The sequence below is a fragment of the Ruegeria sp. CH2 genome, from assembly GCF_056537065.1.
Genome location: NZ_JBQFQV010000001.1, coordinates 171,050 through 227,429 on the forward strand (window position 1 = coordinate 171,050; position 56,380 = coordinate 227,429).

The following is a 56,380-nucleotide window of genomic DNA, read 5'->3' on the forward strand; positions in this document are numbered from 1 at the left end:
TATTTTGTTTCGGGCGGGTCCGAAGCGACCGAAGCGGCAATCAAACTGGCGCGCCAATATTTCCTTGAAATCGGACAACCTGAACGCCGTCACGTTATCGCGCGAAAGCAAAGCTATCACGGCAACACTTTGGGGGCTTTGTCCGCCGGGGGCAACGCATGGAGACGGGCACAATTCGCCCCGATGCTGATCGAGATGACCCATATCTCTGCATGCTACGAATATGCCGAAAAACCGGAAGACGAGAGCAGTTTTGACTACGGCCAGCGTGTGGCGAATGAATTGGAAACTGAAATCCTGCGGCTGGGTCCCGATACGGTCATGGCATTTATGGCCGAACCAGTGGTCGGGGCCACCCTTGGCGCAGTTCCTGCGGTTGAAGGATATTTCAAGCGTATTCGCGAGATTTGCGACCACTATGGTGTGTTGCTGATCTTGGATGAGGTGATGTGCGGTATGGGCCGAACCGGTCACATGTTTGCCTGCGATCATGACGGTATCGAACCGGATATTCTTTGTATTGCCAAGGGGTTGGGGGCTGGATATCAACCAATCGGAGCCATGCTGTGCACCGGTAAAATCTATGACGCGATCCGCGATGGATCAGGGTTTTTCCAGCATGGGCACACCTATGTCGGTCATCCGGTCGCCACAGCCGCCGCATTGGCGGTGGTCCGTGAGTTGACCGAACGGGATTTACCTGCGCGTGCCGGGGTCATGGGCAACAAGCTGCAATCTGCCCTTGAGGCAGCATTCGGACAGCACCCGAACGTGGGAGATATCCGTGGTCGTGGGTTGTTCCGAGGTGTTGAACTGGTCGTTGACCGTGACACCAAGGAACCTTTTGATCCATCACGCGGCATCGCAGGTAAGGTGAAAAAGGCAGCACTGGCTGAAGGGTTGATTTGCTATCCCATGGCAGGCACGCGGGATGGCCGGAACGGCGATCACGTCCTGCTGGCGCCGCCTTTTATCATCGAAGAGGAACAGATAGGCGAACTCGTCAGCAAACTGGAACGCGCCATTTCCGCCGTGCTTTGACATTACCGTGAGCGCACTGTTCGCCCGCAGGTTATTTGTTAGTGTCGCGGGAGAAGTATCTGAAAAGGCGAAATCAATGGCGCTGGATATTTGGCGCAGTTTCCGCGCGCTTCCCCTTTGGGTGCAGATCTGGGTGGCCGTAATATTGGTGCCGGTTAATTTGGTTCCGCTTGCTTTCCTGGATCAGCCGCAGGGGATGCTCATCGCTGTTCTGGCGATTACCGGTATGGCGCTGAACATACCCATCATGGCGGTTGCGCGCGGGATGAGCGGTGCGATGGCTTTGCCGCACATTCTGTGCTGGGTTCCACTGGTTGTCATCGTAACGCTTTTGTTGTTTTCCGATGCGACCCTGAGCATTGCCTTTATCAAGTTTCTTTGGGTGCTTCTGATCGTTGACATAATTTCCTTGCTTTTCGACTTCAGAGATGCGGTCAACTGGTTACGAAGCAGACGCGCGACCTGAACAAAAAAGCCCCTTCGGCAGCGAAGGGGCTTTGATCGTTTCTGTCTTTTAAGCAGATTACTTATGCGGAAGCGGGCCGATCATCATGACCATCTGACGGCCTTCCATCTTCGGCATGTTTTCGATCTTGCCGACCTCTTTGATGTCTTCGGCCACACGTTCCAGCAATTCGCGACCCAGGTTCTGGTGTGCCATTTCACGGCCACGAAAGCGCAGGGTGACTTTGACCTTGTCGCCCTTTTCCAGAAACTTAAAGACGTTCTTCATTTTGACGTCATAGTCATGCGTATCGGTGTTCGGTCGGAACTTGACCTCTTTCACTTCGATGACTTTTTGTTTTTTGCGCGCTTCGTTTTCGCGTTTTTGCGTTTCGTACTTGTACTTGCCGAAATCCATGATCTTGCAGACCGGTGGGTTCGCATTGGGCGAGATTTCGACCAGATCAAGACCTGCATCTGCGGCCATCTGCATGGCTTTGGCGGGATGAACCACCCCGACGTTTTCACCTTCGGCGCCAATCAGGCGAATTTCGGGGGCACGGATCTTATCATTGACGCGCGGGCCGGTGTCTCTCTGTGGCGGCGCGTTGTGAGGTCTGCGAGCTATGGGTTCATTCCTTTGATGATTGCAGAATTTCGAGCCCGGAATTTAAACCGGGCAGAGCCGCACTTCAAGCGGCATAAATACAGGGTAATGCGAAAAAACTTGTTTTCTGCCGGTGTTTTTCGCGTTCAGGGTGGCAAAGCCCTGAACGCAGGGTTGCTTTAGCCGACAAAGGCTTTTTCGATCACGAACTCCTTGGGTTCTGAGTTTGCACCTTCACGCAATCCAAACCCTTCGAGGATTTCCTTGATATCCAGGTTGAAAGCCAACGAACCGCAAACCATTGCACGGTCGGTTTCGGGCTTGATGCCACCGTCAATACCCAAGTCGGAAAACACGGTGCCGTCCTGAAGCAAAGTGGTGATGCGACCCATCTTTGGGCTCTCTTCCCGTGTGGTGGTCGGGTAATAGCGGATCTTGTCGGCAAATCCTTCACCGATCAGTTCGGCCAACAGTTCGTCCTGACGGATGCTGTCGATCAGCTGACGGCCATATTCCAGCTCTGCCACTTCGCGGCAGGTGTGGGTGATGATGACCTCGTCATAGTCCTCATAGGTCTGCGGTTCACGCAGCAGCGAGGCAAAAGGCGCAAAGCCGGTGCCGGTCGCAAAAAACCACAGGCGCTTGCCGGGCAGCAGGGCGTCATGCACCAATGTGCCAACCGGTTTGGGACGCAGGATGATCTGGTCACCCGGTTTGATATGTTGCAATTTCGAGGTCAGCGGGCCGTTCTGAACCTTGATCGAATAAAACTCCAGCTCTTCATCCCACGAGGGCGAGGCGATGGAATAGGCGCGCAGCAACGGCTTGCCGTTGTCACCCAGCAGACCAATCATCACAAACTCGCCCGAACGGAAACGCAGCGAGGCCGGGCGAGACACCTTGAATGAAAACAGGCTGTCGGTCCAGTGTTTGACATCGGTTACAGTTTGCGCGTCCGGCAGGACGGGGACTTTTACGGCGGTTGCTTCGCTCACGGGCTTCATCTCTGTCATCGTTTACCTGCCGGTCTGCTAAACCGACATCTCCGTTTAATCTTTGATCCAAGTCAGGAAAAGGGGACAGATTGCCCCCTTTGCGTCACAGGCTGGCAATCGCGGGATCAGCCGCGCAGGCGGGCCTGATAGTTATTCTCTTTCCAGTTCGCGCGGGCCAGCCACTGATCCTCGGGTTGGCGGTCTGCCAGTTCTCCGTCGATCTCGACCTCGTCAAAGCCGCTGCGGCGCGCCATGGCGTATTGATCGGCAAGCACATGCCCTTTGGCGCGCAGCCGGCCTTTGTAGCCCTTCAGGCGCAATGTGCGAGCGATGGTAAATCCGCGACCATCTGCGAAAGACGGGAAGTCTACCCGAACCAGCCTCGTGCCGCCCAACCGGTCAAACAGTTCGTCCGGGTCTGTCTCCGAGCTCACGTCTAGCGCGACCACGTCATTGGCGGCATCATCCAGAGTGACAAAGCCGTCGGTCCAGTCATCAGGCGAAAAGCCCTCATCCGTTACGATTACGTTCATGTTTTCTCTCCGACGCGCATCATCTTGCCATCGACAAAATGGATGCCGCATTCTTCCTTGTTCTGATCGCGCCACCGTCCGGCGCGGGGGTCTTCGCCCTCTTTGACAGGCGAGGTGCAGGGCGCACAGCCGATCGAAGGGTATCCTTTGGCCACCAGCGGATGCCGGGGCAGGTTGTTTTCATCCATATAGGCCCGCACATCCTCGGGCGCCCAATGGGCAAGCGGGTTGACCTTGATCCGACCTGTTCCGTCCTCGACCTCGAAGAATTCCAGCGCAGCGCGCGTGCCTGCCTGAAACCGCTTGCGTCCGGTTATCCAGCCATCGAACCCCACCAGCGCCCTTTGCAGCGGGAAAGTCTTGCGCAGGTTGCAGCACGCGTCCGTGTCGCGCAGGCGCAATGCGCCGTATGGGTCTTCGCGTTCAACCTCTGCATCCTCGGCCCGGATGATGCGAATGTTGGTAAGCCCCAGACGCTCGCTCACCTCCTGCTGGTATTCCAGCGTTTCGGTGAACAGCATCTGCGTGTCCACGAAAAGAACGGGCGTTGCCTTGTTCACCACCGCCGCCATATGCAACAGCACGACGGATTCCGCGCCAAAGCTCGAGACCAAGGCAAGCTCGTCGATCTCGTCAATCGCTCCATGCATGACATCATGAGCGCTGTGGTGCCGGAACTGGGCATTCAAGCCTTCGACACGTTCAGTCAGTTCGCGTCTGTCCCGGCCCAGTTCCGTCTGGATCAGGTCAAGCGGCATTTGCGCGGGCCTCGGGGTAGAGGGCGTCTTTGAACGGCGCCATGCCCACCCGGCGATATGTTTCCAGGAATGTCTCCTCTGCGCTTGCACGCTGGTTCAGATAGGTGTCGACAATGCGCTCCACGGCAGGAACGATTTCGTCATAGGCAAAGCCCGGACCGGTGCGATCACCAATTGCCGCAGTTTCGGTCGCATCGCCACCCAAAGTGATCTGGTAGTTTTCGACACCTGCGCGGTCCAAACCCAGAATGCCGATGTGGCCAACATGGTGATGACCGCAGGCGTTGATGCAGCCTGAGATTTTGATCTTCAGGTGGCCGATGTCATGCTCAAGCTTCAGGTCCTCGAACCGTGTTGCAATTTCCTGAGCAACCGGGATCGAACGCGCCGTCGCCAGCGCGCAATAATCCATACCCGGGCAGGCGATGATGTCGCTGATCAGACCGATGTTGGCGGTGGCCAGTTCGTATTCCTTCAGCTTGGCGTGGATCGCGGGCAGGTCCGATTTGTGGACATGCGGTAGGATCACGTTCTGCTCGTGGCTGATGCGCAGCTCGTCATAGGCGAATTCTTCGGCCAGATCGGCCATAACGCGCATTTGCTCGGCAGTTGCATCGCCCGGTGTTGCTCCATGCTTCTTGATCGAGATCGTGACGATCGCATGGTCCGCGTTCTTGTGCGGCGCGATGTTGGTGTCGACCCACGACCGGAAGACCGGATCGTTGGTATAGGTGCTTTCAAACGACGCGACCGAGCCTTCACGGTAGGCAGGTGGTGCAAAGTGGCCCTTGATCTCTTCCAGCAGGTTCATATCCGCGCCTTTGAACTGCGGGCGGACCTTCAGGAAGCGTTCGTTGACCTTGGCGCGGATAGCGTCGATGCCATGCTCGTGCACGGTGATCTTGATACGTGCCTTGTACTTGTTGTCGCGGCGACCAATCTGGTTCCATACGGAAACGGTGGCCTCCAGATAGGCCAGCAGGTCGTCAAAGGCGACGAACTCGGACAATTCCTTGCCGATCATGGGCGTACGGCCAAGGCCACCACCAACAATGACGCGAGCGCCCAGAACGCCGTCACGTTCGACCAGTTGCAGGCCGATGTCATGCGCTTTGATCACTGCGCGGTCGTTTTCACTGCCAGTGATGGCGATCTTGAACTTTCTCGGCATGAACTGGAATTCCGGGTGGTCGGTCGACCATTGGCGCAGCAATTCGGCGTAAGGGCGGGGATCAGCGACCTCATCTGCAGCGGCACCGGCAAAGTGGTCGGCGGTCACGTTGCGAATGGTGTTGCCCGAAGTCTGGATGGCGTGCATGCCAACCTCGGCCAGCGCGTCCAGCATATCCGGCACGTCGCTCAGCTTTGGCCAGTTGTACTGGATGTTCTGACGGGTGGTGAAATGGCCATAGCCTTTGTCCCACTTCTCGGCCAGCAGCGCCAGTTGACGCATCTGTGCACTGTTCAGCGTGCCATAGGGAATGGCGACGCGCAGCATGTAGGCGTGCAGCTGCAGATACAGCCCATTCATCAGGCGCAGCGGCTTGAATTCGTCTTCGGTCAACGAGCCGTCGATGCGGCGTTCCACCTGGGCGCGGAACTGCGCGTTACGTTCTGCCAAAAATGCTGTGTCGAACTCGGAGTAGCGATACATGTCTAGCTGTCCTTGTTTGCAGCCCCGAACCTTGGGGCCTTGAAGGGGAGAGAGATGGCCAGAGGTCAGGCCCGGGGCTGCGGGGAAGTTTCCTGTTTGCCGTGGGCATAGTTGGACGGACCAGTCCGGCGGAAATCTTCCCGAAAATGGGTGGGCTCGGGGCCGTTCTTGCCCGCAACGGCATCGGCCAGATAAGTGCCCACGACTTTATTTGCCTGACGCGCCGCATCCAGCAGACGCACCTGTGCATGTGCTTCGTCAGTGATCAGTTCCGCTTGCGACAGATCACGCGTCCAACTGTCATCTTCGGTCTGGTAAATGACGTCACCTATCAGCAAATCATTTGCGGTGACGACTTTGGGGGTAAAAGCGCGGGCCATCAGGCAAGCTCCTTGTTGAATTCGGTTACGGCCTGCGTTGCTTCGCGCGGGGCAAGGCCATAGAATGTCAGGGCTGGTCCGTCCATTTCGGCGGCGGCCAGATCGGCGGGCAGTTGATCCAGTGTGGTGGCCAGAATCCGCTGGTTCGGACGCGAGGCGTTTTCGACCAGTGTGACTGGAGTGGCGCGATCGGCACCGTGCATGATCAGGCGACCCTGGATAAAGCGGGCAGATTTCTTGCCCATATAGATCGCAGCAACCGAACCGGCCCGTGCCAGGGCATTCCAGTCATGATCGGCAAAACCTTTCATGTCATGCCCGGTCAGGAACCGCACCGAGGAATTCCGGCCGCGTTGAGTCAGGCTTTGGCCGATACCAGCCACCGCGGCAGAGGCCGCCGTGATACCGGGAATGATCTGCCACGTGATTCCAGCCGCCTCGACGGCCTCAATCTCTTCATCCAGACGACCAAAGACAGTGGGATCGCCGGACTTCAGGCGGACCACGCGGTTACCTTTCAGGGCATATTCGACCAAAAGAGCGTCGATATCACTTTGCTTCCAGGATGGGCCGAACCCGACTTTGCCGACATCAACCAAAGCGGCGCTTTGACCGGCTATGTCCAGAACGGGTTTACTGATAAGGCGGTCGTGCAGCACAACATCAGCCTGCTCAAACGCAGTCAGCGCCTTGAGTGTCAGCAACTCGGGGTCGCCCGGACCTGCGCCGACAAAGTCGACATGTCCTTTGGTGCCTGTTGTGCGAACGTCCTGCATCGGATCATCTCGGGTGTGGTTTGACTTGACCCTCAATATAGGAAATATTCCCACCAAAGCGCCATATGGGCGCTCAAAAAAGGACAGACGTTCCATAGAAACAAAATTTTGGAACGAAAGCTTCGATGTGGAAGGAATATTGGAATGTCGGTGCGGATAGATGATACGGATCGGAAAATTCTGGCCGAGCTGCAACGTGATGCAGGGCAGTCACTGGACGAAATTGCGGCTCGGGTCGGCAGTTCAAAGACGCCTGTTTGGAATCGTATTCGTAAGCTCAAGAGTGCGGGAATCATTGGTCAGCAAACGGTTTTGCTGGATGCCGAAGCGCTTGGGTTTGAGGCGACTTTCTTTGTTTTGATCCGCACGTCGGAACACGAGGCTGAATGGCAGCGCAAGTTCCTTAAGGCTTTGCGCGAACATCCCGAAGTGCAGGAGGCGCATCGGCTGGCAGGCGACATTGATTATATTCTCAAGGTTCGGGTCAAGAACGCGCGCGCCTATGATCAATTCTACCAGTCGCTGATTTCGGAGGTACGGGTGCACAACGTGACCGCGCTTTTGTCGATGGAAGAAATCAAGTCCACAACGATGCTTCCCCTCAACGCATTGGTTGAAGGGGCATAGAAGGCAGGTGCTGCCAGCGCCGGATCGATCCGCGCCTTATACAGGTCAGACCTGAACCATTAACTGTTCCAGACCATGGAAGTGATAGCTGTCTGAATAGGTCGGCGGATCGGCAAGCCGCAGGTTAGGGCAGCTGTCGAACAGAATGGGCAGAGCTATGCGCATTTCCAACCTTGCCAAAGGTGCGCCGACGCAAAAATGGATGCCTCCACCAAAACTTGTGTTGACCTCAATCGCGCGAGTCGGAACAAACCTGTCGGGTTCATCCCAGACGGCAGGGTCGCGGTTTGCAGCGCCAAGCAAAAGTGCGACCTGATCACCGCGCCTGAACGAATGACCAAACATATCAACGTCTTCATACGCATACCGTGTGAACATGTGTAGGGGCGGGTCATAGCGCAGGATTTCTTCAATCGTTGCGTCGATCTGGTCGGGTGCCAGAACGTCGGGGCTGGTATGTGTTTGCAACAGGGTTCTCACACCGTTCGCAAGCGAATGCACCGTTGCTTCGTGACCTGCATTCAACAGCAAGATGCATGTTGCGACCAGTTCGTCGATGGACAGCTTTTCGCCTTCCTCCTCGGCGCTGATAAGCCGGGTGATCAAATCGTCACGCGGATCGTTGCGTCGCTGGTTAATGTATCCCAACAGGAAATCCGTGAACTCCTGAGACGACTTGGCGGCCTTATCCTCGGTCGCCTGTGTCCGGTTGGCCTGATACATCGCGACCATGTCATGCGACCACTGCAACAGGTTGGGCGCCATGTCTTCGGGAACGCCCAACAGTCGGCAGATGGTTACCACCGGGACCTGAGTGCAATAAGCACTCAGCAGATCGAAAGGTGTATTCGGAAACGCCTCGACAAGACTGTGGCATAGCGATTCAATGGAAGGCTGCAATGCAGAAATTTCCCGCGACGTGAAAGCGCGCATAACAAGCGCCCTCAGGCGGGTATGTCGCGGGGGTTCAGCTTCAAGCAGCGAATGGGCTTCGATAGCCAGCCAGGGGGCCAAATGGGCAGGGCCCTGTGTCGCGCATTCAGGCGGAACTTCCCGCCCAAACCGGCGGTCGCGAAGAAGTGCCCGCACGGCACGGCGGGACACCGCAGCAACCATGTCGTAGTCGCGCCAATAGAACAGATCACCAGCAGTGCGGGCCTGATCATAGAAAGGGTAGGGGTTCTGAACGAAACCCGGGTCTGTCGGGGATTGCGAGAATGACTTCATGCGACGCACACTTGCCACGAGCCGCGTTGAATGCAAGACCCTGTCTATGCAGAGAGTTTGGATCATTGTCGGTTTTTTGTCCGCTGTCGGGCTGCTGTCAGGTTTTGTTTGGTCTTATGGCTATCGTCAGGCGCTGTCTCAGCTAAGTGACAAGGCCGAAGCAGACCTTGAACTGGCGGCGGATCGGCTCAGCACCCAGATGCAGGTCTACCAGGAACTGGCGGTTCTGATGGCGACACATCCCGCCTTGCACGCGTTGGATACACCGACACAAATACATGACGCGCAAGCGATGTTGCTGGACGTTGCCGACAAGACAGCGGCCGTCAACATGATGTACTTGGATCGCAGCGGTCGGGTTATGGTCGCCGCACAGCCAGTGGCACAGCGAGACATGTCCGCACATCCAGCGTTCAGGCGCGCCATGCAGGGTGCGGTGGGCACCGCGCATGAAGTGGTTCCAGACAGTGGCGACCGGATATATTCCTATGCCGCTCCGACTTTTGCCGCCTCCGGGCAAGTCGAAGGTGCAGTGATGGTGGTTGCCGATGTCCAGGACATTGAACAAACTTGGCGGGGCAGTACCGAAGCCGTTTTCTTTGTTGATTCTGACGGTGTCGTCTTCATCTCGAACCGGTCGGACTTGCTGTTCTGGAGCCGCGAGGTTGGCCAGTCCGGGCTGACACCGCCAGAGGGTGCGTCGGTGGATTTTGCCGCGACGCGGGTCGGCCAGCATGAGTTGTGGCGGCTGAGTTGGGGGCGGTATTTGCCACGCGATGCGTTGCACCTAACGCTTGAGTTGCCTGTGATCGATATGACCGCCGAGGTTTTGGTGGACGTGGCCCCGGCCCGGCGACTTGCCGGGTTGCAGGCGGCGGCGGTCGCCGCGATCTGTCTGGCGTTTGGTGCGATGCTGTATCTTGCGATGGAACGGCGACGGACGCTGGCGAATGCCAACACGGTTCTGGAAAGCCGGGTGGCGCAGCGTACCCGTGCTTTGACCCAAGCAAACACCGCATTGCGCCGCGAAGTTGCAGAACGTCAGGAGGCCGAAGCAGCACTGAAAAAAGCGCAGGCAGAGCTGGTGCAGGCAGGTAAGCTCAGCGCGTTGGGGCAGATGTCGGCGGGGATCAGCCACGAACTCAACCAACCGTTGATGGCGATCCAGCAATTCGCCGACAATGGTACGGCCTTTCTTGAACGCGGCAAAGGTGACAGGGCCAGTGAAAACCTTGGGCGTATTTCGGAAATGGCCGCCCGCATGGCCCGGATCATCAAGAACCTGCGCGCGTTCGCTCGCAATGAAAGCGAACCGATGGGTCGGGTCGATCTGGTGCAGGTTCTGAAAACTGCCGTCGAATTGACCGAAACCCGTTTGCGTGACGATGATGTGACGCTGGAATGGGAACCGGGACAGGCTGCGGTTTATGTTTGGGGGGGGGAAGTCCGCTTGGTGCAGGTCTTTGTTAATCTGATCAATAACGCGGCGGATGCGATGCTGGGGCGACCCAAGCGGCACATTTCGATTGTGATGCACGAAGAAGACCGGTTGCGCGTTTCTGTGCAGGATACCGGCCCGGGGATTGAAGACCCCGACCGGGTGTTCGAGCCGTTTTATTCGACCAAAAGCGTAGGATCATCTGAAGGTCTGGGGCTTGGTCTTTCTATATCATATGGTCTTGTTCAAAGCTTTGGGGGTGAAATCCGCGGGGCAAACACGGCTGATGGCGCAGTGTTTACCGTCGAGCTGGAGCCCTACGGAAAAGAAGAGGCTGCATGATGCGCAGGGTTCTGTTGGTCGATGATGACGCAGCTGTTCGCGAGGCATTGGCGCAAACCATTGAACTTGCAGATTACGCACCGACAACAGCCGGTTCTTTTGTGGCGGCCAAGGATCATATTCGGCGGGATTTCCCCGGTGTGATTATTTCGGACATTCGAATGCCCGGGCGGGATGGCTTCCACTTGTTGGCGTATGCTCGGGACATCGACCCCGAGCTTCCGGTGATCCTTTTGACCGGAGAAGGTGATATCCCAATGGCCGTAGAAGCCATGGGAAAAGGAGCGTTCGATTTTCTCGAAAAACCCTGCGCTGCGTCTGACCTGATGGATGTTCTTGAACGCGCATTCGCAGCCCGCACCCAAGTGTTGGAACAGCGCGCCCTGAAATCCGAACTTGAAAGGGGGGACCCGGCCGCACGTTTGCTGTTTGGCCTGTCTCCGCAAGCTGAGGCGCTGCGGGATCGCGTGCGGACCGTCGCACCGACAGGGGCCGAAGTTCTTGTTACCGGCCCGCCGGGCAGCGGCATATCCAAAGTAGCCGAAGTGGTCCACCTGATGTCGCCCGCTGGTCAGGGGCCTTTTGTCAAACGTCCGGCTTCAAGTCTAAGCCCCGATGACCTTGCCCAAAGCTGTGGCGATGCCGTGGGTGGTTCCCTGTTTCTGGACGAAGTGTCTGCCATGCCCCAAGCCACGCAGTTTGCGGCGTTGGAGATCATCGAGCGCGGTCCGGGGGGGCGTATTATCGCAGGAACAACCGCCGACCTATCCGCGTTAAGTTCGGAAGGGCGGTTCAACGCTGATCTGTTTTATCGTTTGGATGTGATGCGGGTGCGTGTTCCTTCATTGGCGGAACGCCCCGACGACATTCCGGTGATTTTTCGCCACTATGTGGCGCAAGCGGCCGAACAGGCTGGCATCGCAATTCCCGAGATTTCGTCCGAACATCTGGCGGCCTTGATGGCCAGCGACTGGCCGGGCAACGCCCGTTCGCTGATGTCAGCAGCAATGCGGTTTGTTCTTGGAATGCCCGAGGAGGTTACGCAGGCTACGGATCTGGGGTTGAGCGAACAGATGGCGCGGGTTGAACGATCTTTGTTGATTGCAGCTTTGGGACGCCACAATGGAAAAGCATCAGATGCAGCCAAGGCGCTGAAGCTGCCGCGCAAGACCTTTTACGACAAGCTGGCGCGCTACCAGATTCGTCCCGAGGATTACCGCAGATAAGCAGGAACCGGATTGGCGCATCTGATTCGAAGAAGTGATTCGGAAATTGTGCGGAAATCCGCACAAGCCGCTCTGAGGATGTGCGAGTTTTCGCACGGCTCGGGACTGTGAAGCGCAGAACCTGAACCAGTAACGACGTAACACTTTGGTATTAAACAGGTAATCAGACACGTTCCGCAATCGCAGTCAAAAGTTGTGTGCTTTACCCTGAGTCGCTTCACTGCACGCCATACGGCGCTTACCCGGCGTCGACTGCAAGTTTCAAGGAACTCTGGGAGGATATCAGATGAAGCTTCTGACAACGGCAGCAACTGCGCTTGCTCTGACAGTAACCGCAACGGCTGGTATGGCTGCATGCGACGAAGGTGAAATCGTCGTCAAGTTCGCGCATGTGACGAACACCGACAAACACCCCAAAGGAATCGCGGCATCGCTGCTGGAGCAGCGGGTCAACGACGAAATGAACGGCACGATGTGTGTTGAGGTCTACCCGAACTCGACGCTCTACAACGATGACAAAGTTCTCGAAGCGATGTTGCAGGGTGACGTGCAACTGGCCGCGCCCTCGCTGTCGAAGTTCGAGAAGTTCACCAAACAGTTCCGCCTGTTTGACTTGCCGTTCATGTTCAAGAATGTCGACGCTGTAGACGCGTTCCAGGCCTCGGCCGAAGGACAGGCGATGAAAGACAGCATGCAGCGCCGTGGCCTGCAAGGGCTGGCGTTCTGGCACAACGGCATGAAGCAGATGTCGGCCAATAAGGCTTTGGTTGATCCGTCGGATGCAAACGGTCTGAAGTTCCGCGTGCAGTCGTCAGATGTGCTGGTGGCACAGATGGAAGCCATCGGTGGTAGCCCGCAGAAAATGGCATTCTCGGAAGTGTATGGCGCGTTGCAACAGGGCGTTGTGGACGGGCAAGAGAACACCTGGTCGAACATCTACGGCAAGAAGTTCTTTGAGGTGCAGGACGGTATCACCGAAACCAACCACGGCATCATCGACTATCTGGTCGTGACATCGGTGGATTGGCTGGACAGTCTTGATCCGGCGGTGCGGGACCAGTTCCTGACTATTCTGGCCGAAGTTACCGAGACCCGGAACAAAGAAGCCTTTGCTGTGAACGAAGCGGCCAAAGCGTCGATCATCGATGCAGGCGGCGTCATCCGTGAACTGACCCCTGAACAGCGTCAGGCCTGGGTCGACGCAATGAAACCGGTTTGGGACAAATTCGCCGGTGACGTGGGTCAAGACAAGATCGACGCGGCGCAGGCCATCAACGCCGGATTCTGATCCCGTTCAAGACCGCGCGTCAGGGGACTGGGGAGTATTCGACGCGCAGGCCGGGCGGGCTGAAATGGCCCGCCCCATTCTCAACTCTCTCTTCAATAAAATGCGGGGACTGAAAGATGTCTGGTGCGAACTCCGGCCAGGGCGGGCTGATCGACCATATCGAAGAAACCCTGATCGCGTTGCTTTTGGGCCTTATGACGGTCGTTACATTTGCCAACGTGATCGCGCGGTTTGTCTTTAATTCAAATATCCTATGGGCGCTTGAGTTGACAGTGTTCACGTTTGGCTGGCTGGTGTTGCTGGGCGCGTCTTACGCGGTCAAGAAACATGCTCATCTGGGTGTGGATGCAATCCTGAACATGCTGGCGCCAGCACCGAGGCGCATTATGGCGCTGGTCTCGGTCGGGTTCTGTCTGATGTTCTCGCTGCTGATGCTCAAAGGGGCATATGACTATTGGGCCGTCTTTGCAGATCTGCCGCCAACATCGGGCCGCTGGTTCCCGACCGGGTTTGATTTCGGCGCACGCAGCCAGAGTTTCTACGAGGTAGACGACATCCCCATGGTCGCTCCGCTGCGCTTTCTGGAAGACCTGATCAACTATGGCGAGGGGTATGAAAAACTGCCCAAGGTCGTACCTTATCTGGTTCTGCCGGTGTCCATGCTGCTGCTGGTGATCCGGTTTACGCAGGTCGCCGTTCAAATTTGGCGTGGTGAGACCGATCGCCTTGTCGCCAGCCACGAAGTCGAGGACGAGATTGAAGAAGTCCGCGCACAACAAGGGGTGCATGACTGATGGACGTTATCCTTCTTTTCTCGATGGTCATCGGCCTGCTGCTGATCGGGGTTCCGATTGCGGTTGCACTTGGCCTCAGCTCGACCCTGTTCCTGCTGATCTATTCCGACAGTTCGCTGGCTTCAGTTGCAGGCACGCTGTTTGAGGCGTTCGAGGGGCATTTCACCCTGTTGGCGATCCCGTTCTTCATTCTGGCCTCGTCCTTTATGACGACAGGTGGTGTAGCGCGTCGGATCATCCGTTTCTCGATTGCTTGCGTGGGGCATCTGCCCGGCGGTCTGGCGATTGCGGGCGTGTTTGCCTGTATGCTGTTTGCCGCGCTGTCAGGATCGTCCCCGGCCACGGTTGTGGCGATCGGGTCGATTGTCATCGCAGGTATGCGCCAGGTTGGGTATTCCAAAGAGTTTGCCGCTGGTGTGATCTGTAACGCGGGTACGCTGGGCATCCTGATCCCTCCGTCCATCGTGATGGTTGTGTATGCTGCCGCCGTCGAAGTTTCAGTTGGGCGCATGTTTCTGGCTGGCGTTATTCCCGGTCTGATGGCTGGCTTCATGCTGATGGTCACCATCTATGTCATGGCAAAGGTCAAGAACCTGCCCAAGGGTGAATGGAAGGGGTGGGGTGAGGTCTTTACCTCGGCCCGCGAGGCCGGTTGGGGCCTGTTCCTGATCGTTATCATTCTGGGTGGTATTTATGGGGGTATCTTTACCCCGACCGAGGCTGCCGCGGTTGCTGCCGTCTATGCCTTTTTCATCGCCAGTTTCGTCTACAAGGACATGGGTCCGCTGAGTACGGAAGGGGACGCACAGAACCTGCCGCTGCTGAAAAAGCCTTACGCGTTGGTCACGGCGTTCTTTCACCCCGATACCAAGCATACACTGTTCGAGGCGGGCAAGCTGACGGTGACGCTGTTGTTCGTGATCGCCAACGCGCTGATCCTTAAGCATGTTCTGACGGACGAACAGGTGCCGCAGCATATCGCCGAGGCGATGCTGACCGCAGGGCTAGGGCCGGTGGCGTTCCTGATCGTTGTGAACGTGATCCTGCTGATCGGTGGTCAGTTTATGGAGCCGTCGGGCCTGTTGGTGATCGTCGCACCGCTGGTGTTCCCGATTGCCATCGAGTTGGGCATTGATCCGATCCATCTGGGCATCATTATGGTGGTGAACATGGAAATCGGAATGATTACGCCTCCGGTTGGTCTAAACCTGTTCGTAACCTCGGGCGTTGCAGGTATGCCGATGATGAGCGTTGTTAGGGCAGCGCTGCCGTTCCTCGCTGTTCTCTTCGTCTTCCTGATTATGGTGACGTATATTCCGTGGATCTCGACATTCCTGCCCAACACCTTCATGGGCCCGGAAATCATAACCAATTAGGTGGTTTGACGATGCACGTAGCCGGGCGGTTTCGACTGCCCGGCTTTTTCGTATCTTGAACCCCGGCATCAAGTGCTTAACTAGGGTTCAGAGGACGACCTCCCCATAATGGGACATCTTTCGGGACGACCCGAACGAATACGAGGTTGTCTTATGCCCTGGGTATTCCTTCTATTTGCTGGCCTGTTGGAAATCGTCTGGGCCGTAGCGATGAAGCAATCGGCTGGTTTCACCCGATTGTGGCCTACGGCCTTGATGGTGCTTTCGATGATCGGGTCTTTCGGTCTTCTGGCGCTGGCGATGCGGGACCTGCCGTTGGGCACAGCTTATACCATCTGGACGGGTATTGGTGCAGTGGGGGCGTTCTGTGTCGGTATCCTGTTTCTGGGTGAAGCCCTATACCCTGCGCGGATTCTCGCGGCCCTTCTGATCGTGTCAGGTCTTATCGTGATGAAGTTGTCGTGAGGCCGTCATTGACCAAGTCTTTGCGCTTGGGCAGGGTTTGGGAAACACGGGAAATGGAGACCGGAATGTTGACCGAGACCGACAAGCGCTTGCTACGCGTGGCTTATGACGAGGCCAAAGCCGGGTTTGATGAAGGTGGATGCCCGATCGGGTCAGTTCTGGCGCGGGGTGGCGATATTGTTTCACAAGGGCGTAATCAACGTGTGCAGGGCGGGGATCCGATCGCACATGGCGAAATGGATGCCTTGCGTAAAGCGGGACGTCAGAAAACCTATCGGGATACGGTTCTTTACACGTCGTTGTCACCTTGCATGATGTGCTCGGGCACTATCGTTCAGTTTGGTATCCCGCGTGTGGTGATCGGCGATACCCAGAACTTTGGTGGCAACGAAGACTTCCTGCGCGAACGCGGTGTCGAGGTGGTGATAGTCAACGATCCTGACTGCATCGCACTGATGCAGCGGTTCATCGAAGAAAAGCCAGAGCTTTGGGCCGAAGATATTGCCGAGTAAAGGCGAATCCTAGACGCTCTCCAGCGCCTGAATAATGCCCGTGAAATCCCCGGCCTTCAGGCTGGCGCCACCCACAAGCGCACCATCGACATTTGAAACCGCAAAGATCTCCGCCGCGTTGGAGGGTTTGACCGACCCACCATACAGAAGACGGACAGAGCGGCCCACACCTTCGCCAAAGCGGCGCTCTAGCCGGGCGCGGATGAAGTCGTGAACTTCCCCAATCTCATCAAGCGTCGGAACCTTGCCGGTGCCGATGGCCCAGATCGGCTCATATGCAATGATCAGGTTCTCGCCGGTTGCCTGATCCGGGATCGACCCCGACATCTGACCGCCGATTATGTCGAGCGTATTGGCCGCCTCGCGTTGCTCCAGACTTTCGCCTACGCAAATGATCGCTTTTAACCCCGCGTCCATCGCTGCACGGGCCTTGGCGCGTATATCCTCGTCATGCTCTTCATGGTCTACGCGACGTTCGGAATGACCCAGGATGACTGACGTCGCGCCCGCGTCCAGCAGCATCTCGGCGCTGATATCGCCTGTATGCGCGCCCGCGCTTGCCGCGTGACAATCCTGCCCACCAACGGTGACTGCTGACCCGCGTACGGTGTCTGCGGCACGGCTGAGCAATGTTGCCGGAGGGCAGATGAGTATATCGACCGAAGCGTCTGGGTGAGACTTGCACAGTGCTTCAAGCTCGCTCAGCGCAGCACCGGTTCCGTTCATTTTCCAGTTTCCTGCCGCAAGCCTGCGCCGCATACCCGTATCTCCCTGATCATTCGATGATTTAGGATGCGGATAGCATTGTCGACGCGATCTTACAATTCCACGGATCGGGTGGGTTCACGCGCTTTGATCGACAACACGGCGTTCGGGCGGGCCCGTGTCACGGGATTATCCGGCGCAAACTAGGATTGCTGCGTGATGCTTTCATCGAATTTGATGGATTCACCGCAACCGCAGGCGTCGACAACATTCGGGTTCCTGAACTTGAAACCTGATTCCAGCAACGACACCTCGTAATCGATTTCAGTCCCGAACAGGAACATCTGCGCCATTGGCGCGATCATGACGCGTGCTCCATCCTGTTCGACAACTTCATCATGCGGATCAGCCTGATCGACATATTCCATGGTATATTCCATGCCTGCACAGCCGCCTTTCTTGACGCCAATGCGCAAGCCAGCGTGGCCACCCGAGTTCATCAGGCGGATGATTTGTTCTGCGGCTTTAGGCGTCATGGTCACAGCCTGCTTGCCGGGAATGCCGAACATGTAAGTCTCCGTTGTCGCGCGTTGCGTTTAATTTAGGGCTCAGGAGGTCAAGGCTCAAGACGGTGTGTTATAAAGAGTTTTATCCGGATGAAACAACCCGGCATTCAGAATGGGTTCGCTGAAGATATCCAACTGTGAGACCGTGGAACTGAATGGGTTCAAGTTGGTCAGCCGTTAACTCGGTTTGCTTTGAAATACTATCAGAAAGGATAATATTGTGAATGAGTTACAGGCGATTGTTAATTCGATCTTGATGCGCGCGGTGCTTACCATTGCAGTTCTTCTGTTTGTTCCGGATGATGCGGCGGCCACCAATGATGGAGAGAGGCATCCAGTAAACTGCGCGACCGCCGAGGGCGATTTGCGCGCCATCGCGGCCGAGAAAAAGCACGCGCAGGACCAACAGTTGGAAAGTGTTGCTGCCATTACTCCTGCCGGGGCACTTTTGGGGCTGGTCACAGGAACGGAACACAAACGGCTGCAAATGCTGTCGGGGGACTACATCAATCAACTTGACGCCAGATCTGCGAAAATCAAAAAGACCTGCAATTTGAACTGATTACCCGACGTTCGGTTATCTGGGTAAGAAAAGGACCGTTCTCGGGCAAGAACGGTCCGTGTTTCGGGGCCGGAACTCGGGGGGGCGGTCAAATCATGTCTGGCCCGAGGCGACACTGATTGGTGCCGTCCACAGGTCTTTTCCTGCAACATTGTGACAGGGACAGCACGAGCAGGTAACAAAAACGCCAATGTTTTGTGACAAGTACCCGGGAAACTGTGGCAGGTGCCTACATAAATCCCAGTTCCAGACGTGCTTCGTCTGACATCATCTCCATACCCCAGGGCGGCTCCCAGGTCAGTTCCACGTCAACCTCTTTGACGCCTGCAACAGGCTCGATCGCTTCCATGATCCATCCGGGCATGTCGCCGGCAACCGGGCATCCGGGGGCTGTCAGCGTCATGATCACCTTCACGGCGTTGTCCGAGGAAATGTCGATCGTGTAGATCAGGCCGAGGTCATAGATGTTCACCGGGATTTCCGGATCGTAGACCGTGCGACACGCCTCGACCACGGGCTCGTACAGGGGGTGCTCAATGGTTGACGGCGCAATCAGCGGTGTGCCTTCAAACTGTTCGCTCGGGTGAGTCATCTTTGCCTCGGGTCAGTTGCCTGAGCGATTATATAGGGAATAGGAGCAACAGGGTCCAGTAGGGCGGCGGCGCCGATTGGGGCGCCGCGGCAATTTAGTCGTTGATGTCGTGGTTGAAAGTTTTGACCTGACCGTTCGGCAACGCAAACAGTTTCCGCAAAACAAGCCACGCAATCAGTGACATCACTGCAAAGATCAGCGCCAATACATTCAAAGACAGAGCCATTCCGGGTACGGCAAGGATAAGCCCCGTGACTGCGGCTCCGATTGCAAAGCCCAGAAAGATGAAACCGGGCAGGAAAATCTCAAGGATACCCAGCGCCAATGCTGCGGCCAGCCAGATCCACCAGGTCAACCAGAAGGGGTCAGCCATCACTTTCCTCCTTTTAACATTTTGAACGCGTCACCGAAGGCTTCCAGTGCGTTGGCAGGCACAACAATGGTTTGCTTGCCAGTACCGTTTCCAAGCGCGTTCAGGGCTTCAACCTGTTTCAAGGCAACCTGATACTGAGCAGCTTCGATGCCGTTATCCTGAATGGCCTTGGCGACAACACCGGTGGCGAACGCCTCGGCTTCGGCCTGAATACGCCGCGCCTTGGCGGTTTGTTCAGCCGCGTAAAGCTCGGCGTCGGCATGCAGCTCGACTGCGCGCTTCTTGCCCTCGGCTTCTGTCACCTGTGCGCGGCGGGCTCGTTCGGCGTTCAGCTGTTGCAGCATGGCGTCACGGGTGGCCTGATCCAGATTTACGTCCAGAATCTCGGCGCGGGTGACTTCGATACCCCAGTCATCGACAGCTGTTTCAACGCTTTCCTGAATACGCGTGATCAGTTGGGACCGGTTCGACTGAACCTCATCCAGATCCATCTTACCAATCTCGGCGCGAACGATCCCGGCGACAGTGGTGGCAATCGCGCCATCTACGTCGCGAATTCGGTAGACCGTCTTTTCAGGTTCGAGAATACGGTAGAAGACCGATGTATCGATCTGCACCAGAACGTTGTCCTTGGTGATTGCGTCCTGCGTCGCGTTTGGCAGCTGGCGTTCCAGGATCGAGATCTTGTGACGCGCAATGTCCAGTAGCGGAACAATAAAGTTGATGCCGGGGCCAAGCACGGAATGCAGGCGCCCAAACCGTTCAACTACGTATTTTTCGGACTGAGGCACAATCTTGATGCCTTTGAAAATGATAACAATTACCAGCACCGCAGCCAGCAGGTAAATGATGTTTGACGAAAGCAATCCGATGATTTGGTCTTCGGTCATACTGTCCTCTTGTTTTTGTGTACTATAGTATACATGTGGCGATTGAGTCGCCCGATTTCAACTCTGGTATGAGTGGAAAGCAGCCCCATGCAAATGCTCCAATAGTAAAACGCTGTATCGAAAAATAGTGCTGTGACCGCTTTGCATCCCTAATTGTTTGCGGTATCGGGCTTGGATGAAACTGATAATCGATACAGATCCTGGCATCGATGATGCCATGGCAATCGCCTATGCCGCCGCAGCGCCCGAGATCGAGCTGATCGGCCTGACCACCGTGTTCGGAAACACGCATGTTCACCAATCCAGCCGCAATGCCCGGTTCCTGCTTGATAAGCTGGGTCTGGATCTGCCTGTCGCGGAAGGGGCTGCGGTTGCCCTGGGTGCCGATACGCATTCGCCCTCCGAACATGTGCATGGTCCCGAAGGATTCGGTGACCTGACTGAAATTCCCGAAATTGGAAGCAACCACGCCCTGCCGGCTGCTGAATTTCTGGTTGATATGGCGCGAACCCACAAGAAAGAGCTGGTGGTGTGCGCCGTGGGCCCCCTGACCAACATCGCCAACGCCATTCGTCTGGATCCGGAATTCGCCGACAATCTGGGGCGTTTGGTGATTATGGGCGGGGCGGTGTACTGCCCTGGTAATATTACAGTACATGCCGAGGCCAACATCTATCATGATGCGATTGCCGCTGAAGAGGTCTTTGCCACACCGCCGGAAACCGTACTGGTCGGCTTGGATGTCACGCTGAAAACGCTCTACGAGACTGCAGATTTCGAAAGCCTGGCAATGCGATCACCTGACATGGGGTCCTTTCTGCGAGATATCTCTCGCTTTTACCTGAAGTTCTACAAGGACGTCGGTGGTCTGGAGGGCTGCGGCCTGCACGATTCGACGGCTGTGATTGCTTGTTCTCATGGTGCTATGTTTGACATGGTCGAAACGGGTCTGCGGGTTGTCACCGAAGGCGACCAGAAGGGTGCGACGCGACCTGATCCGGAACGTCCCGCAGTTCGGGTCTGCCGCGACGTGGATGGGGCAGGGGTTGTTCAACTGTTTACAGACCGTGTTGCCTCGCTACCCTGACGGGTTGCAAAGACCGACCGGATCGGGCAAAGCCTGCCCGGTTCGGCGACCCGAGGCGATGACATGACCCAACAGTTTTCTTTTGATCTGAAAGCCACAGACGGCAAAGCCCGGACCGGTGTGATCAGCACACCGCGCGGCGACGTGAGAACGCCTGCCTTTATGCCGGTTGGCACTGCGGCAACGGTCAAGGCGATGATGCCGGAAAGCGTTCGCGCGACGGGGGCAGACATCCTGCTGGGGAACACCTATCACCTGATGCTGCGTCCGACCGCTGAGCGTATTGATCGACTGGGTGGACTGCACAAATTCATGAACTGGGATCGGCCCATTCTGACAGATTCCGGCGGATTTCAGGTCATGTCGCTGGCCGGATTGCGCAAGCTGACTGAAAAGGGCGTGACCTTCAAATCCCATATTGACGGGTCAAAGCACGAATTGACGCCGGAACGGTCGATGGAGATCCAGCGCCTGTTGGGCTCGGACATTGTCATGTGTTTCGATGAATGCCCTGCGCTGCCAGCGGATCGTGACCGCATTGCCGAGTCGATGCGCCTGTCGATGCGTTGGGCCGAACGGTCGCGCGATGCGTTTGGCGATCGTCCGGGGCATGCGCTGTTTGGCATCATGCAAGGTGGGCTGGAAAAAGACCTGCGAGAAGAAAGCGCCAAGGCTTTGAAATCTATTGGTTTCGAAGGCTATGCGGTTGGTGGCCTGGCCGTCGGCGAAGGGCAGGAGGCCATGTTCTCTTGCCTCGACTATGCCCCCGATTTCCTGCCATCGGACAAGCCGCGCTATCTGATGGGCGTCGGCAAGCCCGACGATATCGTCGGTGCTGTTGCCCGCGGGATCGACATGATGGACTGTGTGTTGCCCTCGCGGTCCGGGCGTACAGGGCAGGTTTTCACCCGCTACGGCGTGGTGAACATCAAGAATGCCCGTCACGTAGACGATCCGCGGCCGCTGGACGAGCAGTGCACTTGCCCAGCCTGTTCTAATTATTCCCGCGCTTACCTGCACCACGTGTTCCGTGCGAATGAGATGATTTCCGGCATGTTGCTGACATGGCATAACCTGCATTATTTTCAGGAGATCATGGCCGGCATGCGCGACGCGATTGCCGCGGGTGCGTTCGAAGTCTGGCAAGCCGATTTCCACGCGCAGCGCGCGCAGGGGGATATCGAACCGCTGTGATGTTTTGCCCCCTCCAAGGCGAAAACGGGCAATTCTGCACAGCCGGGCTGTTTTCTGGCGACTGATCGCGCAAGACCGGGGCGTATTCTACTATTTTGGTGGATATGTTCCCGGCACGCCTTGCAGTCCGCCAAACCTCGGTTCATTCTGATTGGTGATACATGGCGGTAAGGTTGAAAATGGGCGATGAGGCCCCACCTTTATCGTCCAAGACAGGAGACGGACAAATGTTGCCTCGATGAGGGACAAGCGCCGTCTTGCCAATGATAAGGATAGAGCATGCAAGAGCCTCTGAATTCCTCCTACCCCGTCCTGCCGCTGCGCGATATTGTGGTGTTCCCACATATGATCGTGCCGCTTTTCGTAGGCCGTGACAAATCGGTCCGCGCGCTGGAAGAGGTGATGCAGGACGACAAGCAAATTTTGTTGTCCAGCCAGGTCGATCCCGGCGTTGACGATCCGGATGAAGAAGGCATCTACCGCACCGGCGTTCTGGCAAATGTGCTGCAACTGCTGAAGCTGCCCGATGGCACGGTAAAAGTGCTGGTCGAAGGGCAGGCGCGCGTTCAGATCACCGAGTTTCTGGAGAACGAAGAGTTCTTCGAAGCCCGCGCGGAATACCTGACCGAAATTCCCGGCGACGTCACCACGACCGAAGCACTGTTGCGCACTGTCGCGGACGAGTTCGAGCGTTACGCCAAAGTGCGCAAGAACATCCCCGAAGAGGCACTGACCGCAGTGGGCGATACAACCGAGCCTGCGAAGCTGGCTGACCTTGTGTCGGGGCATCTGGGCATCGAAGTCGAACAAAAGCAGGAGCTTCTGGAAACTCTCAGCGTCAGCGAGCGGCTTGAGAAGGTCTATGGCCTGATGCAGGGCGAGATGTCTGTTCTGCAGGTCGAGAAGAAGATCAAGACCCGCGTCAAATCCCAGATGGAGAAGACGCAGCGTGAATATTATCTGAATGAGCAGATGAAGGCCATTCAGAAGGAACTTGGCGATGGTGAGGACGGCAGCAACGAAGTTGCTGAACTGGAAGCCAAAATCGCCGAGACCAAGCTGTCGAAAGAAGCGCGGGAAAAGGCCGAGGGTGAGCTTAAGAAGCTCAAGAACATGTCGCCCATGTCGGCCGAAGCCACAGTCGTGCGCAACTATCTGGATTGGATTCTTGCTCTGCCTTGGGGCACCAAGTCCCGTGTCAAAAAGGATCTGGGCCGCGCGCAGGAGATTCTGGACGCGGACCATTATGGGCTTGAGAAGGTCAAGGAACGGATCGTTGAATACCTTGCGGTTCAGCAGCGCTCGAAAAAGTTGAAAGGGCCGATTTTGTGCCTTGTCGGCCCTCCGGGCGTGGGCAAGACCTCGCTGGGTAAGTCGGTTGCGAAGGCAACCGGGCGCGAGTTCATTCGCATCTCATTGGGTGGTGTACGTGACGAATCCGAAATCCGGGGCCATCGTCGGACTTACATTGGCTCGATGCCCGGCAAGATCATCCAGGCGCTGAAGAAGGCGAAAACCACGAATCCGCTGATTTTGTTGGATGAAATCGACAAGATGGGGCAGGATTTTCGGGGTGATCCGGCATCGGCAATGCTTGAGGTGCTGGACCCGGAGCAGAACAACACGTTCATGGACCATTATCTTGAGGTTGAATATGACCTGTCCAACGTGATGTTCCTGACCACGTCGAACAGCTACAACATGCCTGGGCCTTTGCTTGACCGGATGGAGATCATCCCGTTGGCCGGTTACACCGAGGACGAAAAGCGCGAGATCGCCAAGCAGCACCTGATCAGCAAACAGGTCAAGAACCATGGTTTGAAAGCCAAGGAATTCGAACTGACCGATGAGGCGCTGCAAAAGATCATCCGCACCTATACCCGTGAGGCGGGCGTACGGAACCTTGAACGTGAAATCGCCAAGGTTGCGCGCAAATCGCTGACCAAGATCATCAAGAAGGACGCGGAAACCGTTAAGGTCACACCCGAAAACCTGCAAGATTTCCTGGGTGTGCCGAAATTCCGTTATGGCCTGGCCGAGCAGGACGATCAGGTTGGTGTTGTCACCGGTCTTGCCTGGACGTCAGTGGGTGGCGACCTGTTGCATATCGAAGCGTTGAAACTGCCCGGCAAAGGGCGGATGAAGACGACCGGTAAGCTGGGCGATGTGATGAAGGAATCCATCGACGCCGCTTCGTCCTATGTGCGTTCGATTTCACCTCAGATCGGGGTAAAGCCGCCGCAGTTCGACAAGATCGACATTCACGTTCACGTACCGGATGGCGCGACACCCAAGGATGGCCCATCGGCTGGTTTGGCTATGGTCACGTCGATTGTCTCGGTTCTGACCGGTATTCCCGTTCGGAAAGACATTGCTATGACCGGCGAAGTCTCACTACGCGGGAATGCGATGCCGATTGGTGGTTTGAAAGAAAAACTGCTGGCCGCGCTGCGTGGTGGGATAAAGACCGTTTTGATCCCGGAAGAGAATGAAAAGGATCTGGCGGATATCCCGGACAACGTCAAAGAAGGGCTGAAGATCATCCCGGTCAAACATGTCTCGGAAGTTCTGGAACATGCTTTGGTGCGTAAACCGGAACCGATCGAATGGGACGAAGCCGCGGAAGAGGCCGCGGCAGCGGCGGCCGCGTCGCCCGGTAATACCGGACCTTCCGCGACCGCGCATTAAGTCTTTGGTGAGTCAACAAAAGGCGAAGCAATAGCTTCGCCTTTTTTGTTGAGGGATGTAGTGAAGACCGCACCATGCAGCGCCAAGACGTTGCATGAAACCAGCGTTTCATTTTGGGCATCGGTGTGCTCTGGAAAATGGTGGGTGATAACGGATTTGAACCGCTGACATCTTCGATGTGAACGAAGCGCTCTACCACTGAGCTAATCACCCATGGGACGGGGTGATATCTTTCCCGAAGGTTGGCTGCAAGGGAAATAGAACCTGCGGCATCCGCAAAAAATCGCGCCGTATACAAAATTCTGGAATCTGACAAAAAACTTGAAAACGCCGCTTGACGCTGCCCGAGCGTAGCCATAATACACCCAAACGTTCAGCAATGAACATGCAGCGGGCGGTTGTAGCTCAGTTGGTTAGAGTACCGGCCTGTCACGCCGGGGGTCGCGGGTTCGAGCCCCGTCAACCGCGCCACCGCTGCCAACCTTGGTCCAGGCAAAAGGCCACGAAAATAGATGCGCGGTTGTAGCTCAGTTGGTTAGAGTACCGGCCTGTCACGCCGGGGGTCGCGGGTTCGAGCCCCGTCAACCGCGCCATTTTCATCCTCAAGCAGATCAACGGTTGCGCCTTTACGGGCACCTTTTTCCAATCCATTGATCATTGCAGGTTCTAATCGGCGAAATTTCGACTGTTCACTAAATGTTCTAACTTTTCTGTTGGAGTCTTGGTCTGGCTCGCCTATCTCTTAACCACTTGTTTGTTGGGGGCCGCATATGGCTGAGCTGAAGAATATCGAGGTGCGCGGCGCGCGCGAACATAACCTCAAAGGTATAGACGTTGATATCCCTCGGGATCAGTTGGTGGTCATCACCGGACTGTCGGGTTCGGGGAAGTCCTCATTGGCGTTTGACACCATCTATGCAGAAGGCCAGCGCCGGTATGTCGAAAGCCTTTCGGCCTATGCCCGGCAATTCCTGGATATGATGGAAAAGCCGGATGTCGACCATATCAGCGGCCTGTCTCCGGCAATTTCGATTGAACAAAAGACGACGTCCAAGAACCCGCGTTCAACTGTGGGCACGGTAACCGAAATCTATGACTATCTGCGTCTGTTGTTTGCGCGCGCCGGAACGCCCTACAGCCCGGCCACCGGGCAGCCGATTGAGGCGCAGCAAGTGCAGGACATGGTCGACCGGATCATGGCAATGGAAGACGGCACACGCGGCTATCTTCTGGCCCCCATCGTGCGCGACCGGAAGGGTGAGTACAAAAAAGAATTCCTGGAGCTGCGCAAACAGGGTTTCCAGCGCGTCAAGGTGGACGGAGAGTTTTACGAACTTGATCAACCGCCTGTATTGGATAAGAAATTCCGTCACGATATCGATGTGGTTGTTGATAGACTGGTTGTACGGGAAGGAATGGAAACGCGCCTGGCCGACAGCTTGCGCACCGCTCTGGACTTGGCGGACGGGATTGCCATATTGGAAACTGCCCCGCGCGAGGGTGATCCGGAACGCATCACATTCAGTGAGAATTTTGCCTGCCCGGTCAGCGGTTTCACCATTCCCGAAATCGAACCACGCCTGTTTTCGTTCAACGCGCCATTCGGTGCCTGCCCGGATTGTGACGGTCTTGGGGTCGAGTTGTTTTTCGATGAACGCTTGGTGGTGCCGGACCAGACTCTGAAACTCTACGATGGTGCTTTGGCCCCATGGCGAAAGGGCAAATCACCATATTTCCTGCAAACCATCGAGGCCATCGCGCGCCATTACGAGTTTGACAAGAACACGCCCTGGAAAGACCTGCCGAAAAATGTGCAGGAGGTCTTTCTGCGTGGGTCCGGGGATGATGAAATTCTGTTCCGGTACGACGAAGGCGGGCGCGTCTATCAAGTGACCCGCAGTTTTGAAGGCGTGATCCCGAATATGGAACGGCGGTACCGCGAAACTGACAGCGCGTGGATTCGTGAGGAATTTGAACGATATCAAAACAATCGCCCCTGCGGCGCCTGCGAAGGCTACAGGCTGCGGGCCGAAGCGCTGGCGGTTAAGATCGCCGGGCTGCATGTGGGGCAGGTGGTGCAGATGTCGATCCGTGAGGCTTTGGCGTGGATCGAAGATGCGCCCAACCACCTGAGCGCCCAGAAAAACGAAATTGCCCGCGCCATCCTCAAGGAAATTCGCGAGCGACTTGGTTTCCTGAATAACGTTGGTTTGGAATACCTTACGCTGTCCCGTTCAAGCGGAACGCTGTCAGGAGGCGAAAGCCAGCGTATTCGTCTGGCCAGTCAGATCGGCTCGGGGCTGACCGGGGTCCTCTATGTGCTGGATGAGCCTTCGATCGGACTGCATCAGCGTGACAATGACCGGCTTCTGGATACGCTCAAGAACCTGAGGGATCAGGGCAATACGGTGATCGTTGTAGAACATGACGAGGAAGCCATCCGCGAGGCTGACTATGTTTTCGACATCGGTCCGGGGGCAGGTGTGCATGGCGGTCAGGTGGTCAGTCACGGAACGCCTGCGGAAATCGCGGCAGATGCGGCCTCCATTACCGGGCAGTACCTGGCAGGAACGCGTGAAATCGCGGTTCCGGTGCAGCGTCGGAAGGGGAAGAAGCAGAAAGTCACGGTGGTCAAGGCCACGGGCAACAACCTGAAGAATGTCACAGCCGATTTCCCCTTGGGCAAATTCGTTTGCGTCACAGGTGTGTCGGGCGGAGGTAAATCCACCCTCACGATCGAGACATTGTTCAAAACCGCGTCAATGCGGCTGAACGGGGCGCGTCAGACACCAGCACCCTGTGAAACCATCAAGGGGCTGGAACACCTCGATAAGGTCATCGACATCGACCAGCGCCCCATTGGGCGAACGCCGCGTTCAAACCCGGCGACTTACACCGGGGCCTTTACCCCGATCCGAGATTGGTTTGCCGGTCTGCCCGAGGCTAAGGCACGCGGGTACAAACCGGGTCGATTCAGCTTCAACGTCAAAGGCGGGCGGTGTGAGGCATGTCAGGGTGACGGTGTCATCAAGATCGAGATGCACTTTCTGCCGGACGTCTATGTGACTTGCGAAACCTGCAAAGGCGCGCGGTATAACCGCGAAACGCTTGAGATCAAGTTCAAGGGTAAATCCATCGCGGATGTGCTTGATATGACAGTGGAAGATGCGCAGGAATTCTTCAAGGCCGTGCCCTCAATCCGGGACAAGATGGACGCCCTTGCGCGTGTGGGTCTTGGCTATATCAAGGTGGGTCAACAAGCCACGACGTTGTCAGGTGGCGAGGCGCAGCGGGTAAAATTGTCAAAGGAACTGTCGAAGCGTTCAACCGGGCGAACGCTCTATATTCTCGACGAACCGACAACAGGACTGCATTTCGAAGATGTTCGCAAGCTGCTGGAAGTGCTGCACGAACTTGTCGATCAGGGCAATACTGTCGTGGTGATTGAACATAATCTGGATGTGGTTAAAACCGCGGATCATATCATCGACATTGGACCTGAAGGTGGTGATGGCGGTGGCGAAATCGTCGCCACAGGAACACCGGAAGACATAGCCGATGTTGAACGCAGCCACACCGGGCGATACCTGAAGTCGATGCTGAAAGGCGCGCGCGTAGCGGCAGAATAAGTGCCCAGACGCGGCCTCAGTTCAGGATATCTGCGATCGCGCCGATCAGGTTCAGGACTTTGCGTGTCTCGGGGTCGACCCGGTACACATAATCACCGGCACGGACATAAGAGTAGTTTCGGTTCAACCCATAGCGATAAGGGTCATTGATCCAACGGTAATCATTGGTAATGAAGTCACCATCGCGATAGATTTTCTTTGCCTGACCAGGCGGCACGCAGGGAACGGATTTCTTGGCCAGACCCGGAGGGCAATGCCCGGCCTTGTTCTTTGCAACCGCGGCAACCGGGGAAAGGGCCAAAGCCGCCAGAGTTGCCGTCGTCACCAAAAATCTCGTCATGTCGCCGTCCTTTGCGAATTGGCCAGCCGGGCCTTTTGTTCATGACTGCCTAGATGGTCGCTTGCCCAAGATCTGTCAAATCGTTGGGCAAGATGCCGCCAGTTGTTTCAGTCACGTCCGCGGTTTTCGAACCGTGGCAACATGGCACTGAAATCGCGTCCCTTGCCATCTTCGTTCTCGACAAATTGCTCATAAAGCGCGGTGGCCGCCTGACCCATCGGTGTATCTGCATCTGCACTCTCAGCCGCCTGCTGGCTGAGGCGCAGGTCCTTCAGCATCAGCTCGGCCGCAAAACCGGGGGCGTACCCATTGTCGGCCGGGCTTTGCGGGCCGACACCGGGGGCAGGGCAATAGGCGTTCATCGTCCAGCTGTATCCGGACGACGTACTTACCACGTCAAACATCTTCTGCCGGTCCAGACCCAGTTTGTCGGCCAAAGCGAAGGCTTCACAGGTTGCAATCATGGTGACACCAAGGATCATGTTATTGCAGATTTTGGCAGCTTGACCGGCACCGGCCTCACCACAGTGAACAGCTTTCTGCCCCATGATGTCGAACAGAGGGGATGCCTTGGCAAACGCGGCTTCTGATCCGCCAGCCATGAAGGTCAGCGTGCCAGCCGCAGCACCACCGATGCCGCCAGAAACTGGCGCGTCTACGGACAACAGTCCGGCGTTGATGGCCTGATCCGCAACTGCCCGCGCGCTTTCCACATCAACTGTCGAGCAATCGATTAGCACGGCACCTTGTGCCATTGCAGGAATGATCTGATCCGCAACGGCCCTCAGAATCGCACCGTTTGGCAGCATCGTGATGACAGCATCGGCCGCTGCAACAGCTTCCGAAGCGGTTGCGGCTTGAGAAACCCCGTCAACCGTCACGCCTGCTGTGTCAAAGCCAAGTACTTTATGACCGGCTTTTGCAAGATTGGCTGCCATTGGCGCGCCCATGTTTCCCAGTCCGATGAAACCGATTTGCATCTCTTAATCCTCTTCGAATGTCAGGGCGTCCGCACCCAGGGGCTGAAGCATTTTCGACACGGTAACCAGAGGGACGTTCATGTCAGGAAACTGCCAGTTCGGGTTGCGATCCTTGTCGATGATCTGCGCGCGGATGCCTTCCAGAAAATCGCCATGCTCCATCGCGCGGTGGGTGAAACGATACTCCATCTCCAGAGCTCGGCGTATGGTCAGAGAAGGGGAGCGCAGGCGATGAAGAACCTCGATTGTGCAAGCCACGGAAAGCGGCGCGTTTTTCCTCAGCATGCCCAGAGTTTTCGCCGAAAACTCAGTGTCGTTGCTGTGCAGACTGTTCAGAACGTCGCCAAGGGTGTCACCGGAAAAATGCTGATCGATTTGGGCCTGCAAGTTCGCCAATTCACCAACAGGCGGTGTACCGGCATGGTCAGCCAATAGTTCAGCGTTTCCAGAGGCTTCGAGCAACTCGATCAGATCGGACCATTGTGATTGCGGGATGAAAAGGTCGGCAAACCCGGTATAGATCGCATCCGCAGGCCCCATCCGATAGCCGGTTGTTCCCAGAAACTCACCCGCGCGTCCAGGCGCAAGGGCCAGCATCAACGAGCCGCCGACATCCGGCACCAGTCCGATGGAGCATTCTGGCATGGCAATCTTTGCGCTTTCTCCAACAACGCGATGGCTGCCATGGCATCCGATGCCAACACCGCCGCCCATCGCGAACCCCTGAAGAAAGCTGATGACCGGTTTAGGATATTCGAAGATCAGGGCATTCAGACGGTATTCGTCACGCCAGAATTTTTGACCGTAAGAAAAATCACCCTTGGTGCCGGTTTCATAAAGTTCAGCAATATCACCACCCGCGCAGAAGGCTTTTTCCCCCTCGGCGTCCAGGATGATCAGGTCAATCTCATCATCCTCGCGCCAGTTGCGCAGCGCTGTGTCGATGGCCATGCACATGTCATAGGTCATCGCGTTCAGCGCATGAGGACGGGTCAGGGTGATACGCCCGGCACGGCCTGTGGTGCGGATATCGATATCTGACATGGGTGCCTCAGCGATTGGCAAGCAACTGGCGCGATACGATCACACGCATGATCTCGTTCGTACCTTCCAATATCTGATGCACACGAAGATCACGCACAAGCTTTTCGATGCCGTAATCCGCAAGATAGCCATAACCGCCATGCAATTGCAGGCACTGGTCCACCACTTTCGATCCGGTCTCGGTAACGAACTTCTTGGCCATGGCGCAGAATTTCGTGGCATCCGGCGCGCCCTGATCCAGCTTCCAGGCTGCCTGCCTAAGGAACGTTCGCGCGGCCTGCAATTCGATCTCCATATCCGCCAGACGGAATTGAAGGGCCTGAAACTGGTCGATGGATTGGCCAAAAGCCTTTCGTTCGGACATGTATTGCAGCGTCATATCCAGCCCGGCCTGAGCGGCCCCAAGCGAGCAGGCAGAAATGTTAAGCCGCCCGCCATCCAACCCCATCATCGCGTATTTGAATCCGTCACCTTCCGCGCCCACAAGGTTTCCGGCCGGTATCTTGCAATCGTCGAACTGAACTTGCGCGGTGGGTTGGCTTTTCCAGCCCATCTTCTGCTCGAGCGCGCCAAAGCTGAGGCCGGGCGTGCCGTCTTCAACGTAAACGGTCGAAATCCCTTTGGGCCCGTCCTGGCCAGTACGCACCATACAGACGTAAGCGTCGGAATATCCGCCGCCTGAAATGAAGGCCTTTGTTCCGTTCAGCGTATAGCCTTCGTTGGTCCGTTCGGCGCGTGTTTTCAGCGCTGCCGCATCCGATCCAGAACCGGGCTCGGTCAAGCAATAACTCAACACAGTTTTCAAGCTCAGAACATCGGGCATGATGCGCGCCTTGAGGTCATCGTCTGCAAAGTTGTCGAGCATCTTGGCGCACATATTATGGATCGACAGGAACGCCGCGACCGACGGGCAGGCCATCGATAGGGCCTCAAAAACCAGAGTTGCATCCAGACGGGTCAGGTTTGACCCACCGCTGGCCTCGGACACGTAAAGGGCGCCGAAGCCAAGCTCTCCGATTTGGGGCCATAAGGTTTTGGGGATCGTTCCATCAGCCTCCCATTGCCGGGCAAAAGGGGCGATATGTTCCTGACCAAAGGCATGTGCCATGTCGAAAATGGCTGTTTGTTCCTCGCTGAGTGCGAAATCCATGGCGCTCCCTCCCATCGGCAATGAATTGAACAGTTGTTTATTTCTGAATTCTTACAGAAATTTTGCAGGCTCAACAATGGCTCTGGGCAGGGGACTGTTGTCGCCAGTGTCTAAAGATCCGCGTGGAACTCTTCGATCAGGTGGCGCACGACGGCCTTGCCAGGATCTTCCCCGCGCGCGGAAGCCTCGGCATGAACGCGGCGCTGGCGTGTGGCCGAGGTGCCGTTTTCGGCGATCTGCCGCAGGCGGGCCAGTTCCGACATTGTGCCCAGTGCCTCGGCGTCTTCGGCCAGCAATCCCATCAGATCACCGATCAGGTCGGACATGGGTTTGATCGAGCGATCGCCGAAATCGATCAATCCTTCGCCCACACCATATCGCTGCGCGCGCCAGCGGTTTTCACCTATCAGAAAGCGATCATATTGCCGCCAGCGCAAGTTGCGATCTTTCAAGCGGCACAACATTCTGGTCAACGCCTGAACAAGGGCGGCCAGTGAAAGCGTGTGTTCCAACCTTGGCTGGACATCCATAATCCGCGTTTCAAGCGTTGGAAAGCGATGCGAGGGGCGCAGGTCCCACCAGATCTTAGTGGTATCTTCGATGACCCCAAGTTCAATCAAAATACCCGTGGTGCGCTCATATTCGCCCCAGCTTGCAAAGACCGGTGGCAGACCGGTACGTGGCAGATTGTCAAAGACGGTCAGACGGTACGACGACAGGCCCGTATCCTCGCCGTTCCAGAAAGGCGAGGACGTTGACAACGCCAGAAGATGCGGCAGGAAGTAAGACAATTGCGGCATCAGATCAGAACGCAAGGCTCGGTCTTCGACCCCGACATGAACATGCATGCCGCAGATCAACATCCGGCGGGCCACGCCCCCAAGCGCGTGTTGCAGCGCATCATAGCGTTCCTTTCGGGTGTGATGCTGATCCTTCCAGTTCGCAAAAGGGTGGCACGACACGGCTATTGGTGACAGGTTATATTCCGCAGCCCGTTCCGATACACAGGAGCGCAGGCGTTTCAGGTCCTCGCGCGCCGAAGCAACGGTTGCATGCGGGCGGGTGCCGACTTCTATCTGACATTGCAGGAATTCGGGGCTGACCTGTCCTTCGAAATCATTCTGACAGGCTTCCATCAGCGCTTCGGGAGCTTCGGACAATTGGAGGCTGTCGCGGTCTACAAGAAGGTATTCTTCTTCGATCCCGATCGTGAATTCCTGCTGCATGGCGGCCCTCGCGGTAGTTATTTTGATCAGTGAATACGGAAATTTTCTTTTTGCCAAGGGTTTGCCCGGCTTGTCCTTGCAGAGGAACGACCACCAAAGGTATGGAATAACGCAGCAAAGACCACGGAGCCAGCGACTTGAAACCCAGAAAATTCCCGCAGATCAACGCCGCCCTGGATGAGCTGGGTGTGAAACTGGTCGACAAGGTCACCGAACAGGATGAGCGCGCGCGGCTGGAAGCTTTTGAGGCTGCCGGAGGTCTGACGCGCCCCGTCTATGCTTTGTCGCCGGGAATGGATGGGTTTGATATTTCGCAACTGGTCAGTGAATACGCCGCGAATAAGCATGCGCTGGACGCGCTGAAGGATCCTGAGCGCAATCAGACCGGCTATCGTGCTGGAAACGGCTATTACGACAGCCCCGACGCGGATGCCTTGTATCTGATGATCCGACGCTTTCAACCCCGGCGGGTTATTGAGGTTGGATGCGGAAACTCGACCAGAGTAACCCGGCAGGCGGTCATCGATGGCGGGTTTGACACCAACATTACGGCAATTGATCCGTATCCCCGCGCTGACATCGCCCAAGTTGTTGATCGGTTCGAACAAAAACGGCTGGAGGATGCCGATCCGGCGCTGTTTTCAGAGCTGGAAGCCGGCGACATCCTGTTTATTGATTCCAGCCACGTCGTGCGGATGAGCAACGACGTCGCTCATCTTTTTTGCCGCATCATTCCAACACTGAAGCCCGGAGTGGTGATCCATGTGCACGATGTTTTTCTGCCCTACGAATACCCCAAGCGGTTCTTCTATGACTGCCCGGGTTGGGGTGAGCAATACATGCTGCACGCTTTGCTGCAATCTGGCGCGTATTCAATGCTTTGGCCGGGATATTACCTGCAACAGGATCGACCCGATGCCGTCGCCGATTTGCCCTTTTTGGCTGAAGGGCGCGCGCAAAGCATCTGGGTGCAGCTAAAAGAAAAATGATCTCAGACTGATCCGGCGTGACGAAAGCCCCGTATCCCTTTCCATAACAAGCTGGAGAGGAGAAGACAGCCATGTTTCGTCGTACTTTTATGGGTGCCGTCGCCGCATTTGCATTTGCCATGCCGCTCAAAGCGCAGGCTGCAGATATCGTTGATACCGCTGTAGCAGCCGGATCGTTCAACACGTTGGTGGCCGCAGTTCAAGCCGCAGGTTTGGTAGATACCTTGAAAGGAAAAGGTCCATTCACCGTCTTTGCCCCGACAGACGAAGCCTTTGCCGCACTACCCGAAGGCACGGTGGAAACGTTGTTGTTGCCGGAGAACAAGGATCAACTCGTATCGATCCTGACATACCATGTAGTACCAGCCAAAGTGATGTCCGGCGACATTGCTGGCAAGCGCGCCAAGGTTCTGACTGTTCAGGGTGATCGGCTTAGCGTGAATGCCAAAAACGGCGTCAAAGTGAATGACGCCAAGGTCATACAGGCAGACATTGAAGCCAGCAATGGCGTGATCCACGTGGTCGACGCTGTTATCCTGCCGGAATGACGCTCTGTTCCTAAAGAGATCAAAGCCCCGGCGTATGACCGGGGCTTTTGCTTTTCTGAGCTGGTAGATTAGATCAAACGAACCTGTGTGCCGACCTTAACCAGCGGATACAGTTCTTCGACATGCTGGTTGTAAAGGCCGATACAGCCAGACGAACTCTGCCGGCCGATCTTGCGGGTGTCATGGGTGCCATGAACCAGGTAAGCGGGCCAGTCCAAATACATTGCACGGGTGCCCAGCGGGTTTCCGGGATCACCGCCATCGATCCGAATAGGCAGGCTGGGGTCACGCTCGCGCATCGAGGCGGTCGGTGTCCAGCTTGGAAATTCGGTCTTGCGTACAACTTTTGTGTAGCCGCGTTTTGTAAGCTCTTCGCTCATGGGCACAGAGCTGGGGTACAGCTTATAGGTGCCATCCGGCGCCCAATAGTGAACCGCGCGGCTGGTAATGTCGGCCAACAGGCAGCCAACGCCCAGCTCATCAAAGTGATCCTGCCAGTTTTGTTGCGCGAAGGATGATACATTGCGCCGTACCGGTAACTGTGTGCTGATCGCGTCTTCTGTCTCCGGAAACGCGTCCGTGCTTTGGGCCCGAACAAGGGCGGGGGTCGCCATCAGGGATGCAACGCCCAGCAGGGCGGAACGACGGGTTATTCGGGAGTGGGACAAGGGTGCCTCCGGTAAATTCACTGCTCAATGTGTATTTGGCGGCAAGATATTTCCATTGGTCGCAATTTTCCAGAGTGACGCACCTGAATTTCTTGTGAACGTGGGGAATTTGAACGCTGCTCGGCGGAAAAATGCAAAAACCCGGCCCTGAATAGGGCCGGGTTCCATAGTCATGCAGGCTGAAATCAGTCCATGGCTTTGAAGTTGAACTCGCCACCTTCCTTGATGCCCGACGGCCAGCGTGCGGTTACTGTTTTGGTGCGGGTGTAGAACTTGAAGCTGTCCGGGCCATGCTGGTTCAGATCGCCAAACATGGATTTTTTCCAACCACCAAAAGTGTGATAAGCCAGCGGAACGGGGATCGGAACGTTGATACCCACCATGCCGATATTGATCCGGCTGGCAAAATCGCGCGCAGTGTCACCGTCGCGGGTAAAGATCGCTGTGCCGTTTCCGTATTCGTGGTCCATCGCCAGACCGATCGCCTCTTCGTAGGAACCTGCACGGACAGTCGACAGAACCGGGCCAAAGATCTCCTGTTTGTAGATGTCCATGTCCGGAGTGACGTGGTCAAACAGGTGCGGGCCGACAAAGAAGCCGTCCTCATAACCTTGCAGGCTGAAATCACGGTTATCGACGACCAGCTTTGCGCCTTGCTCGACACCCGAATTGATCAGACCAAGGATACGCTCTTTCGCGGCGGCGGTTACTACAGGGCCCATGTCGACATCGTCACCAGCGGTGTAGGGGCCCACTTTCAGCTTTTCGACGCGCGGTATCAGCTTTTCGATCAGCTTGTCCGCGGTTTCTTCACCAACCGGAACCGCAACAGAGACTGCCATGCAGCGTTCGCCTGCTGCGCCAAACCCGGCACCGACCAGCGCGTCGGCGGCCTGATCCAGATCGGCGTCGGGCATGACGATCATGTGGTTCTTGGCACCACCAAAACACTGGGCGCGTTTGCCGTTTGCGGTGGCACGGCTGTAGATATACTGAGCGATCGGGGTAGATCCTACAAAGCTGACACCCTGAATGATCTCGCTGTCGAGGATCGTATCAACGGCCTCTTTGTCACCATTCACGACCTGGAACACACCCTTGGGCAGGCCGGCTTCGACAAACAGTTCGGCCAGCATCAGCGGAACCGAGGGGTCACGCTCGGACGGTTTCAGAACAACGGCGTTACCGCAGGCCAGTGCAGGACCGACATGCCACAGGGGCATCATCGCAGGGAAGTTAAAGGGCATGATCGAACCCACGACACCCAGCGGCTGGCGCATGGAATACATGTCGATGCCGGGGCCTGCGCTGTCGGTGAACTCGCCTTTCAGCATCTGAGGCGCACCGATGCAGTATTCGATCACTTCCAGACCACGCTGCAAGTCGCCTTTGGCATCGGGAATGGTCTTGCCGTGCTCGCGGCTTAGTGCCTCGGCCAGTTTGTCCATGTCGCGGTTCATCAGGCCGACCATTGCCATCATGACACGTGCACGTTTCTGAGGGTTGGTTGCGCCCCATTCGGGCTGGGCAGCGGCTGCGGCCTCAATCGCCGCCGTGGTTTCCGCAGCACTGGCCATCGGGCACTTGTATTGAACCTCGCCCGTTGCCGGGTTGTAGACGTTGTCGAAACGACCGGATGTACCGGCGACCATTTCGCCGTTCAGGAAATGGGTCAGATCTTGCATCAATAACTCCTCCGATAGATTTGTGCGCACAATAGGCTTGCAGAAATCCCGCGAACAGAGGCAATATCTCAAAAGAGTTTTGCAAAAATGCAAAGGTAAATGGTGTGACCCCAAACTGGGATGATATGCGGATCTTTCTGGCCGTGGCACGCGAGGAAAGTCTTTCTTCCGCAGGTCGTATCCTGAAAATCGATCCCGCTACGGTGGGGCGGCGTGTTGCGCGATTGGAGGCGACGCTGGATTCCACGTTGTTCACCAAGTCGCAGCAGGGCTATGTCCTGACACCGGCAGGTCAGCGCCTGTTGGAGCATGGGTTGCATGCGGAAGAGGCGATGCGGGCAGCCGCCGGAGCTGTGGCCGGATCCACGAAATCACTCAGCGGGCAAATCCGGATCGGCGCGCCAGATGGCAGCGCAAATTACCTGTTGCCCCAGGTCTGCGCCAGGATCAGCGATTCTAACCCGGAACTGGATATTCAGATTCTGGCTCTGCCGAGGGTGATCAACCTTTCAAGGCGCGAGGCCGATATGGCCGTGACCGTCAGCGCGCCAACCGCAGGGCAGCTTTTGGTCAAGAAAGTCAGTGATTACAAATTGCACATGGTCGCGACCGATGAATATCTGAAACGTCACGATCCAATCCACTCGGTCGCTGACCTCAAGGGGCACCGATTGATCGGTTACATTCCCGACATGATCTTTGACCGGGAACTGGATTACCTGAACGATATTGGGGTTGACCGTGTCGCGCTTGCATCGAACTCGGTCTCGGTGCAATTGCGGCAGGTCAGTTTGGGAACTGGCGTTTGCGTGGCGCATGACTTTACGTTGCCGTTCCATCCGGGGCTTCGGAAAATCCTGACGGATCAAGTGAGTCTGACGCGCAGTTTCTATCTGGTTCGGCATGAAGGAGATCAGCGCAACGAACGGTTGAACCGCTTTGCCGATGCCCTGACGCGCGGCATTCGCGAGGAAGTGCTTCGATTGGAAGCAGATGCCGGTGCTTGACAGGTCGCCACAATCGCGCAACGCTTTGGAATAAGTGTTATTATTCCGGAGGAATTCTTCATGTTGGTACAGGCTATCCTGACGTCCAAAGCGACAGACGGCGTTGTAACGGTGGCGCCAATGGCGACGGTTTCAGAAGCCTCGAAGATTCTTGCGGAAAAGCGGATCGGGACGGTTGTTGTTTCTGACGATGGCGGAGAAACCGCGATTGGAATTCTGTCTGAACGCGACATCGTCCGCGAGCTTGCCGCCAGCGGTAGTGGCTGTCTCGACCAGCCTGTAAAATCCTACATGACGCAGGACCTGATCACGACGACGCGTCAGGCCTCGGTTCAGGATATCATGGCCCGCATGACAGAAGGGCGCTTTCGCCATATGCCGGTTGTCGAAGACGGTAAACTGATCGGCATCGTCACACTTGGTGACGTGGTAAAGGCCCAGCTGGCCGAACTGGCGATGGAAAAAGATGCCCTGGAAGGCATGATAATGGGGCACTAACAGCAAGGGGTGCCAAAGCAATCACTTGCACCTGCAGCAAAGTTGTGTTTGCTTGCGCAGAAACTTTATTGCGCAGGAGGGCGTGATGCGGGTTGGTTTGTATCCGGGAACCTTTGACCCTATCACCATAGGGCACATCGATATCATTCGCCGGGCGGCTGCATTGGTGGATAAACTTGTCATTGGCGTCGCCATCAACCGGGACAAAGGCCCGTTGTTCTCGCTGGAAGAGCGCGTCGCGATGATCGAGGCCGAATGCGCCGAACTGACCGAACAAACCGGCACTGAAATTATCGCTCATCCCTTCGAAAATCTATTGATCGATTGCGCAAGGGATGTCGGTGCGCAGATCATCGTCCGCGGTTTGCGCGCTGTCGCGGATTTCGAGTATGAATTCCAGATGGTTGGTATGAACCGCGCACTGGACGACTCGATCGAGACTGTTTTTTTGATGGCCGAGGCACGCCATCAGGCGATTGCTTCAAAACTGGTGAAAGAAATTGCCCGTTTGAACGGAGACGTGTCGAAATTCGTCACGCCCCGTGTCAATGCGGCACTGCGTGAGCGGTTAGGCTAGGGCGCCCATCGCGGCGGCCGTATCCAGCATCCGGTTCGAAAAGCCCCATTCGTTGTCATACCAGGCCAACACGCGAACCAGCGTACCGTCGGTGACTTTGGTTTCTGCCAGTGACACCGTCGAGCTGTGCGAGTCGTGGTTGAAATCGACCGAGACCAGAGGACGGCTTTCCGCCGCCAGAACACCGGGAATCTTTGCTGCGGCATCAATGAACAGTTGATTGACCTCATCTTCGGTCGTTGGGCGCGAAACCTCGGCAACCAGATCAACGACTGAAACATTCGGGGTTGGTACCCGGATGGCCTGACCCGTCAATTTGCCCTTGAGTTGCGGCAGTACCAGCCCCACAGCGGCGGCTGCACCGGTTGTGGTAGGGATCATCGACAGGGCTGCGGCGCGCGACAGGTAGGGGTCTTTTCCAACCGTGTCATGCACAGGCTGGCTGGCGGTGTAAGCGTGAACGGTGGTCATGTTGCCATGTTTGATACCAAGACCTGCGTCCAGAGCAGCGGCAACGGGAGAAAGACAATTCGTGGTGCAGGATGCGTTCGAAACGACCAGATCTTCGGCCGTCAACTCGCTGTCGTTGACGCCAAAGACGATGGTTTTCACGCCACCGTCACCCCGCGCAGGGGCTGAGATCAGAACTTTCCGTGAACCGTTTTTGAAGTGACGTTCAGCCGCTTCGCGCGTGCGGAAAACACCGGTGCATTCCAGAACAACGTCGATGTCAGACCAGGGCAGGTCTTCGGGATTACGCTCACTGCTCAGGCGGATCGGGCCGCGCCCCACATCCAGACCGGCGTCTGTAAGCGTGACAGGGGTGGGATAACGGCCATGAACGCTGTCAAATTCGAACAGATGCGCGTTCATGTCGGGCTTGCCCAAGTCGTTGATCGCAACGATCTCAACGTCTGTACGCCCGCTTTCCATCACCGCGCGCAGAACCCCGCGCCCGATCCGTCCAAATCCGTTGATCGCTAGTTTCAGGGTCATGGTTCGCTCCGTACAATATCTCAGCTTTATGAGTTAGCGCTAACAATTACAGATCAAGCGAAATGTCAAGAAAAACCTCTCTCATCGCCAAAAAGCGAGCCAGTCCAGAAAGTCGTACAGCTTCTTACCGAGGAACAACATGTGCTCGGTTCCATACAAGGCTACGTCCAGCATTATGCCCCCAAGCAACAGGACGCCAAGCCAGATAGCGATTTGATTGTTCATGTCGGTTCCGAACGAAAATGCCCGCCCAGATAACCTGAGCGGGCACCAACGTACAAGCGAAGTCCGAAAGGTCAGTTAAGGCGACCCATGGCGACGGCTACGTCTGCCATGCGAACCGAGAAACCCCACTCGTTGTCATACCAGGCCAGCACGCGCACCATGCGATCATCGACGACGCGGGTCTGATCGGGTGCGAAGATCGAGCTTTCTTCGGTGTGGTTGAAATCGGTTGATACCAGCGGTGCGGGCTCATATCCCAGAACACGCTGCATCGGCCCTTTGGCTGCTTCTTCGACGATTGCGTTGATCTCGGCCACCGAAGTGTCACGCGACGCGCGGAAGGTCAGGTCAACCGCAGAAACGTTCGGGGTAGGGACCCGGATGGCGGACCCGTCCAGACGGCCTTTCAGGTTTGGCAGAACTTCACCCAAAGCTTTGGCAGCACCGGTTGAGGTCGGGATCATCGACATCGCGGCAGCGCGGGCGCGATAGAGGTCACTGTGACGACGGTCCAGCGTGGGCTGGTCTCCGGTATAGGCGTGAATGGTGGTCATGATACCGTGTTCAATGCCGACACCTTCGTCCAGCACCTTGGCAAGCGGGGCCAGGCAGTTTGTGGTGCAGGAGCCGTTCGACACCATGTTGTCGTTCGCGGTCAGGGTGTTGTGGTTCACACCAAAAACGATGGTCTTGTTCACGTTCTTACCGGGGGCGGACAGCAGCACCTTACCTGCACCGCGATCCAGATGTGTTTTGGCCTTGTTGCCGTCATTGAATTTACCGGTGCACTCCAGAACGACGTCACAGCCCTCCCAGTCTAGTTCATTCATATCGTAGGTCGAAAACATCTGCATCGGGCCACGGCCCAGATCCATTGTGTTGCCTTCGATCGAAACTTCGCGCGGGAAACGCCCGTGAACGCTGTCATATTTCAGCAGATGCGCAGAGGTTTCCAATGGGCCGGTTGCATTGACTTTGATCACTTCGATGTCGTTACGCCCCGACGCGGCGATGTGCGACAGGGTGCAGCGGCCAATACGGCCAAAACCATTGATACCGACCTTGATGGTCATGTGACGTCTCCTGATGCGCTTGCGTTGAGGGCCATATAGCGGCGAAATGGGAATCTCAAAAGGGCAAAAACGGCATATTTTTAAGGTGTTAGCGCAAACCTGCGACGGTTGCGCTAACGCTTGCGCTAGCCGTTGGATCAGGTAGGGTCCAGATGCGGCAGTGATTGGGAAAGGAAACGCAATGAGTGGTCTTTTGGCCTTGTTGGACGATGTGGCCGGGATCGCCAAGGTTGCGGCGACATCGGTGGACGATGTCGTGGCCGCGGCGGGCAAGGCAGGGGCCAAGACGGCCGGTGTGATCATCGACGACGCTGCGGTAACACCAAAATACGTTCAAGGCTTTGCCCCGGCGCGCGAATTGCCGATCATCTGGCGTATCGCGCGCGGTTCGGTTTTCAACAAAATCATACTCCTGTTGCCGGTAGCCTTGCTGCTGGCCAATTTCGCCCCGTGGCTGATCACCCCACTGTTGATGCTGGGTGGATCATATTTGTGTTTTGAAGGTGCCGAGAAGATTTTTCACGTTCTGTTTCCTCATGGAAGTCACGTCATAGAGGAAGACATGAAAAACCGGGATCCGGGCCATCTGGAAGAGCAGAAGGTCAAGGGCGCGATCAAAACTGATTTTATCCTCTCAGCCGAGATTATGACCATTGCACTGGCGGCGATCGAAGCGCCAAACCTTTGGATGCAGGCCGCAACTTTGGCCGTTGTGGGGATTGGCGTGACTGTGGCGGTTTATGGCTCGGTGGCGTTGATCGTGAAGATGGATGATGTTGGGCTTTATCTGGCGAGTAACGCTCCAACGCCTGTTGGTCGTGGCTTGGGTCGCGGTCTGGTCAAGGCAATGCCGGCTGTGATGAAAACCTTGTCGGTCGTCGGAACTGCGGCGATGCTTTGGGTCGGTGGCTCGATTGTCATCCACGGTCTGGAAGTGCTTGGTTTTGGTTGGCTGCAGCATCAGATCTATGACTGGGCCAAAGCGATTGCGTATTCAGCGCCCGAGGACTGGGCCGCTGCGGTGAAATGGCTGGCCAAAGCGACAATGGACGGAGTTCTGGGCCTAGCCTGGGGACTGGTTTTGATCCCAATGGCCACCAAGGTGATCATGCCTTTGTTCGGCAAGTCCAAAGCGCACTGAAAAGAAACGGAAAAGGGCGGCTGAAGCCGCCCTTTGGTTGATTGTTCTGGTATAAGCTTACAGCCCCAACAATTCCTTGACCTTGGCCACGGTTGCTTCGGCGGAGATGCTGAAATGCTTGTATAGCTCACCGGCAGGGGCCGAGGCACCAAAGCTCGACATGCCGATGAACCCGGCTTTGGCTTCGCGGCCACGTTCACCCAGCAACCAACGATCCCAGCCGCCAGCACGAACCGCGGCTTCGATACCAACGCGGACCGGACCTGCCGGAAGGACGCGCTTGCGGTAGGCTTCGTCCTGCTCTGCGAACAGCTCCATGCAGGGCATCGAAACAACACGCGTGCCGATACCTTCGGCCTCGAGCGTCGCTTTGGCTTCCATGGCCAGCGACACTTCGGAACCTGTTGCAATCAGGATCGCCTGACGCTTACCTTCTGCCTCGGCCAGAACGTAAGCACCCTGAGCGGTCAGGTTCTTGGTCTTGTGCTCGGTACGAACCGTTGGAACACCCTGACGGGTCAGCGACAGGACCGAGGGGCTTTCCTTGAAGGTCAGCGCCAGTTCCCATGCCTCGGCCGTTTCAATGGTGTCAGCGGGGCGGAACACAAAAGTGTTGGGGGTTGCACGCGAGATCGCCAGATGTTCAACCGGCTGGTGGGTCGGGCCATCTTCGCCCAGACCGATCGAGTCATGGGTCATCACAAAGACGCTGGGGATCTTCATCAGCGCGGCCAGACGCATGGACGGGCGGGCATAATCTGTGAAGGCCATGAACGTGCCGCCATAGGGACGGATACCACCATGCAGCGCCATACCGTTCATCGCGGCCGCCATGCCGTGTTCACGGATACCGTAATGGATGTAGCGACCCTTGCGGTTTTCCGGTAGGAATACACCCATATCGGCCGATTTGGTGTTGTTCGATCCGGTCAGGTCCGCCGAACCACCAACGGTTTCGGTCATGATCGGGTTCACAACGTTCAGGACCTTCTCCGACGACGAACGGGTGGCCAGTTTCGGCTGATCTTCGGACATCTGCTTTTTGAAGGCACGAATGGCGCCAGCCAGTCGCTTGGGGGCCTCGAACGCATAGGCGCGGGTGAACTCAGCCTGCTTACGCTCGGACAGTTGTGCGAAACGCGCTTCCCATTCCGCACGCTCGGCAGCGCCACGCGCACCGATAGCTTCCCATGCGGATTTGACATTGGCAGGCACGTCAAATGCGTCATGCGCCCAGCCATAGGCCTTCTTGGCAGCCTTCAGCTGATCCGGATCGGTCAGCGCACCGTGCCCCTTTGACGTGTCCTGAGCCGCGTGGCCCAAAGCGATGTGGGTTTTACACGCGATCATGGTCGGCTTGTTCGACTTCTTCGCCTGAACGATGGCCGCGTCGATGGCCTTGGGGTCATGACCGTCGATTTCGATCACATGCCAGCCCGACGCCGCAAAGCGACGAACCTGATCGGTGCGGTCCGCGATGTCGACGGTGCCGTCGATGGTGATGTTGTTGTTGTCCCAGAAAACGATCAGCTTGCTCAGCTCGTGACGGCCGGCCAGCGTGATTGCCTCCTGGCTTACGCCTTCCATAAGGCATCCGTCGCCCGCGATGACATAGGTATAGTGGTCAACAACCTTCTTGCCATAATGTGCACGCTGGATTTCTTCGGCTATCGCAAAGCCCACGGCGTTCGAGATACCCTGACCCAGCGGGCCGGTCGTGGTCTCAACGCCAGCGACCAGGAAGTTCTCGGGGTGGCCTGCGGTTTTTGCGCCCAACTGGCGGAAATTCTTGATCTCCTCCAGCGTCACATCTGCATATCCCGTAAGGTACAGCAGCGAATAGACCAGCATCGAACCATGGCCGGCGGACAGGATGAAGCGGTCGCGATCCGGCCAGTTCGGGGCCGAGGCGTCAAACTTCAGATGCTTTTCGAACAGGACGGTGGCGACATCAGCCATGCCCATGGGCATACCGGAATGTCCGGAGTTTGCAGCGGCGACGGCATCAAGGGTCAATGTGCGGATGGCCGCAGCTTTGTCCCAGTGTTCGGGGTTGGCATTGCGCAGCGCAGTCAGGTCCACGGGCGTTGTTCCTTTGGATAAAAAGCAGATTGCGGGCTCAATACCACTCAGCACTCAAAGTGCAAGCAGAACCGGGGTTTATCCGCCTGGATTGCTTGAAGTGCGCGGCCCAAGTGGTTGAAAGCAAACAGTGGGTATTTTCTGTCGCATTCCGTTAGACTGGCGGCAGGCGGGATTCGATTTTGATTCGGATCGCTTCGCAACAGAATGAACCTTGATAAAGAGGTGACAGGGGCATGAGCCAACTTGAGGAATTACAGCACCGCATTATTGCGGCGATGGACCGTATCGGAGCGGGCGTCGACGCATTGGGCGGTGCGACCGTAGATGCCCGGCCAGATGACGGCCTCCAGGCAGCGCTTGAAGATGAAAAAGTTGCGAACGCGCAGCTTCAGGAACGTCTGAGAACCCTGAAGGAACAGCACGAACAGGAAGTGGACGGGTTGCGTGCCGATCTTGAGGAGTTGCGAACCGCTCCGGCCGATACAGCCGAAACAGACGCTCTGCGATCCGAGCTGGAAGAAGCCCGTGCGAAAATCGCATCGGTCGAAGCCGCACGCGCTGAATTGGCCGAAGCCAAGGCCGCATTGGACAATAGCACCGAGCTGGAGGCGCTGAAGGCGGAAAACAGCCGGCTAAAGGAAGAACTGTCAGACACTGTCCGCGTCGACGACCTGAGCGCCGAGCTTGAGATGCTGCGCGCTGAACGGACCAGCCACGGCGCTGCAATGTCGCGGCTGGACGACGATCTGCAACGGATGCGCAAGGCAAACGAGCAGTTGCGCACTGCGATAGACGAATTGCGCGCCGCCGCTGCCGAAGGTGTCGCAGATGCCGAGCTGCTGAACCGGGCCACCGTCGCGGAACTGGAAGCAACGCGCGCGGCGCAGGCGTCAGACGCCGCCGAAGCGCAGGCCGTTCTTGCAAGGTTGGAACCTCTGCTCTCGCAGGCGAAACTTGTTGAAGGTGAGGTAGAGTAATGCCCGAAGTGACCATTCATATCGGCGGGCGCGGTTTTGACGTATCCTGCCGGGACGGGGAAGAGCCCTTTCTGCACGCTGCCGCCAAAGTGTTGGACGACGAGGCGCAGGTGCTGTCCGATCAGATCGGTCGTATGCCGGAATCCCGCATGTTGCTGATGGCCGGTTTGATGCTGGCCGACAAGACTGCGGCGACAGAGGACAAGGTCAAGTCGCTCGAAGGGAAACTGGCCGAAGCCGAAGCCGAGCTTCAGGCGCTGCGAAGCGCCCCGGCGCCCGAACCTGAGCGCATTGAAGTGGCTGTGGTTCCACCATCCGTTACAGATACGCTGGCCGAACTGGCCGCACGGGCCGAAGCGCTGGCCGCAGTAGTTGAGGAGAAAAAGGCACGATGAAGTTCCTGAGCAAATTCATCTGTGCGGTGGCGCTGATTGCGCCCGCGACAACAGCATTGGCTGAGATCGATATTCTGTCTGTCACCTTCACCTGCGAGAACGGAATACCGCTGCCTGTCACCTATTTCAACGCGCCGGACAGTACGGGTGCAGCGGCAACCTTGGTGGACAATTCTCTGGTTGTGATGCGTCAGGTCCAAAGCGGGTCTGGTATCCGCTACGAATCCATTGGTGATGGTGGAACCTACATCCTGCGCTCGAAAGGGTGGGACGCGTCCGTAAGCTATTTGGCGGCAGGCGCCGCCGTTGAGCAGGATATCTACCGGGGTTGTTCCAGCCGTTAGGCTGGATTACGCGTTTGCTTCGCGAATTTTGTCGGCTGCTTCCTTGTTGTAGCCGACGTTGTTTTCGTCGAACAACGCGTCCAGTTCGCCCGACAGAGTCATCTCGGTGATGATATCGCAGCCGCCAACAAACTCACCTTTGACGTAAAGCTGGGGCACAGTGGGCCAGTCGGAATAATCCTTGATCCCCTGACGCACCTCTTCATCGGCCAGAACGTTCACATCCGTGTATTCAACGCCCATGTAGTTCAACACGCCAGCCACGCGCGAGGAGAACCCGCATTGCGGCATTTCCTTGGTGCCTTTCATATACAGCACCACATCGTTGGCTTTGACGGTTTGGTCGATCTGGGTCTTAACGTCGGTCATCTTGTTTTTCCTTTTCATCCGCACCTGCGGGGATTGTTCCATCACTGGGCAAACTGGGTGCCCATCCTTCCGTTTCAAGCCGCCGGTGTTCGGCCTGCGCCATTTCCACCGGATCAAGCCCGTACCTCTCAAGGCCGCCCACTTTGCTGAGTTCACCCGGATCTGGACGCATGTCGGCGAGGTTGCGTTTTCTGTTCCGCTTCACATAGGCTTCGATCAGCGCGGCGGCAACTATCAAAGCTGCGATTGCTGATATCCAAACCTGCCATGAACTCATTTTTTGGGAACCATCGCTTTGGCGTAGGCCTGTGGGTCTCTGGTGACCCGAGACACGGTTACATGACCACCGCCGCCTCCCAACACGGTTCCGTGGTCTATCAATTGGTCTCCGTGACCAGGTTTCACACCCCGAATTTTGTCGGAGCGCCTATTTTTCATTGCCGATCTGATAATAAAGGCGCTGCCGGCAAAGGCAATCAGTCCACAAATGCCGTATATCCAGACGGTTGCACTCACTCAGGTACTTTCGTCGTCAGCGCCAGCGCGTGCAGCTCACCATCTGGGCCATCCATCTTGCCTTTCAGCGCGGCATAAACCGCGCGTTGTTGCTGCACCCGGTTTTTGCCGCGAAAGCTCTCGTCCACCACCATGGCGGACATATGAACACCGTCGTTGCCGCCGACCTGAATATCCGCGTCAGGAAAAGCTTCTCGCAGCAGGTGTTCGATTTGATGGGCGCTCATCGGCATGTAGGTAACTCCTGAAGGTCTTTCCAAAGATGTAGAGCGCCTGAACCGGGCGCGCAAGGGCACATGAATGTGCCAAAACGACGAAACCTGCGCTTATTCAGGGCGCAGGTTTCAAGCGAGATTTTTGTAGCCTGATCAGGCGACGGCGTCGGCAAAACTGTTGCGGAAAATGGCCGTCAAGTCTTCTAACGAGGCCTCCGAGCCGCCGATCCTGATCGTATCGCCGGTGAAACGGCCAACCGAGACCAGCGGCACACCTGCCTGACCCGCCGCGATCATCAACGCCTCGGCCTGATCAAAGTTGCACGCGACCAGATACCGTGCCTGATCTTCCCCGAACAGAAATTCCGTCGGTGCATCATCCAGGCACACGCCAACCCCGGCTGCCTCGGCAAGTTCGAAGGCCGCCAGCGCAAGGCCGCCATCACTCAGGTCTGTGCAGGCCTTGATCATTCCACGATTGGCGCGAATGAAATCACCATTGCGTTTTTCAGCGTCCAGATTCACATGTGGTGCGTCGCCATCTTCTCGGTTGAAGACTTCGGCCAGAAGGGCTGACTGACCCAGATGGCCTTTGGTTTCACCGATCACCAAAGCCACGTGACCCTCGCGCACTTCGTTGCCGATGATTTCATCGCTGTGGTTCAGCAGCCCGACAGCGCCGATTGTGGGGGTGGGCAGGATCGCCTGGCCGTCGGTTTCATTATACAGCGACACGTTGCCGGACACGATCGGCATATCCAGCGCGCCGACTGCGGCGCCGATTCCCTGAATGGCGCCAACAAACTGGCCCATGATTTCGGGCTTTTCCGGGTTGCCGAAGTTCAGGTTGTCGGTGGTAGCCAACGGTTTCGCCCCAACAGCCGTCAGGTTGCGGTAGGCTTCGGCCACCGCCTGTTTGCCGCCTTCAACCGGGTTGGCGCGGACGTAGCGCGGGGTCACGTCAGAGGTAAACGCCAGCACCTTGTCGGTGCCGTGGACGCGCACCATACCCGCGCCCAGGCCCGGTGTCCGGTTTGTATCCGCCATCACCATCGTGTCGTATTGCTCATAAACCCACTGCTTGCCCGCGTAGTTGGGCGACGAAAGTAAGGCGCGCAGGCCGTCAATCGGGTCGATCTGAGGCACTTCGGCCAGTTCCTCGGCTTCGGGCGTCGGCACCCAAGGGCGATCATATTCGGGCGCGGTCGAAGACAGTTTGGACAGGACGAGATCGGCCTTGACCTCACCGTTGTGCATGATCAGGAAGCGGTCTTCGGCAATGGTTTCGCCAACGATTGCGAAATCGAGATCCCATTTTTCGAACACGGCGCGGGCTTCGGCCTCAAGTTCGGGTTTGAGAACCATCAGCATGCGTTCCTGAGATTCGGACAGCATCATTTCATAAGCTGTCATGTTCTCTTCGCGCTGGGGGACGTTTTCCAGATCCAGACGCACGCCCAGACCGCCCTTATCGCCCATCTCAACGGCGGAACAGGTCAGGCCCGCAGCACCCATGTCTTGAATCGAGATCACGGCACCGGTCTGCATCAGCTCAAGCGTTGCTTCCATCAGGCGTTTCTCGGTGAAGGGATCACCCACCTGAACAGTAGGGCGTTTTTCCTCGATGGTGTCGTCAAACTCGGCCGAGGCCATCGTCGCGCCGCCGACACCGTCGCGTCCGGTCTTGGCACCCAGATAAACCACAGGCATGCCCACGCCCGACGCGGCAGAGTAGAAAATCTTGTCACTGTCGGCCAAACCGGCGGCAAAGGCGTTCACAAGGCAGTTGCCGTTGTAAGCCGGGTGAAAGCGCACCTCGCCCCCAACGCAGGGAACACCGAAACAGTTGCCATAGCCGCCAACACCTTCGACCACGCCGTTGACCAGCTGGCGGGTTTTGTGGTGGCCGGGTTCTCCGAAGGACAGCGCGTTCATCGAAGCGATCGGGCGCGCACCCATGGTGAACACGTCCCGAAGGATGCCGCCGACACCCGTTGCCGCGCCTTGATAGGGCTCGATGTAAGACGGGTGATTGTGACTTTCCATCTTGAAAACAACGGCCTGACCGTCGCCGATATCCACGACACCGGCATTCTCGCCCGGTCCGCAAATGACCTGAGGTCCCGAGGTCGGAAGAGTGCGCAACCACTTCTTCGACGACTTGTAAGAACAATGTTCGTTCCACATAGCCGAGAAAATGCCAAGCTCGGTAAAGGTCGGTTCACGCCCGATGATCTCGAGGATCATGTCGTATTCCTCGGGCTTGAGCCCATGTGCGGCAATCAGATCGGGTGTGATGGCGGGCTCTTGCATCTTCTGTCCTGTGTCCAAGTGGGCCGAGATTGCGCGCCTTGTAGGGCAAGCACGCGCGTGTGGAAAGGGTCAAGTCGGCGCAGGTCGCGTCTTTCAAAGAAAAACGGAACCGGCATCACGGCCGGTTCCGAAAAACCGCACAGCAGTCCTGCTGCAAATCGCCGACGTAAACCCCGAAGGTTACGCCGATCCCTGGTCTTTGTTGACCTCGGCAGCAGCTGCGGCGCCAACAGCAGTCTTCTGCTCGGGCGTCAGATGCTCGACCTCTTCCAGTCCGGGAATTGCAACGCGCACCTCGCGGCGGGCAAAGTCGATGCCGTTGGCCTTGAACTCGGCCTTGACCTTGTTGAAGATTTCCTTGCGCAAGGTGAACTGCTTGCCGGGCTTTGCCATGAATTTACCGCGAATGATCATGCCCACATCGTCGAAGTCGAACACACCCTGAGACTTGAAGGGTTGCAGGAAGCCTTCTTTGTGGGTTTCGTCCTCCATCATCTCGGCCCCGATCTTCTTGAAGATTTTCTTGACCTTGTTGGGATCGGTATCGAAGGGCACGGTGAACTTCAGCTTCATAATCACCCAGTCACGGCTGTAATTCGTCAGCTTCTGGATTTCACCATAAGGGATTGTGTGCACAGGCCCCCTGTGATGACGCAGTTGCATTGAACGGATCGAGATTTTTTCGACCGTTCCGGTGGTTCCGCCCACATCGACATATTCGCCGACGCGGAAGGCATCATCGACCAGAAAGAAAACACCACCGACGATATCCGCCACCAGTTTCTGAGCACCAAAGCCGATGGCCAGACCCAGAACACCGGCACCGGCCAGAAGCGGTGTGATGTTGATACCCAGCGCACCCAAGGCCAGCAGGCCAAAGATTACCGAAATTGTGACTTGGGCCGTAATCCGCATCAGCGGCAGAACCGTCGCCAGACGAGAGCCCCCGGCACCGCCGCCTTCACCGCTTGCTTCCTCGTCGACTGCTTCAGCTGCGGTCTGTTCCTTGGCCAGCCTGCGGTTGATCCATAGTGAAACAACCTCGTTCAGGATGTAGCCGACCGCAATGATCAGAAGGAATTCAATGACAGCGCCGCCAACTTCGGCACTGACACCGGCCGAGGCGACATTGCGCAGGTCAAGATGCCACGTGCGGGCGATCATGAAAACCACGACCAAACCCGCAATAACCCGCCCAATCCGGATATAGCTGCGCTTGGCCGCGCGATGAGCGCGTTCGGCCAGCGGGCCTTCTCCTGACATTGGCGGCTGCAAGTGGCGCACCAGCCCGCGGATCAAAGTGTCGAGGGCAGGGGCAATCAGCAACCAGAACATGGTTGTGAAATGCGCACCACCTCCAAGCAATCTGAGCGTCGACGGATCGCGTTGCGCGACCAGGAATTCGACCAGCAGCCAGATTGTCACCGAAACGCCAATGGCGAAGTAGGGATAATAATGCGCAACTTCTTCATCGAATTTCGTGTGATCCGGATCTGTTCCCAGCATCATCTGAGACAACCCTTCGCGCGCGGTCCATGCGATGATAGCGATATAGACATGGGTTGCCGCGTTCAGCCAGAAGCCGATGCGTGTATCGTCACCTGTCACGCCATTAAGAGCGTTAAAGCGCACAACAAACAGTGTGAACCCAATCAGGATCAACAGCCCGATCAGATTGCGATGCAGATATTTTGCCCAATGGTCGTCAATACTCACCAACCGATATTTGGGCTTCTCCGGTGCCAGAACAAAACGTGAGGCCGCAGCCCCCAGGCGTGGAATCCAGATCAGATAGAAAACAAACGGAGCGGCATAAGTGATCTGTTCGGGTGTCAGAAGCCCGCGACCAATCGCGCGAATGACAACATAGAACACGATCAGCCCGGCAATTTCGCGGCAGAACCTTCGGAACAGGTAACTGATGGCGCCCCTGAGATCGGCCTCATCCCCAACTTCGGTCGCTTCATGCCAGCGACGGGTCAGGAAAATGAACAGTTTCTCGGCTATGAAACCCGCAATCAACACAGAAAGAATAAGCCCAAACAGGGTAAGGACGCCGGACGTTCCAAACGTGTCGCTGAAATTGCCAAACGCAGTTATCTGTGCCGTGACAATATTGGGAAGCGTGGTCAGAACATGTGTCCAGGACGAGACCATCTCGGCCCATATCTCACTGATTTCGGTCAGCGGGTCTTCCACGTTCGCCTTCTCGGCAGCCTGCTTTTCGGCGACCGCATCAAGGCGCTCTAACAGAATGGCGCGCACCTGGTCATCTGACATGCGGGCAACCAGACCATCGACCTGCTCAGGTGTTAGATCGTCCGGAATGGTCACTGAAGAAGTTGAGCCGGTATCTTGCGCATAAAGCGGAACCGCCAAAAATAGAGTGCAGACAATCGCCAACATAAGGCGGAATGGGTGGAACATGATTCTCCCTCGAACACGAAATTATCTCGTTTTTTTGGGATCATATGCCTATGCGTGTATTTTTCCCAGAGCTTTCGCTGACTTGATGCAACGCCTAGAGCAAAAAAAAGGCCGAGCAATAAGCTCGGCCGTAGTCCAACAGGGAGGTATGAAGATGATGAGCGTTTCAGCATCACCGCCTTCGAGTGCTCATTTAGGGGTCAGATTGTAAACGTTCAAGGAATTTAACCCTGAAATGTCCTCATGCCCGCTATGCCATTTATGCATAGCTAAAGTTTTCCCATCTTTTTCAGTTGTTTGCGCTGTGCGATGATCTCGTCCTGCACAAAGTCGCGGAACGCCCCGACACGTTTGGAGTGTCGGAGTTCTTCGGGATAAGCCAGATAGACCGGCACGTCAGCGGTTTCGACATCCGACAGAACTGGCACAAGATGCGGGAAATCCTGTGTGACGTAATCTGGCAGAACCCCAATGCCGAGATTGTGCAACACTCCCTGAAGGACGCCGAAGTAGTTGTTTACCGTCAACAGGGATGCGGGATTGTAGGTCATAAGGTGGCGAACCATGGCCGCGCTGGCGCCCACCTGGGGTGCCGCGGGTGTTTGACAGATCAGCCGGTGATTTTGGATATCCTCCAGAGATTTCAGCATTCCACCATGGGCTTCGATGTAGTTGTGCGTCGCGTAAAGCGCCATCTGAACCGTCATCAGGCGTTTTCGCACAAGATCTGCCTGGCTGGGTTCCTTCATGCGAATGGCGACATCCGCTTCTCGCATGGGAAGGTCCAGAACTCGTTCTTCCAGCATCAGGTCGATGTTCAGATCAGGATATTGTTCATAAAGCTTGGGCAGGCGAGGGGCGAGCCACAGTGTGCCGAACCCAAAGGTCGTCGTGACCCGAAGAACGCCAAAGACCTCTTCTTCACTGTCGCGAATGCGTGCGGCAGCTGCGTCCAGCCGTTTTGACATGGCGGATGTGGCGTCGAACAACAATTCACCCTGTTCGGTGAGAATCAGCCCCCGGGCGTGACGGTGAAAAAGGGTGGCATCCAACGACTCTTCCAGCGCACGGATCTGTCTGCTCACGGCGGATTGAGACAAATTGAGCTTGTCCCCGGCATGTGTGAGGCTGCCCGCATCGGCCACCGCGTGAAATATTCTAAGCTTGTCCCAATCCATCGCCGCAACTTTCGTTATCTTTTCGAACGCCTATATGAAACAGGTAACAAGTTCTACAATCAAAGGCCGAAATCGTTACAGTTCAGTGCATAAAACCTATACAGGTCAGAAATTATGACCTAAAATGCGCTGAGTACATGCACACTGATCTGGCGAGGGGAGACGTCTGATGAGTCAGCCACAGATTACGTTAAACGACCGGTTCGATCTTGAGAAAAGCCCCGTTCTTCTGAACGGAACACAGGCACTTGTCCGGTTGATGCTGATGCAAAAGGCCAGAGACCGGCAGGCGGGACTGAACACTGCGGGGCTGGTGACTGGATATCGTGGCTCGCCACTTGGCGCTGTTGATCAGCAGATGATGCGGGCGCAAAGGCAGTTGTCCCAAAGCGATGTTACGTTTCAATTCGGATTGAACGAAGATCTGGCGGCAACGGCGCTGTGGGGCAGCCAACAGGCCGGCTTGCGCGGCGACGGCAAGTTCGATGGGGTTTTTGGGCTTTGGTACGGCAAGGGGCCGGGCGTAGACCGGTCCGGTGATGTCATGCGCCACGCGAATATGGCCGGAACCGCCAAGCATGGCGGTGTGCTTATGGCGATGGGTGATGACCATACCGGCGAAAGCTCGACCGTGTTGCATCAGTCCGAATGGTCACTGGTAGATATGTATATGCCTGTCGTCAGCCCGGCGGGTGTGCAGGAAATCCTCGACTACGGAATATACGGCTTTGCGCTCAGCCGTTTTGCTGGGGTTTGGGTTGGGCTAAAGACCATGAAGGACACAATCGAGGTTACCTCGGTTGTGGATGGTCGCCCCGACCGAATGCAGGTCGTCGTACCTGATTTCGATATGCCGGAAGGCGGTTTGAATATCCGCCTGGGGGACACGCCGCACCTGCAGGAAACGCGCGTCATCGATTACAAAAGGTTTGCAGCCGAGACGTTTTCGCATGCCAACAAGCTGGACAGGCGGATATGGGGCAAACCGGGTGCAAAGATCGGGTTTGTTGCGGCGGGCAAGAACTGGCTGGACCTGACCCATGCGCTGTCGCTTTTGAATATCAATGAATCCGAAGCCGAACGGCTGGGGATCACCACCTACAAGGTGGGGCAGACCTTCCCGCTGGACATGGTCGGGTTCCACGACTGGGCCGAAGGGCTGGACCTGATCGTGATCGTCGAGGAAAAGCGCAAGCTGATCGAAGTTCAGGTCAAAGAGGCTATCTTTGACGACCGTCGCGGCCGCCGGGTTTATGGGTGGTACAAGGGCGGTGCCGGTACGTTGCACCGCGACGAACTGTTTCCGACCCGTGGCGCGCTCGACCCGATCATGATTGCTGAAAAGCTGGGTGAAATCCTGATCGAAGAAGGGCGTGAAACCGATGGTATTCGGGCCGGGCTGGCCTCTTTGTCCGAGGCGCGCCGGGCCGACAACGCACAGGAAATCGCAACAAGGCTTCCGTATTTCTGCTCGGGCTGTCCGCACAACAGTTCGACCAAAGTCCCGGATGGCAGCCGTGCCTATGCAGGGATCGGTTGTCATTACATGGTTCAGTGGATGGACCGGAATACCACCGGCTTTACCCAGATGGGCGGTGAAGGCGCGAACTGGATCGGTGAGGCCCCGTTTTCGACCACCAAACACGTGTTCCAGAACCTTGGCGATGGCACCTATAACCACTCGGGCGTTCAGGCGATCCGTGCGGCGTTGTCTGCGGGCACGAACATCACCTTTAAGATCCTGTTTAACGATGCCGTCGCCATGACGGGCGGGCAGGAGAATGAAGGCGATCTGACTGCAGAACGGATCGTTGCCGAAGTCAAAGCCATGGGTGTCCGTGAGGTTGCTCTGGTCTATGACGAAAAAGAAGACGTGAACTTCAAGGCTCTGCCGTCGAGTGTTCAGACGTTCGAGCGTGCGGAACTGATGCAGGTACAGGAGAAATTTCGCGAGATCGAGGGCGTCTCGGTCATCGTTTATGTTCAGACCTGTGCGGCCGAAAAACGCCGTCGCCGCAAACGCGGCACGTTCCCGGACCCGGACAAGCGCGTATTTATCAATACCGATGTCTGCGAAGGCTGCGGCGATTGCGGGGTGCAGTCGAACTGTGTGTCGATTGTGCCCAAGGAAACAGAACTCGGACGCAAGCGCGCCATCGATCAGTCAAGCTGCAACAAGGATTATTCCTGCCTGAACGGCTTTTGCCCATCCTTTGTCACGCTTGAGGGGGCGAAAATCCGCAAAGAGGCAACGACCGAAATCGACTTGCCGGACCTGCCGATGCCGGTGTTGCCCAAGATCAGCGGCACCCATAACGTGGTGATCACGGGTGTCGGGGGAACCGGTGTTGTCACGCTGGGCGCGATTCTTGCGCAGGCTGCCCAGATTGACGGCAAAGGCGCGGGCATGATGGAAATGGCGGGCTTGGCGCAGAAGGGCGGCGCGGTTCACATCCATTGCCGTCTGGCCAACGCACCCGAAGACATCAGCGCCATCCGTGTCGCAACCGGCGAAGCCCATGCGCTGATCGGCGGTGATCTGGTGGTGTCCGCTGGAGCCAAAACTTTGGGCCTGACGCGCACAGGCCGTACAGGCGCCGTTGTGAACAGCCATGAGACGGTAACAGGCGACTTTACGCGCAATA

53 protein-coding genes, 3 tRNA genes and 1 pseudogene (2 of these 57 cut by a window edge) are annotated in these 56,380 nt (G+C 56.6%); 27 read left to right on the top strand and 30 right to left on the bottom strand.

All coding sequences use genetic code 11. From position 1 onward, the window contains the following. Both ACR0M9_RS00800 and ACR0M9_RS00805 read left to right on the top strand, forming a co-directional pair. Positions 1-1,041: the 3' portion of an aspartate aminotransferase family protein gene (locus ACR0M9_RS00800; RefSeq protein ID WP_480772637.1), read on the top strand. The gene continues 276 nt to the left of window position 1, outside the view; only the last 1,041 of its 1,317 coding nucleotides appear in the window; the start codon falls outside the window, past its left edge; it ends in the stop codon at positions 1,039-1,041. A 76-nt stretch (positions 1,042-1,117) separates the two neighbouring features. After that, a complete protein-coding gene (locus ACR0M9_RS00805; RefSeq protein WP_480481147.1) occupies positions 1,118-1,507 on the top strand; it encodes a hypothetical protein in 390 nt (129 codons plus the stop codon). A 57-nt stretch (positions 1,508-1,564) separates the two neighbouring features. On the opposite strand, the gene infC is transcribed toward ACR0M9_RS00805, so the two are convergent. The 7 genes and pseudogenes from infC to cobA all read right to left on the bottom strand — a co-directional run. Next, positions 1,565-2,155, bottom strand: a complete 591-nt coding sequence (infC, locus tag ACR0M9_RS00810; RefSeq protein ID WP_480492811.1) for a translation initiation factor IF-3 — start codon at positions 2,153-2,155, stop codon at positions 1,565-1,567. A gap of 116 nt (positions 2,156-2,271) precedes the next feature. Beyond that, on the bottom strand, positions 2,272-3,105 hold the full coding sequence (locus tag ACR0M9_RS00815) for a ferredoxin--NADP reductase (protein ID WP_209504075.1): 834 nt from the start codon (positions 3,103-3,105) through the stop codon (positions 2,272-2,274). A 107-nt stretch (positions 3,106-3,212) separates the two neighbouring features. Beyond that, the gene (locus ACR0M9_RS00820; protein WP_267365587.1) at positions 3,213-3,620 is read right to left on the bottom strand and encodes a DUF934 domain-containing protein; all 408 of its coding nucleotides are present in this window, start codon (positions 3,618-3,620) and stop codon (positions 3,213-3,215) included. Next, on the bottom strand, positions 3,617-4,378 hold the full coding sequence (locus ACR0M9_RS00825; RefSeq protein WP_480772638.1) for a phosphoadenylyl-sulfate reductase: 762 nt from the start codon (positions 4,376-4,378) through the stop codon (positions 3,617-3,619). Before ACR0M9_RS00825 ends, ACR0M9_RS00820 begins: the two co-directional genes overlap by 4 nt. Next, the gene (locus tag ACR0M9_RS00830; RefSeq protein WP_480772639.1) at positions 4,368-6,032 is read right to left on the bottom strand and encodes a nitrite/sulfite reductase; all 1,665 of its coding nucleotides are present in this window, start codon (positions 6,030-6,032) and stop codon (positions 4,368-4,370) included. Before ACR0M9_RS00830 ends, ACR0M9_RS00825 begins: the two co-directional genes overlap by 11 nt. Before the next feature lie 65 nt (positions 6,033-6,097). Next, on the bottom strand, positions 6,098-6,412 hold the full coding sequence (locus ACR0M9_RS00835; RefSeq protein WP_480481139.1) for a DUF2849 domain-containing protein: 315 nt from the start codon (positions 6,410-6,412) through the stop codon (positions 6,098-6,100). After that, positions 6,412-7,158, bottom strand: a pseudogene (gene cobA, locus ACR0M9_RS00840) (uroporphyrinogen-III C-methyltransferase); the annotation flags it as partial. The pseudogene cobA and the gene ACR0M9_RS00835, both read right to left, overlap by 1 nt. A gap of 174 nt (positions 7,159-7,332) precedes the next feature. Here cobA and ACR0M9_RS00845 point away from each other — a divergent pair. Continuing rightward, positions 7,333-7,815 carry an Lrp/AsnC family transcriptional regulator gene (locus ACR0M9_RS00845; protein ID WP_267365581.1) on the top strand — a complete coding sequence of 161 codons (483 nt, stop codon included), beginning with the start codon at positions 7,333-7,335 and terminating at the stop codon, positions 7,813-7,815. A 45-nt stretch (positions 7,816-7,860) separates the two neighbouring features. Here the strand turns inward: ACR0M9_RS00845 and ACR0M9_RS00850 are convergent, their stop codons facing one another. After that, on the bottom strand, positions 7,861-9,042 hold the full coding sequence (locus ACR0M9_RS00850; RefSeq protein ID WP_480772640.1) for a cytochrome P450: 1,182 nt from the start codon (positions 9,040-9,042) through the stop codon (positions 7,861-7,863). Positions 9,043-9,088: 46 nt separating this feature from the next. On the opposite strand from ACR0M9_RS00850, the gene ACR0M9_RS00855 reads away from it, so the two are divergent. The 7 genes from ACR0M9_RS00855 to ACR0M9_RS00885 all read left to right on the top strand — a co-directional run bounded on the left by ACR0M9_RS00855 (position 9,089) and on the right by ACR0M9_RS00885 (position 16,483). After that, positions 9,089-10,822 (top strand): sensor histidine kinase, encoded by a 1,734-nt coding sequence (locus tag ACR0M9_RS00855; protein WP_480772641.1) that lies wholly within the window; start codon positions 9,089-9,091, stop codon positions 10,820-10,822. Next, the gene (locus ACR0M9_RS00860) at positions 10,819-12,048 is read left to right on the top strand and encodes a sigma-54-dependent transcriptional regulator (RefSeq protein ID WP_480505351.1); all 1,230 of its coding nucleotides are present in this window, start codon (positions 10,819-10,821) and stop codon (positions 12,046-12,048) included. Before ACR0M9_RS00855 ends, ACR0M9_RS00860 begins: the two co-directional genes overlap by 4 nt. Positions 12,049-12,334: 286 nt before the next feature. Further along, entirely contained in the window at positions 12,335-13,336 is a 1,002-nt protein-coding gene (locus ACR0M9_RS00865) for a DctP family TRAP transporter solute-binding subunit (RefSeq protein WP_209504066.1), read from the top strand. A gap of 116 nt (positions 13,337-13,452) precedes the next feature. Then, complete coding sequence (locus tag ACR0M9_RS00870; RefSeq protein WP_480772642.1) at positions 13,453-14,130, top strand: TRAP transporter small permease; 678 nt, start codon at positions 13,453-13,455, stop codon at positions 14,128-14,130. After that, complete coding sequence (locus ACR0M9_RS00875; RefSeq protein WP_480584041.1) at positions 14,130-15,506, top strand: TRAP transporter large permease; 1,377 nt, start codon at positions 14,130-14,132, stop codon at positions 15,504-15,506. The genes ACR0M9_RS00870 and ACR0M9_RS00875 overlap by 1 nt, the downstream gene beginning before the upstream one ends. 153 nt (positions 15,507-15,659) lie before the next feature. Then, the gene (locus ACR0M9_RS00880; protein ID WP_480505348.1) at positions 15,660-15,971 is read left to right on the top strand and encodes a DMT family transporter; all 312 of its coding nucleotides are present in this window, start codon (positions 15,660-15,662) and stop codon (positions 15,969-15,971) included. Positions 15,972-16,036: 65 nt separating this feature from the next. After that, a complete protein-coding gene (locus tag ACR0M9_RS00885; RefSeq protein ID WP_480772643.1) occupies positions 16,037-16,483 on the top strand; it encodes a nucleoside deaminase in 447 nt (148 codons plus the stop codon). A gap of 9 nt (positions 16,484-16,492) precedes the next feature. Here ACR0M9_RS00885 and tpiA read toward each other — a convergent pair whose 3' ends face one another. After that, the gene (tpiA, locus tag ACR0M9_RS00890) at positions 16,493-17,242 is read right to left on the bottom strand and encodes a triose-phosphate isomerase (RefSeq protein WP_480537770.1); all 750 of its coding nucleotides are present in this window, start codon (positions 17,240-17,242) and stop codon (positions 16,493-16,495) included. A gap of 149 nt (positions 17,243-17,391) precedes the next feature. Continuing rightward, positions 17,392-17,757 carry a HesB/IscA family protein gene (locus ACR0M9_RS00895; RefSeq protein ID WP_480505343.1) on the bottom strand — a complete coding sequence of 122 codons (366 nt, stop codon included), beginning with the start codon at positions 17,755-17,757 and terminating at the stop codon, positions 17,392-17,394. Positions 17,758-17,974: 217 nt separating this feature from the next. Between ACR0M9_RS00895 and ACR0M9_RS00900 the strand changes: the two genes are divergently transcribed. Beyond that, complete coding sequence (locus ACR0M9_RS00900; protein ID WP_480505341.1) at positions 17,975-18,316, top strand: hypothetical protein; 342 nt, start codon at positions 17,975-17,977, stop codon at positions 18,314-18,316. Positions 18,317-18,545: 229 nt separating this feature from the next. Here ACR0M9_RS00900 and ACR0M9_RS00905 read toward each other — a convergent pair whose 3' ends face one another. From ACR0M9_RS00905 to ACR0M9_RS00915, 3 genes are all read right to left on the bottom strand, one after another. Beyond that, positions 18,546-18,908, bottom strand: coding sequence for an SUF system Fe-S cluster assembly protein (locus ACR0M9_RS00905; RefSeq protein ID WP_267364500.1), 363 nt, complete (start codon positions 18,906-18,908; stop codon positions 18,546-18,548). A gap of 94 nt (positions 18,909-19,002) precedes the next feature. Beyond that, positions 19,003-19,281: an NfeD family protein gene (locus ACR0M9_RS00910; protein WP_267364499.1), complete on the bottom strand. Its 279-nt coding sequence runs from the start codon at positions 19,279-19,281 to the stop codon at positions 19,003-19,005. Next, positions 19,281-20,171, bottom strand: coding sequence for an SPFH domain-containing protein (locus ACR0M9_RS00915; RefSeq protein WP_267364498.1), 891 nt, complete (start codon positions 20,169-20,171; stop codon positions 19,281-19,283). Before ACR0M9_RS00915 ends, ACR0M9_RS00910 begins: the two co-directional genes overlap by 1 nt. A 175-nt stretch (positions 20,172-20,346) precedes the next feature. Here ACR0M9_RS00915 and ACR0M9_RS00920 point away from each other — a divergent pair, with 175 nt between their 5' ends. The 3 genes from ACR0M9_RS00920 (at position 20,347) to lon (ending at position 25,140) form a co-directional block, all read left to right on the top strand. Continuing rightward, the gene (locus tag ACR0M9_RS00920; RefSeq protein WP_480537774.1) at positions 20,347-21,258 is read left to right on the top strand and encodes a nucleoside hydrolase; all 912 of its coding nucleotides are present in this window, start codon (positions 20,347-20,349) and stop codon (positions 21,256-21,258) included. Between the two features lie 63 nt (positions 21,259-21,321). Then, positions 21,322-22,452, top strand: a complete 1,131-nt coding sequence (gene tgt / locus ACR0M9_RS00925) for a tRNA guanosine(34) transglycosylase Tgt (RefSeq protein WP_480472537.1) — start codon at positions 21,322-21,324, stop codon at positions 22,450-22,452. A gap of 279 nt (positions 22,453-22,731) precedes the next feature. Further along, entirely contained in the window at positions 22,732-25,140 is a 2,409-nt protein-coding gene (gene lon, locus ACR0M9_RS00930; RefSeq protein WP_480485761.1) for an endopeptidase La, read from the top strand. A 138-nt stretch (positions 25,141-25,278) separates the two neighbouring features. On the opposite strand, the gene ACR0M9_RS00935 is transcribed toward lon, so the two are convergent. Continuing rightward, positions 25,279-25,353 (bottom strand) — tRNA-Val (locus ACR0M9_RS00935). 181 nt (positions 25,354-25,534) lie between these two features. Between ACR0M9_RS00935 and ACR0M9_RS00940 the strand changes: the two genes are divergently transcribed. The 3 genes from ACR0M9_RS00940 (at position 25,535) to uvrA (ending at position 28,769) form a co-directional block, all read left to right on the top strand. Beyond that, positions 25,535-25,611: transfer RNA gene (locus tag ACR0M9_RS00940), tRNA-Asp, on the top strand. A 45-nt stretch (positions 25,612-25,656) separates the two neighbouring features. After that, positions 25,657-25,733 (top strand) — tRNA-Asp (locus ACR0M9_RS00945). A 177-nt stretch (positions 25,734-25,910) separates the two neighbouring features. After that, positions 25,911-28,769, top strand: coding sequence for an excinuclease ABC subunit UvrA (uvrA, locus tag ACR0M9_RS00950; protein WP_480772644.1), 2,859 nt, complete (start codon positions 25,911-25,913; stop codon positions 28,767-28,769). A 16-nt stretch (positions 28,770-28,785) separates the two neighbouring features. On the opposite strand, the gene ACR0M9_RS00955 is transcribed toward uvrA, so the two are convergent. From ACR0M9_RS00955 to ACR0M9_RS00975, 5 genes are all read right to left on the bottom strand, one after another. Further along, entirely contained in the window at positions 28,786-29,109 is a 324-nt protein-coding gene (locus tag ACR0M9_RS00955; protein ID WP_209504052.1) for a hypothetical protein, read from the bottom strand. A 107-nt stretch (positions 29,110-29,216) separates the two neighbouring features. Then, positions 29,217-30,089, bottom strand: a complete 873-nt coding sequence (gene mmsB / locus ACR0M9_RS00960) for a 3-hydroxyisobutyrate dehydrogenase (protein ID WP_480772645.1) — start codon at positions 30,087-30,089, stop codon at positions 29,217-29,219. Positions 30,090-30,092: 3 nt separating this feature from the next. Beyond that, entirely contained in the window at positions 30,093-31,133 is a 1,041-nt protein-coding gene (locus ACR0M9_RS00965; protein ID WP_480772646.1) for a 3-hydroxyisobutyryl-CoA hydrolase, read from the bottom strand. Positions 31,134-31,140: 7 nt separating this feature from the next. Further along, a complete protein-coding gene (locus ACR0M9_RS00970; protein ID WP_480564935.1) occupies positions 31,141-32,283 on the bottom strand; it encodes an acyl-CoA dehydrogenase family protein in 1,143 nt (380 codons plus the stop codon). 110 nt (positions 32,284-32,393) lie between these two features. Then, on the bottom strand, positions 32,394-33,509 hold the full coding sequence (locus tag ACR0M9_RS00975) for a carboxylate-amine ligase (RefSeq protein WP_480485758.1): 1,116 nt from the start codon (positions 33,507-33,509) through the stop codon (positions 32,394-32,396). Between the two features lie 137 nt (positions 33,510-33,646). On the opposite strand from ACR0M9_RS00975, the gene ACR0M9_RS00980 reads away from it, so the two are divergent. Then, positions 33,647-34,498, top strand: a complete 852-nt coding sequence (locus ACR0M9_RS00980; RefSeq protein WP_480772647.1) for a class I SAM-dependent methyltransferase — start codon at positions 33,647-33,649, stop codon at positions 34,496-34,498. Positions 34,499-34,569: 71 nt separating this feature from the next. Then, positions 34,570-35,046 (top strand): fasciclin domain-containing protein, encoded by a 477-nt coding sequence (locus tag ACR0M9_RS00985; protein WP_480472555.1) that lies wholly within the window; start codon positions 34,570-34,572, stop codon positions 35,044-35,046. A 68-nt stretch (positions 35,047-35,114) separates the two neighbouring features. Here ACR0M9_RS00985 and ACR0M9_RS00990 read toward each other — a convergent pair whose 3' ends face one another. Then, entirely contained in the window at positions 35,115-35,660 is a 546-nt protein-coding gene (locus ACR0M9_RS00990; protein WP_480772940.1) for a L,D-transpeptidase, read from the bottom strand. 239 nt (positions 35,661-35,899) lie between these two features. Further along, the gene (locus ACR0M9_RS00995; protein ID WP_480772648.1) at positions 35,900-37,399 is read right to left on the bottom strand and encodes a CoA-acylating methylmalonate-semialdehyde dehydrogenase; all 1,500 of its coding nucleotides are present in this window, start codon (positions 37,397-37,399) and stop codon (positions 35,900-35,902) included. 125 nt (positions 37,400-37,524) lie between these two features. Here ACR0M9_RS00995 and ACR0M9_RS01000 point away from each other — a divergent pair, with 125 nt between their 5' ends. From ACR0M9_RS01000 to coaD, 3 genes are all read left to right on the top strand, one after another. Next, positions 37,525-38,406, top strand: a complete 882-nt coding sequence (locus tag ACR0M9_RS01000) for a LysR family transcriptional regulator (protein ID WP_480772941.1) — start codon at positions 37,525-37,527, stop codon at positions 38,404-38,406. Between the two features lie 60 nt (positions 38,407-38,466). Next, complete coding sequence (locus ACR0M9_RS01005; RefSeq protein ID WP_267363439.1) at positions 38,467-38,904, top strand: CBS domain-containing protein; 438 nt, start codon at positions 38,467-38,469, stop codon at positions 38,902-38,904. An 85-nt stretch (positions 38,905-38,989) separates the two neighbouring features. After that, positions 38,990-39,481, top strand: a complete 492-nt coding sequence (gene coaD, locus ACR0M9_RS01010; protein ID WP_209596116.1) for a pantetheine-phosphate adenylyltransferase — start codon at positions 38,990-38,992, stop codon at positions 39,479-39,481. Here the strand turns inward: coaD and gap (ACR0M9_RS01015) are convergent. After that, complete coding sequence (gene gap, locus ACR0M9_RS01015) at positions 39,473-40,477, bottom strand: type I glyceraldehyde-3-phosphate dehydrogenase (RefSeq protein WP_480772649.1); 1,005 nt, start codon at positions 40,475-40,477, stop codon at positions 39,473-39,475. The two genes, coaD and gap (ACR0M9_RS01015), sit on opposite strands and share 9 nt — an antisense overlap. A gap of 296 nt (positions 40,478-40,773) precedes the next feature. Continuing rightward, positions 40,774-41,775, bottom strand: a complete 1,002-nt coding sequence (gap, locus tag ACR0M9_RS01020; RefSeq protein ID WP_267363431.1) for a type I glyceraldehyde-3-phosphate dehydrogenase — start codon at positions 41,773-41,775, stop codon at positions 40,774-40,776. A gap of 181 nt (positions 41,776-41,956) precedes the next feature. On the opposite strand from gap (ACR0M9_RS01020), the gene ACR0M9_RS01025 reads away from it, so the two are divergent. Continuing rightward, a complete protein-coding gene (locus ACR0M9_RS01025) occupies positions 41,957-42,916 on the top strand; it encodes a DUF808 domain-containing protein (RefSeq protein WP_480537784.1) in 960 nt (319 codons plus the stop codon). Between the two features lie 57 nt (positions 42,917-42,973). Here ACR0M9_RS01025 and tkt read toward each other — a convergent pair whose 3' ends face one another. Next, a complete protein-coding gene (gene tkt, locus ACR0M9_RS01030) occupies positions 42,974-44,998 on the bottom strand; it encodes a transketolase (RefSeq protein WP_480772650.1) in 2,025 nt (674 codons plus the stop codon). Positions 44,999-45,234: 236 nt separating this feature from the next. Here tkt and ACR0M9_RS01035 point away from each other — a divergent pair, with 236 nt between their 5' ends. Genes ACR0M9_RS01035 through ACR0M9_RS01045 form a run of 3 tightly spaced genes read left to right on the top strand, consistent with a single transcriptional unit; the run spans position 45,235 to position 46,717 of the window. Next, complete coding sequence (locus ACR0M9_RS01035; protein ID WP_480481109.1) at positions 45,235-45,978, top strand: hypothetical protein; 744 nt, start codon at positions 45,235-45,237, stop codon at positions 45,976-45,978. Beyond that, a complete protein-coding gene (locus ACR0M9_RS01040) occupies positions 45,978-46,373 on the top strand; it encodes a cell division protein ZapA (RefSeq protein WP_209504034.1) in 396 nt (131 codons plus the stop codon). The genes ACR0M9_RS01035 and ACR0M9_RS01040 overlap by 1 nt, the downstream gene beginning before the upstream one ends. Further along, positions 46,370-46,717, top strand: coding sequence for an MliC family protein (locus ACR0M9_RS01045; RefSeq protein ID WP_480772651.1), 348 nt, complete (start codon positions 46,370-46,372; stop codon positions 46,715-46,717). Before ACR0M9_RS01040 ends, ACR0M9_RS01045 begins: the two co-directional genes overlap by 4 nt. A gap of 6 nt (positions 46,718-46,723) precedes the next feature. Here the strand turns inward: ACR0M9_RS01045 and grxD are convergent, their stop codons facing one another. The 6 genes from grxD to ACR0M9_RS01075 form a co-directional block, all read right to left on the bottom strand. Then, positions 46,724-47,086 carry a Grx4 family monothiol glutaredoxin gene (grxD, locus tag ACR0M9_RS01050; protein WP_480481103.1) on the bottom strand — a complete coding sequence of 121 codons (363 nt, stop codon included), beginning with the start codon at positions 47,084-47,086 and terminating at the stop codon, positions 46,724-46,726. After that, on the bottom strand, positions 47,073-47,363 hold the full coding sequence (locus tag ACR0M9_RS01055) for a hypothetical protein (RefSeq protein ID WP_480558487.1): 291 nt from the start codon (positions 47,361-47,363) through the stop codon (positions 47,073-47,075). Before ACR0M9_RS01055 ends, grxD begins: the two co-directional genes overlap by 14 nt. A 235-nt stretch (positions 47,364-47,598) precedes the next feature. Further along, positions 47,599-47,835 carry a BolA/IbaG family iron-sulfur metabolism protein gene (locus tag ACR0M9_RS01060; RefSeq protein ID WP_267363417.1) on the bottom strand — a complete coding sequence of 79 codons (237 nt, stop codon included), beginning with the start codon at positions 47,833-47,835 and terminating at the stop codon, positions 47,599-47,601. Between the two features lie 135 nt (positions 47,836-47,970). Beyond that, positions 47,971-50,130, bottom strand: a complete 2,160-nt coding sequence (gene purL / locus ACR0M9_RS01065; RefSeq protein WP_480772652.1) for a phosphoribosylformylglycinamidine synthase subunit PurL — start codon at positions 50,128-50,130, stop codon at positions 47,971-47,973. Positions 50,131-50,310: 180 nt separating this feature from the next. After that, entirely contained in the window at positions 50,311-52,557 is a 2,247-nt protein-coding gene (locus ACR0M9_RS01070; RefSeq protein ID WP_480545611.1) for a mechanosensitive ion channel family protein, read from the bottom strand. Between the two features lie 269 nt (positions 52,558-52,826). After that, positions 52,827-53,735, bottom strand: coding sequence for a LysR family transcriptional regulator (locus ACR0M9_RS01075; protein ID WP_480481095.1), 909 nt, complete (start codon positions 53,733-53,735; stop codon positions 52,827-52,829). 169 nt (positions 53,736-53,904) lie between these two features. Here ACR0M9_RS01075 and ACR0M9_RS01080 point away from each other — a divergent pair, with 169 nt between their 5' ends. Further along, positions 53,905-56,380, top strand: the 5' portion of a protein-coding gene (locus ACR0M9_RS01080) for an indolepyruvate ferredoxin oxidoreductase family protein (protein ID WP_480772653.1). 944 nt of this gene lie beyond the right edge of the window; 2,476 of the gene's 3,420 nt are visible here — the first part of the coding sequence; its start codon is at positions 53,905-53,907; its stop codon lies beyond the right edge, outside the window.

Excerpts from the sequence above, each read along its gene's own strand:
- ACR0M9_RS00805 (WP_480481147.1), top strand. The coding sequence starts at position 1,118 with ATGGCGCTGGATATTTGGCGCAGTTTCCGCGCGCTTCCCCTTTGGGTG.
- ACR0M9_RS00815 (WP_209504075.1), bottom strand. The coding sequence starts at position 3,105 with ATGACAGAGATGAAGCCCGTGAGCGAAGCAACCGCCGTAAAAGTCCCC.
- ACR0M9_RS00820 (WP_267365587.1), bottom strand. The coding sequence starts at position 3,620 with ATGAACGTAATCGTAACGGATGAGGGCTTTTCGCCTGATGACTGGACC.
- ACR0M9_RS00825 (WP_480772638.1), bottom strand. The coding sequence starts at position 4,378 with ATGCCGCTTGACCTGATCCAGACGGAACTGGGCCGGGACAGACGCGAA.
- ACR0M9_RS00830 (WP_480772639.1), bottom strand. The coding sequence starts at position 6,032 with ATGTATCGCTACTCCGAGTTCGACACAGCATTTTTGGCAGAACGTAAC.
- ACR0M9_RS00835 (WP_480481139.1), bottom strand. The coding sequence starts at position 6,412 with ATGGCCCGCGCTTTTACCCCCAAAGTCGTCACCGCAAATGATTTGCTG.
- ACR0M9_RS00845 (WP_267365581.1), top strand. The coding sequence starts at position 7,333 with ATGTCGGTGCGGATAGATGATACGGATCGGAAAATTCTGGCCGAGCTG.
- ACR0M9_RS00850 (WP_480772640.1), bottom strand. The coding sequence starts at position 9,042 with ATGAAGTCATTCTCGCAATCCCCGACAGACCCGGGTTTCGTTCAGAAC.
- ACR0M9_RS00855 (WP_480772641.1), top strand. The coding sequence starts at position 9,089 with ATGCAGAGAGTTTGGATCATTGTCGGTTTTTTGTCCGCTGTCGGGCTG.
- ACR0M9_RS00860 (WP_480505351.1), top strand. The coding sequence starts at position 10,819 with ATGATGCGCAGGGTTCTGTTGGTCGATGATGACGCAGCTGTTCGCGAG.
- ACR0M9_RS00865 (WP_209504066.1), top strand. The coding sequence starts at position 12,335 with ATGAAGCTTCTGACAACGGCAGCAACTGCGCTTGCTCTGACAGTAACC.
- ACR0M9_RS00870 (WP_480772642.1), top strand. The coding sequence starts at position 13,453 with ATGTCTGGTGCGAACTCCGGCCAGGGCGGGCTGATCGACCATATCGAA.
- ACR0M9_RS00875 (WP_480584041.1), top strand. The coding sequence starts at position 14,130 with ATGGACGTTATCCTTCTTTTCTCGATGGTCATCGGCCTGCTGCTGATC.
- ACR0M9_RS00880 (WP_480505348.1), top strand. The coding sequence starts at position 15,660 with ATGCCCTGGGTATTCCTTCTATTTGCTGGCCTGTTGGAAATCGTCTGG.
- ACR0M9_RS00885 (WP_480772643.1), top strand. The coding sequence starts at position 16,037 with ATGTTGACCGAGACCGACAAGCGCTTGCTACGCGTGGCTTATGACGAG.
- tpiA (WP_480537770.1), bottom strand. The coding sequence starts at position 17,242 with ATGCGGCGCAGGCTTGCGGCAGGAAACTGGAAAATGAACGGAACCGGT.
- ACR0M9_RS00895 (WP_480505343.1), bottom strand. The coding sequence starts at position 17,757 with ATGTTCGGCATTCCCGGCAAGCAGGCTGTGACCATGACGCCTAAAGCC.
- ACR0M9_RS00905 (WP_267364500.1), bottom strand. The coding sequence starts at position 18,908 with ATGACTCACCCGAGCGAACAGTTTGAAGGCACACCGCTGATTGCGCCG.
- ACR0M9_RS00910 (WP_267364499.1), bottom strand. The coding sequence starts at position 19,281 with ATGGCTGACCCCTTCTGGTTGACCTGGTGGATCTGGCTGGCCGCAGCA.
- ACR0M9_RS00915 (WP_267364498.1), bottom strand. The coding sequence starts at position 20,171 with ATGACCGAAGACCAAATCATCGGATTGCTTTCGTCAAACATCATTTAC.
- ACR0M9_RS00920 (WP_480537774.1), top strand. The coding sequence starts at position 20,347 with ATGAAACTGATAATCGATACAGATCCTGGCATCGATGATGCCATGGCA.
- tgt (WP_480472537.1), top strand. The coding sequence starts at position 21,322 with ATGACCCAACAGTTTTCTTTTGATCTGAAAGCCACAGACGGCAAAGCC.
- lon (WP_480485761.1), top strand. The coding sequence starts at position 22,732 with ATGCAAGAGCCTCTGAATTCCTCCTACCCCGTCCTGCCGCTGCGCGAT.
- uvrA (WP_480772644.1), top strand. The coding sequence starts at position 25,911 with ATGGCTGAGCTGAAGAATATCGAGGTGCGCGGCGCGCGCGAACATAAC.
- ACR0M9_RS00955 (WP_209504052.1), bottom strand. The coding sequence starts at position 29,109 with ATGACGAGATTTTTGGTGACGACGGCAACTCTGGCGGCTTTGGCCCTT.
- mmsB (WP_480772645.1), bottom strand. The coding sequence starts at position 30,089 with ATGCAAATCGGTTTCATCGGACTGGGAAACATGGGCGCGCCAATGGCA.
- ACR0M9_RS00965 (WP_480772646.1), bottom strand. The coding sequence starts at position 31,133 with ATGTCAGATATCGATATCCGCACCACAGGCCGTGCCGGGCGTATCACC.
- ACR0M9_RS00970 (WP_480564935.1), bottom strand. The coding sequence starts at position 32,283 with ATGGATTTCGCACTCAGCGAGGAACAAACAGCCATTTTCGACATGGCA.
- ACR0M9_RS00975 (WP_480485758.1), bottom strand. The coding sequence starts at position 33,509 with ATGCAGCAGGAATTCACGATCGGGATCGAAGAAGAATACCTTCTTGTA.
- ACR0M9_RS00985 (WP_480472555.1), top strand. The coding sequence starts at position 34,570 with ATGTTTCGTCGTACTTTTATGGGTGCCGTCGCCGCATTTGCATTTGCC.
- ACR0M9_RS00990 (WP_480772940.1), bottom strand. The coding sequence starts at position 35,660 with ATGGCGACCCCCGCCCTTGTTCGGGCCCAAAGCACGGACGCGTTTCCG.
- ACR0M9_RS00995 (WP_480772648.1), bottom strand. The coding sequence starts at position 37,399 with ATGCAAGATCTGACCCATTTCCTGAACGGCGAAATGGTCGCCGGTACA.
- ACR0M9_RS01000 (WP_480772941.1), top strand. The coding sequence starts at position 37,525 with ATGCGGATCTTTCTGGCCGTGGCACGCGAGGAAAGTCTTTCTTCCGCA.
- ACR0M9_RS01005 (WP_267363439.1), top strand. The coding sequence starts at position 38,467 with ATGTTGGTACAGGCTATCCTGACGTCCAAAGCGACAGACGGCGTTGTA.
- coaD (WP_209596116.1), top strand. The coding sequence starts at position 38,990 with ATGCGGGTTGGTTTGTATCCGGGAACCTTTGACCCTATCACCATAGGG.
- gap (WP_480772649.1), bottom strand. The coding sequence starts at position 40,477 with ATGACCCTGAAACTAGCGATCAACGGATTTGGACGGATCGGGCGCGGG.
- gap (WP_267363431.1), bottom strand. The coding sequence starts at position 41,775 with ATGACCATCAAGGTCGGTATCAATGGTTTTGGCCGTATTGGCCGCTGC.
- ACR0M9_RS01025 (WP_480537784.1), top strand. The coding sequence starts at position 41,957 with ATGAGTGGTCTTTTGGCCTTGTTGGACGATGTGGCCGGGATCGCCAAG.
- ACR0M9_RS01035 (WP_480481109.1), top strand. The coding sequence starts at position 45,235 with ATGAGCCAACTTGAGGAATTACAGCACCGCATTATTGCGGCGATGGAC.
- ACR0M9_RS01040 (WP_209504034.1), top strand. The coding sequence starts at position 45,978 with ATGCCCGAAGTGACCATTCATATCGGCGGGCGCGGTTTTGACGTATCC.
- ACR0M9_RS01045 (WP_480772651.1), top strand. The coding sequence starts at position 46,370 with ATGAAGTTCCTGAGCAAATTCATCTGTGCGGTGGCGCTGATTGCGCCC.
- grxD (WP_480481103.1), bottom strand. The coding sequence starts at position 47,086 with ATGACCGACGTTAAGACCCAGATCGACCAAACCGTCAAAGCCAACGAT.
- ACR0M9_RS01055 (WP_480558487.1), bottom strand. The coding sequence starts at position 47,363 with ATGAGTTCATGGCAGGTTTGGATATCAGCAATCGCAGCTTTGATAGTT.
- ACR0M9_RS01060 (WP_267363417.1), bottom strand. The coding sequence starts at position 47,835 with ATGCCGATGAGCGCCCATCAAATCGAACACCTGCTGCGAGAAGCTTTT.
- purL (WP_480772652.1), bottom strand. The coding sequence starts at position 50,130 with ATGCAAGAGCCCGCCATCACACCCGATCTGATTGCCGCACATGGGCTC.
- ACR0M9_RS01070 (WP_480545611.1), bottom strand. The coding sequence starts at position 52,557 with ATGTTCCACCCATTCCGCCTTATGTTGGCGATTGTCTGCACTCTATTT.
- ACR0M9_RS01075 (WP_480481095.1), bottom strand. The coding sequence starts at position 53,735 with ATGGATTGGGACAAGCTTAGAATATTTCACGCGGTGGCCGATGCGGGC.